Source organism: Gracilibacillus thailandensis, assembly GCF_010994055.1.
GTDB lineage: Bacteria > Bacillota > Bacilli > Bacillales > Amphibacillaceae > Gracilibacillus > Gracilibacillus lacisalsi.
This window is the reverse complement of sequence record NZ_WJID01000017.1, coordinates 1-57,671: the sequence shown is the minus strand read 5'-3', so window position 1 is coordinate 57,671 and position 57,671 is coordinate 1. Positions and strand designations below refer to the sequence as shown.

At 35.8% G+C, this 57,671-nt stretch carries 58 protein-coding genes, 4 pseudogenes and 1 riboswitch (1 of these 63 running past the window's edge); of the genes and pseudogenes, 26 read left to right on the top strand and 36 right to left on the bottom strand.

The window, feature by feature from the left end; all coding sequences use genetic code 11:
* Nucleotides 1–675, top strand: partial view of a DUF3231 family protein gene (locus GH715_RS07020; RefSeq protein WP_153834765.1) — the 3' portion only. 342 nt of this gene lie to the left of the window's left edge; the window shows 675 of its 1,017 coding nt (coding positions 343–1,017); its start codon lies beyond the left edge, outside the window; the stop codon is at nucleotides 673–675.
* Nucleotides 676–877: 202 nt separating this feature from the next.
* On the opposite strand, the gene GH715_RS07015 is transcribed toward GH715_RS07020, so the two are convergent.
* From GH715_RS07015 to GH715_RS06990, 6 genes are all read right to left on the bottom strand, one after another.
* Nucleotides 878–1,342, bottom strand: a complete 465-nt coding sequence (locus GH715_RS07015) for a hypothetical protein (protein ID WP_163578512.1) — start codon at nucleotides 1,340–1,342, stop codon at nucleotides 878–880.
* A gap of 381 nt (nucleotides 1,343–1,723) precedes the next feature.
* The gene (locus tag GH715_RS07010; protein WP_153834764.1) at nucleotides 1,724–2,902 is read right to left on the bottom strand and encodes a Ger(x)C family spore germination protein; all 1,179 of its coding nucleotides are present in this window, start codon (nucleotides 2,900–2,902) and stop codon (nucleotides 1,724–1,726) included.
* 1 nt (nucleotide 2,903) lies between these two features.
* Nucleotides 2,904–4,001, bottom strand: coding sequence for a GerAB/ArcD/ProY family transporter (locus tag GH715_RS07005; protein ID WP_153834763.1), 1,098 nt, complete (start codon nucleotides 3,999–4,001; stop codon nucleotides 2,904–2,906).
* Nucleotides 4,001–5,548: a spore germination protein gene (locus tag GH715_RS07000; protein WP_163578516.1), complete on the bottom strand. Its 1,548-nt coding sequence runs from the start codon at nucleotides 5,546–5,548 to the stop codon at nucleotides 4,001–4,003. The genes GH715_RS07005 and GH715_RS07000 overlap by 1 nt, the downstream gene beginning before the upstream one ends.
* A gap of 240 nt (nucleotides 5,549–5,788) precedes the next feature.
* Nucleotides 5,789–7,837 (bottom strand): catalase, encoded by a 2,049-nt coding sequence (locus GH715_RS06995; RefSeq protein ID WP_153834762.1) that lies wholly within the window; start codon nucleotides 7,835–7,837, stop codon nucleotides 5,789–5,791.
* A gap of 402 nt (nucleotides 7,838–8,239) precedes the next feature.
* Complete coding sequence (locus GH715_RS06990; protein ID WP_163578511.1) at nucleotides 8,240–8,410, bottom strand: hypothetical protein; 171 nt, start codon at nucleotides 8,408–8,410, stop codon at nucleotides 8,240–8,242.
* Nucleotides 8,411–8,566: 156 nt separating this feature from the next.
* Here GH715_RS06990 and GH715_RS06985 point away from each other — a divergent pair, with 156 nt between their 5' ends.
* Nucleotides 8,567–9,484: an SDR family oxidoreductase gene (locus GH715_RS06985; protein WP_153834761.1), complete on the top strand. Its 918-nt coding sequence runs from the start codon at nucleotides 8,567–8,569 to the stop codon at nucleotides 9,482–9,484.
* 69 nt (nucleotides 9,485–9,553) lie between these two features.
* Here GH715_RS06985 and GH715_RS06980 read toward each other — a convergent pair whose 3' ends face one another.
* Both GH715_RS06980 and GH715_RS06975 read right to left on the bottom strand, forming a co-directional pair.
* The gene (locus tag GH715_RS06980; protein WP_163578510.1) at nucleotides 9,554–10,885 is read right to left on the bottom strand and encodes an amino acid permease; all 1,332 of its coding nucleotides are present in this window, start codon (nucleotides 10,883–10,885) and stop codon (nucleotides 9,554–9,556) included.
* Between the two features lie 56 nt (nucleotides 10,886–10,941).
* Complete coding sequence (locus GH715_RS06975) at nucleotides 10,942–11,559, bottom strand: LysE family transporter (RefSeq protein WP_153834760.1); 618 nt, start codon at nucleotides 11,557–11,559, stop codon at nucleotides 10,942–10,944.
* Between the two features lie 96 nt (nucleotides 11,560–11,655).
* Between GH715_RS06975 and GH715_RS06970 the strand changes: the two genes are divergently transcribed.
* The 5 genes from GH715_RS06970 to GH715_RS06950 all read left to right on the top strand — a co-directional run bounded on the left by GH715_RS06970 (nucleotide 11,656) and on the right by GH715_RS06950 (nucleotide 14,116).
* Nucleotides 11,656–12,318: a reverse transcriptase-like protein gene (locus tag GH715_RS06970; RefSeq protein WP_153834759.1), complete on the top strand. Its 663-nt coding sequence runs from the start codon at nucleotides 11,656–11,658 to the stop codon at nucleotides 12,316–12,318.
* A 55-nt stretch (nucleotides 12,319–12,373) separates the two neighbouring features.
* A complete protein-coding gene (locus tag GH715_RS06965; protein WP_153834757.1) occupies nucleotides 12,374–13,063 on the top strand; it encodes a hypothetical protein in 690 nt (229 codons plus the stop codon).
* 250 nt (nucleotides 13,064–13,313) lie between these two features.
* Complete coding sequence (locus GH715_RS06960; RefSeq protein WP_163578509.1) at nucleotides 13,314–13,520, top strand: helix-turn-helix transcriptional regulator; 207 nt, start codon at nucleotides 13,314–13,316, stop codon at nucleotides 13,518–13,520.
* A 14-nt stretch (nucleotides 13,521–13,534) separates the two neighbouring features.
* Nucleotides 13,535–13,918 (top strand): hypothetical protein, encoded by a 384-nt coding sequence (locus tag GH715_RS06955; RefSeq protein WP_163578508.1) that lies wholly within the window; start codon nucleotides 13,535–13,537, stop codon nucleotides 13,916–13,918.
* A gap of 18 nt (nucleotides 13,919–13,936) precedes the next feature.
* On the top strand, nucleotides 13,937–14,116 hold the full coding sequence (locus tag GH715_RS06950; protein WP_153834756.1) for a hypothetical protein: 180 nt from the start codon (nucleotides 13,937–13,939) through the stop codon (nucleotides 14,114–14,116).
* On the opposite strand, the gene GH715_RS06945 is transcribed toward GH715_RS06950, so the two are convergent.
* The 8 genes from GH715_RS06945 to GH715_RS06910 form a co-directional block, all read right to left on the bottom strand.
* Nucleotides 14,113–14,361, bottom strand: coding sequence for a DUF3951 domain-containing protein (locus GH715_RS06945; RefSeq protein WP_153834754.1), 249 nt, complete (start codon nucleotides 14,359–14,361; stop codon nucleotides 14,113–14,115). The genes GH715_RS06950 and GH715_RS06945 overlap by 4 nt on opposite strands.
* A gap of 39 nt (nucleotides 14,362–14,400) precedes the next feature.
* Entirely contained in the window at nucleotides 14,401–16,260 is a 1,860-nt protein-coding gene (locus GH715_RS06940) for an FtsX-like permease family protein (RefSeq protein ID WP_153834753.1), read from the bottom strand.
* A gap of 17 nt (nucleotides 16,261–16,277) precedes the next feature.
* The gene (locus GH715_RS06935; RefSeq protein WP_018934150.1) at nucleotides 16,278–17,042 is read right to left on the bottom strand and encodes an ABC transporter ATP-binding protein; all 765 of its coding nucleotides are present in this window, start codon (nucleotides 17,040–17,042) and stop codon (nucleotides 16,278–16,280) included.
* A 148-nt stretch (nucleotides 17,043–17,190) separates the two neighbouring features.
* Nucleotides 17,191–17,817, bottom strand: a complete 627-nt coding sequence (locus GH715_RS06930; protein WP_153834752.1) for a FusB/FusC family EF-G-binding protein — start codon at nucleotides 17,815–17,817, stop codon at nucleotides 17,191–17,193.
* A gap of 92 nt (nucleotides 17,818–17,909) precedes the next feature.
* Nucleotides 17,910–18,170 carry a CD3324 family protein gene (locus tag GH715_RS06925; RefSeq protein ID WP_153834751.1) on the bottom strand — a complete coding sequence of 87 codons (261 nt, stop codon included), beginning with the start codon at nucleotides 18,168–18,170 and terminating at the stop codon, nucleotides 17,910–17,912.
* A 213-nt stretch (nucleotides 18,171–18,383) separates the two neighbouring features.
* Nucleotides 18,384–19,961, bottom strand: a complete 1,578-nt coding sequence (locus GH715_RS06920; protein ID WP_153834749.1) for a BCCT family transporter — start codon at nucleotides 19,959–19,961, stop codon at nucleotides 18,384–18,386.
* 106 nt (nucleotides 19,962–20,067) lie between these two features.
* Nucleotides 20,068–20,313, bottom strand: coding sequence for a hypothetical protein (locus tag GH715_RS06915; RefSeq protein WP_153834748.1), 246 nt, complete (start codon nucleotides 20,311–20,313; stop codon nucleotides 20,068–20,070).
* A gap of 336 nt (nucleotides 20,314–20,649) precedes the next feature.
* A complete protein-coding gene (locus GH715_RS06910) occupies nucleotides 20,650–21,609 on the bottom strand; it encodes an NERD domain-containing protein (protein WP_153834747.1) in 960 nt (319 codons plus the stop codon).
* A 79-nt stretch (nucleotides 21,610–21,688) separates the two neighbouring features.
* Here GH715_RS06910 and GH715_RS06905 point away from each other — a divergent pair, with 79 nt between their 5' ends.
* Nucleotides 21,689–22,048 (top strand): nuclear transport factor 2 family protein, encoded by a 360-nt coding sequence (locus GH715_RS06905; protein WP_153834746.1) that lies wholly within the window; start codon nucleotides 21,689–21,691, stop codon nucleotides 22,046–22,048.
* Nucleotides 22,049–22,050: 2 nt separating this feature from the next.
* Nucleotides 22,051–22,812 carry a DUF817 domain-containing protein gene (locus GH715_RS06900; protein ID WP_163578507.1) on the top strand — a complete coding sequence of 254 codons (762 nt, stop codon included), beginning with the start codon at nucleotides 22,051–22,053 and terminating at the stop codon, nucleotides 22,810–22,812.
* A gap of 50 nt (nucleotides 22,813–22,862) precedes the next feature.
* Here the strand turns inward: GH715_RS06900 and GH715_RS06895 are convergent, their stop codons facing one another.
* Entirely contained in the window at nucleotides 22,863–23,033 is a 171-nt protein-coding gene (locus GH715_RS06895) for a hypothetical protein (RefSeq protein WP_153834745.1), read from the bottom strand.
* Nucleotides 23,034–23,113: 80 nt separating this feature from the next.
* Here GH715_RS06895 and GH715_RS06890 point away from each other — a divergent pair, with 80 nt between their 5' ends.
* On the top strand, nucleotides 23,114–24,070 hold the full coding sequence (locus tag GH715_RS06890; protein ID WP_153834744.1) for a LacI family DNA-binding transcriptional regulator: 957 nt from the start codon (nucleotides 23,114–23,116) through the stop codon (nucleotides 24,068–24,070).
* A 58-nt stretch (nucleotides 24,071–24,128) separates the two neighbouring features.
* Here the strand turns inward: GH715_RS06890 and GH715_RS06885 are convergent, their stop codons facing one another.
* A complete protein-coding gene (locus GH715_RS06885) occupies nucleotides 24,129–24,659 on the bottom strand; it encodes a YceI family protein (RefSeq protein ID WP_153834742.1) in 531 nt (176 codons plus the stop codon).
* Between the two features lie 137 nt (nucleotides 24,660–24,796).
* On the opposite strand from GH715_RS06885, the gene GH715_RS06880 reads away from it, so the two are divergent.
* The 4 genes from GH715_RS06880 to GH715_RS06865 all read left to right on the top strand — a co-directional run bounded on the left by GH715_RS06880 (nucleotide 24,797) and on the right by GH715_RS06865 (nucleotide 27,711).
* Complete coding sequence (locus GH715_RS06880) at nucleotides 24,797–25,126, top strand: winged helix-turn-helix transcriptional regulator (protein WP_153834741.1); 330 nt, start codon at nucleotides 24,797–24,799, stop codon at nucleotides 25,124–25,126.
* Between the two features lie 87 nt (nucleotides 25,127–25,213).
* Nucleotides 25,214–26,146, top strand: a complete 933-nt coding sequence (locus GH715_RS06875; protein WP_153834739.1) for a nucleoside hydrolase — start codon at nucleotides 25,214–25,216, stop codon at nucleotides 26,144–26,146.
* Nucleotides 26,147–26,161: 15 nt separating this feature from the next.
* Nucleotides 26,162–27,031 carry a ribokinase gene (gene rbsK / locus GH715_RS06870; RefSeq protein ID WP_153834738.1) on the top strand — a complete coding sequence of 290 codons (870 nt, stop codon included), beginning with the start codon at nucleotides 26,162–26,164 and terminating at the stop codon, nucleotides 27,029–27,031.
* Between the two features lie 5 nt (nucleotides 27,032–27,036).
* A complete protein-coding gene (locus GH715_RS06865; protein ID WP_153834737.1) occupies nucleotides 27,037–27,711 on the top strand; it encodes a uracil-DNA glycosylase in 675 nt (224 codons plus the stop codon).
* Nucleotides 27,712–27,787: 76 nt separating this feature from the next.
* Here the strand turns inward: GH715_RS06865 and GH715_RS06860 are convergent, their stop codons facing one another.
* Nucleotides 27,788–28,567 carry an ion transporter gene (locus GH715_RS06860; protein WP_153834736.1) on the bottom strand — a complete coding sequence of 260 codons (780 nt, stop codon included), beginning with the start codon at nucleotides 28,565–28,567 and terminating at the stop codon, nucleotides 27,788–27,790.
* Nucleotides 28,568–29,205: 638 nt separating this feature from the next.
* Here GH715_RS06860 and GH715_RS06855 point away from each other — a divergent pair.
* From GH715_RS06855 to guaA, 6 genes are all read left to right on the top strand, one after another.
* Nucleotides 29,206–30,576 (top strand): TrkH family potassium uptake protein, encoded by a 1,371-nt coding sequence (locus GH715_RS06855; RefSeq protein ID WP_390308465.1) that lies wholly within the window; start codon nucleotides 29,206–29,208, stop codon nucleotides 30,574–30,576.
* Nucleotides 30,577–30,626: 50 nt separating this feature from the next.
* Nucleotides 30,627–31,994, top strand: a complete 1,368-nt coding sequence (locus tag GH715_RS06850; RefSeq protein WP_153834735.1) for a TrkH family potassium uptake protein — start codon at nucleotides 30,627–30,629, stop codon at nucleotides 31,992–31,994.
* Between the two features lie 444 nt (nucleotides 31,995–32,438).
* Nucleotides 32,439–33,389 (top strand): AAA family ATPase, encoded by a 951-nt coding sequence (locus tag GH715_RS06845; RefSeq protein ID WP_153834734.1) that lies wholly within the window; start codon nucleotides 32,439–32,441, stop codon nucleotides 33,387–33,389.
* Entirely contained in the window at nucleotides 33,386–34,654 is a 1,269-nt protein-coding gene (locus tag GH715_RS06840) for a DUF58 domain-containing protein (RefSeq protein ID WP_153834733.1), read from the top strand. Before GH715_RS06845 ends, GH715_RS06840 begins: the two co-directional genes overlap by 4 nt.
* A complete protein-coding gene (locus GH715_RS06835) occupies nucleotides 34,651–36,864 on the top strand; it encodes a transglutaminase TgpA family protein (RefSeq protein ID WP_153834731.1) in 2,214 nt (737 codons plus the stop codon). The genes GH715_RS06840 and GH715_RS06835 overlap by 4 nt, the downstream gene beginning before the upstream one ends.
* A gap of 61 nt (nucleotides 36,865–36,925) precedes the next feature.
* Nucleotides 36,926–37,027: riboswitch (purine riboswitch) on the top strand.
* Nucleotides 37,028–37,304: 277 nt separating this feature from the next.
* A complete protein-coding gene (gene guaA / locus GH715_RS06830; RefSeq protein WP_276208104.1) occupies nucleotides 37,305–38,825 on the top strand; it encodes a glutamine-hydrolyzing GMP synthase in 1,521 nt (506 codons plus the stop codon).
* Nucleotides 38,826–38,881: 56 nt separating this feature from the next.
* Here guaA and GH715_RS06825 read toward each other — a convergent pair.
* The 8 genes and pseudogenes from GH715_RS06825 to GH715_RS06795 all read right to left on the bottom strand — a co-directional run bounded on the left by GH715_RS06825 (nucleotide 38,882) and on the right by GH715_RS06795 (nucleotide 44,184).
* Nucleotides 38,882–40,092 (bottom strand): annotated as a pseudogene (locus GH715_RS06825) (tyrosine-type recombinase/integrase).
* Nucleotides 40,093–40,130: 38 nt separating this feature from the next.
* A pseudogene (locus tag GH715_RS21870) lies at nucleotides 40,131–40,316 on the bottom strand (DUF3173 domain-containing protein).
* A gap of 517 nt (nucleotides 40,317–40,833) precedes the next feature.
* On the bottom strand, nucleotides 40,834–40,944 hold the full coding sequence (locus GH715_RS22020) for a helix-turn-helix domain-containing protein (RefSeq protein WP_455429201.1): 111 nt from the start codon (nucleotides 40,942–40,944) through the stop codon (nucleotides 40,834–40,836).
* Nucleotides 40,937–41,089, bottom strand: a complete 153-nt coding sequence (locus tag GH715_RS22015; protein ID WP_455429202.1) for a hypothetical protein — start codon at nucleotides 41,087–41,089, stop codon at nucleotides 40,937–40,939. Before GH715_RS22015 ends, GH715_RS22020 begins: the two co-directional genes overlap by 8 nt.
* A complete protein-coding gene (locus tag GH715_RS06810) occupies nucleotides 41,073–41,510 on the bottom strand; it encodes an RNA polymerase sigma factor (RefSeq protein ID WP_153834727.1) in 438 nt (145 codons plus the stop codon). Before GH715_RS06810 ends, GH715_RS22015 begins: the two co-directional genes overlap by 17 nt.
* 459 nt (nucleotides 41,511–41,969) lie before the next feature.
* Nucleotides 41,970–43,097 carry an acyltransferase family protein gene (locus GH715_RS06805; protein ID WP_240469358.1) on the bottom strand — a complete coding sequence of 376 codons (1,128 nt, stop codon included), beginning with the start codon at nucleotides 43,095–43,097 and terminating at the stop codon, nucleotides 41,970–41,972.
* Between the two features lie 127 nt (nucleotides 43,098–43,224).
* Nucleotides 43,225–43,446, bottom strand: coding sequence for a hypothetical protein (locus tag GH715_RS06800; RefSeq protein ID WP_017795852.1), 222 nt, complete (start codon nucleotides 43,444–43,446; stop codon nucleotides 43,225–43,227).
* A 24-nt stretch (nucleotides 43,447–43,470) separates the two neighbouring features.
* Nucleotides 43,471–44,184, bottom strand: coding sequence for a GAP family protein (locus GH715_RS06795; RefSeq protein WP_153834725.1), 714 nt, complete (start codon nucleotides 44,182–44,184; stop codon nucleotides 43,471–43,473).
* Nucleotides 44,185–44,280: 96 nt separating this feature from the next.
* Between GH715_RS06795 and GH715_RS06790 the strand changes: the two genes are divergently transcribed.
* Nucleotides 44,281–44,877: a TetR/AcrR family transcriptional regulator gene (locus GH715_RS06790; RefSeq protein WP_153834723.1), complete on the top strand. Its 597-nt coding sequence runs from the start codon at nucleotides 44,281–44,283 to the stop codon at nucleotides 44,875–44,877.
* A gap of 154 nt (nucleotides 44,878–45,031) precedes the next feature.
* On the opposite strand, the pseudogene GH715_RS21930 reads toward GH715_RS06790, so the two are convergent.
* Nucleotides 45,032–45,247 (bottom strand): annotated as a pseudogene (locus tag GH715_RS21930) (IS4 family transposase); the annotation flags it as partial.
* Nucleotides 45,248–45,428: 181 nt separating this feature from the next.
* Here GH715_RS21930 and GH715_RS06785 point away from each other — a divergent pair.
* Complete coding sequence (locus GH715_RS06785) at nucleotides 45,429–46,172, top strand: hypothetical protein (RefSeq protein WP_153834722.1); 744 nt, start codon at nucleotides 45,429–45,431, stop codon at nucleotides 46,170–46,172.
* A 731-nt stretch (nucleotides 46,173–46,903) separates the two neighbouring features.
* Here the strand turns inward: GH715_RS06785 and GH715_RS06780 are convergent.
* Together GH715_RS06780 and GH715_RS06775 are read right to left on the bottom strand one after the other, a co-directional pair.
* Entirely contained in the window at nucleotides 46,904–47,212 is a 309-nt protein-coding gene (locus tag GH715_RS06780; RefSeq protein WP_153834721.1) for a hypothetical protein, read from the bottom strand.
* 1,055 nt (nucleotides 47,213–48,267) lie between these two features.
* Nucleotides 48,268–48,618, bottom strand: a complete 351-nt coding sequence (locus tag GH715_RS06775; protein ID WP_228760260.1) for an alpha/beta fold hydrolase — start codon at nucleotides 48,616–48,618, stop codon at nucleotides 48,268–48,270.
* Nucleotides 48,619–48,721: 103 nt separating this feature from the next.
* Here GH715_RS06775 and GH715_RS06770 point away from each other — a divergent pair, with 103 nt between their 5' ends.
* Nucleotides 48,722–48,985, top strand: coding sequence for a hypothetical protein (locus GH715_RS06770; RefSeq protein ID WP_153834720.1), 264 nt, complete (start codon nucleotides 48,722–48,724; stop codon nucleotides 48,983–48,985).
* Between the two features lie 162 nt (nucleotides 48,986–49,147).
* Nucleotides 49,148–49,351, top strand: coding sequence for a hypothetical protein (locus GH715_RS06765; RefSeq protein ID WP_153834719.1), 204 nt, complete (start codon nucleotides 49,148–49,150; stop codon nucleotides 49,349–49,351).
* A gap of 569 nt (nucleotides 49,352–49,920) precedes the next feature.
* Here GH715_RS06765 and GH715_RS06760 read toward each other — a convergent pair.
* Together GH715_RS06760 and GH715_RS06755 are read right to left on the bottom strand one after the other, a co-directional pair.
* A pseudogene (locus GH715_RS06760) lies at nucleotides 49,921–50,526 on the bottom strand (site-specific integrase); the annotation flags it as partial.
* A 25-nt stretch (nucleotides 50,527–50,551) separates the two neighbouring features.
* Nucleotides 50,552–50,740 (bottom strand): hypothetical protein, encoded by a 189-nt coding sequence (locus GH715_RS06755; protein WP_240469357.1) that lies wholly within the window; start codon nucleotides 50,738–50,740, stop codon nucleotides 50,552–50,554.
* A gap of 402 nt (nucleotides 50,741–51,142) precedes the next feature.
* On the opposite strand from GH715_RS06755, the gene GH715_RS06750 reads away from it, so the two are divergent.
* Together GH715_RS06750 and GH715_RS06745 are read left to right on the top strand one after the other, a co-directional pair.
* Entirely contained in the window at nucleotides 51,143–51,532 is a 390-nt protein-coding gene (locus GH715_RS06750; protein WP_153834718.1) for an ArsR/SmtB family transcription factor, read from the top strand.
* Nucleotides 51,516–52,385 carry an aldo/keto reductase gene (locus GH715_RS06745; RefSeq protein WP_153834717.1) on the top strand — a complete coding sequence of 290 codons (870 nt, stop codon included), beginning with the start codon at nucleotides 51,516–51,518 and terminating at the stop codon, nucleotides 52,383–52,385. Before GH715_RS06750 ends, GH715_RS06745 begins: the two co-directional genes overlap by 17 nt.
* A 268-nt stretch (nucleotides 52,386–52,653) precedes the next feature.
* Here the strand turns inward: GH715_RS06745 and GH715_RS21925 are convergent, their stop codons facing one another.
* From GH715_RS21925 to GH715_RS06725, 4 genes are all read right to left on the bottom strand, one after another.
* Nucleotides 52,654–52,815: an AAA family ATPase gene (locus GH715_RS21925; protein WP_163578513.1), complete on the bottom strand. Its 162-nt coding sequence runs from the start codon at nucleotides 52,813–52,815 to the stop codon at nucleotides 52,654–52,656.
* Nucleotides 52,816–52,818: 3 nt separating this feature from the next.
* The gene (locus tag GH715_RS06735; protein ID WP_153834716.1) at nucleotides 52,819–55,161 is read right to left on the bottom strand and encodes an ABC transporter permease; all 2,343 of its coding nucleotides are present in this window, start codon (nucleotides 55,159–55,161) and stop codon (nucleotides 52,819–52,821) included.
* Nucleotides 55,161–55,868, bottom strand: a complete 708-nt coding sequence (locus GH715_RS06730) for an ABC transporter ATP-binding protein (protein ID WP_153834715.1) — start codon at nucleotides 55,866–55,868, stop codon at nucleotides 55,161–55,163. Before GH715_RS06730 ends, GH715_RS06735 begins: the two co-directional genes overlap by 1 nt.
* 91 nt (nucleotides 55,869–55,959) lie before the next feature.
* A complete protein-coding gene (locus GH715_RS06725) occupies nucleotides 55,960–56,757 on the bottom strand; it encodes a MerR family transcriptional regulator (protein WP_153834714.1) in 798 nt (265 codons plus the stop codon).
* Nucleotides 56,758–57,671 lie beyond the last annotated feature (914 nt).

Below are 57,671 nucleotides of genomic sequence, written 5' to 3'. Positions count from 1 at the left end.
AGTGACAGAGAGGATATACGAAATTATTTTACAAATGCTCTTAATGAATCAATAGAGCTTTTTAATCGATCAACTGAAATAGCTTTAGCCAAAGGAGTAAATGCAAGACATCCATATATCGAAGTCCCAAAAGAAACGAATTATGTCGATAGCAAAAAATATATGAGTGGTTTGAACCCACTGACGCAAAAACGACCATTGAATGCTATCGAAATTTCCCATTTGTATATGAATATAGAGACAAATACAATAGGTTTAAAGTTATGTTTATCATTTGCCCAAACCTCTCCAACAAAAGAAGTACAAGATTTTATGCTGAGAGCAAAAAAAGTCTCCCAAAAGCATATTAAAGTTTTCACTGATACACTCTTAGAAAATGATATGGATGTTCCAGAGGTTCCAGATCTCGCAATAAGTGATTCGACTACTAAAACGTTCTCTGACAAGCTAATAATGTTTCATATGTCACTACTCATGTCAGCTGGAATTGGTAATTATGCTACTGCTGCAGCTGCCAGTCAACGAAGTGATTTGATGGTCGATTATGAACGTCTGTCGTTAGAAGTATCAAAGTTAGCCAAAAGTGGTGCAGACATTATGATAGAGAACAATTGGTTAGAACAACCACCAAGAACGAAAGATCGCGAAAAATTAGCAAGAAATAAAGAAGGATAATCTCAAAAAGTAAATAATTTGTCAAGCTCCGAGCGCCCAGAAACTAGCACGAATCGTCCTAGGATAAGTCATCATCGGTCGTAAACTCACCGTGATACCTTTATCTCAGTTGATTCTGAAGCCGCTACGTTTCTAAACGGGCGCTCTGCACTTTTTTTATCATGAATTATATAACAAAAGGATGTATCTTGGGAACTGCTCTCTATTGATATCTTATGGAGTTTCGCTTTCTCATGAATATTTGCAACAGAAATCCTACAAGCATCCCTGGTATTACACTTACTATTGGTAGCCATAATGGCCCTAAGAGGACCTCGAACAAAGTGAACGTTGAAGAATAAATCGTTCCCACCGTTACGAAATACGCAGAAAATACAAATGGCAAGTAAGCATAGGGCTTCTTATCACCGCCTGCATCACGATATGCATCCCACATAGCAAAAAAATATAAACATGGGTAAAACATGAGCCATTGAAAGTTTGCTGTTGCAATAGCCATATCAATTTGGCCATAAAAACTAAAAATAATGATTTGGTTTAAATGTGACTGAACATTAATTAAAAACTCTAATCCAATTAAGATAATCCCCTTAACTATTCTTCCATTGAGCACTTGAGCGAATCCTGGTAATGCGATACTCCATAGTATAGCCTCAGATGCTTTCACATTTCTTGAACCTTTCTGATAGTAGTTTGATTTTTTGAATTATTGGGAAAAGCGGTGTGTACCTTTTATTCAGTGATGTTACTGTAGTATTACGGTTCATTATTTACACCTTCTTTAAGTATTATCAAGTTTAGTGTTCCAGATAATGGAATAAATTATAACTAAATTTATAGATTAATTTAAATTATCTTTGCTGTGATAAAATCCAAATGTAAAAAAAAAACAAAAATATATGCTAATTTTTTTTCTTCCAAGGAGGATCCCCATTTTGATGGAGTTTTTGATTTATTTTATAAATAACATAGGGCACTATAAAAGTTAATAAAGTACAGATCAAAATTAATTTTTTAGGTAGTGTACCTAATATAACTTCCCACATGTTTATCTCTCCATTCCTACGTCTTTTACTTTATCCGAAGCACCAATATTCCTTACAATAGCCTTAGCAGATATTTCTACAGTACTTTGTGAAAAAAGATTATCTCCATGTTCCCAATTACCCTTAATCTTCTTCCAGTCTTCATAGTGTTTTTGTCTTAGTATGTTACTGAAATCGAAAAAGTCAATCTTTAATTCGTCCTGTGCTGTCTCTACTGATTTGGTTACGATTTCCTCTATTTTTTTATTGATTTCCTCTTCAATTTTATCTATATATGCTTGATCTTGAAGAGATTTACTACCAAACATTTCAGCAATGTATCCTTCTGTATCAATTGAGATCGATATTTTTACATTTTCCTTGTTTTTAGCATTTATTTTTATGGAACTTCTTGCGTCACTTATCTCATATATCATGAGCTCTCCATCTATTTGGAAATTTAATATGCCATTTTTAATATCTCCTTTTATTAGTCTGAAACCCTTTATGTCATCACCCATAAGAGTGCCGACCTGCTGATCTGATTTTCCGTCAAATACAGCTACACCATTATAATTAACATTCTCCGCTGATGATGTAAGAAGTGGAAGCATATAACTGCTTTCATTTAACAAATATCGATGCAATAAGCCTATCCGAACCGGTTCAATTAACTCTAAAGATTTTACATTGTTTTCCATAATTTTATCGATGAATCGAGCAGGAAGCTCCTCAGTTTCTGACGTTTGTCCAAGCACATCTTTTGCAGCACCATCAGATATCATCACTTTTATTCCTCTACGCATTTCATGATCACGAATAAAAGCATCTACAACACTTGAAAATAAATTTGGTTCACTTGCGACTTCACTTGAAACAATCAAAATTTTTAAATGTTCATAGTTAGGAATCCAGTTTGTAAGACCTAACATTTCCCTAGAAATTTGAAATGCACTCTGCCCAGTAACAGATATATTTTTGAATGCAAGTTTATCTCCTCCATCTTGAGTGGGGCTGGATAAATTACCTGGTATTACAAACTGACTAGTCAAAGTTATGTCATATTCACCTTTTTCTTTTTTATCATCCATATCGATCGCGCTTCCAATAACAAAGCCTCTTTCATCGATTGGTAATTCATCCCAACACCCTGTAAGTAATACTGCAATGGTGCAAAAGAGAAATGGAAGAAGGTGTTTCATGTTACTTCACTCTCCTTATTTTAGCGATAACATATAATAAAATAACAACAAATACAGTGTATAGAACCGAGCTATAGCCAATAATCGAAGCAAAGGCAGATACCTGTACGAAATCTTGTGGGGACATACTTGTAATATATACAATGGGTGCAATGATGAAGATAAGCTTAATTTTACTCATGTTTTTAAAAATGGTGTTAACTGCGAGTACAGCAATGTCGAAGGCCATTGTAGTTGTATTGAAAATAGCCATGATCCAAATAACGAAAAATAATGATTCAAATCGTTCCAAAATACCACCTGGAATTTCCGCTATTTTAGCTAATTCGATGGTGGGATACTGTAAGTTGGAAGTAACAGAGTTTCCGAAAACTACGATACAGCTAAGGAATAGGGCTAAATATAAAACAACAGGGATACACATCCCTAAAACGGCCATTTGTGGGGCTTTGTTAGGTTTTTTAACAAGTGTGATATAAAACCAAAGTATACTAAATCCTGCATAAGACAATATACTATTTTTAGCTCCTTCCACATATCCGTTAAAACTAGACTCAAAAGTTGGGGATAACAAGCCTAGGTCAAACCATTTTATATTAAAAACAATAACAATCAATGCGACAGAAAATACGAATGGTAAGAACATGGTATTTAATCGGAATATACCTATTCTAGAACCTGCTACGGCATAAATGATCAATAGTAGAAAAGTGAATGAGATGATCTCTACTGGTGTTTCTTGTAATAAATAATGCTTGGCAATGTCAGCAATTTGTCGAACTTGTAATGAAGTTACTCCCATCGATAGAATGGAGAATAGTAATGTTAGCAATATTGCTATAGGTTTTGAGACAATAGCTGATGAATAATTTATAAAAGACTGATTTGGAAAGCTTGTTGAAAGTTTAGCAACAAACCAGGTGATGATAATAGCAATCATGCCTCCGATTAATATAGATACCCAGCCATCGGACGCTGTTGTTGCAGAGGCGACACTCTGTGGTAGAGAAAGAATGCCTATACCAATCACAAATGAGGGTACGGCGACTAATATTTGCTTTTCGGATATTTTATCATCAGCATATTCAAATTTATTCATTACCTATTCTCCTTATCCGTTGACTGCTTATCTTTTGTTTCCATATATTGAGGCCTTTTTGTTAACAGTGGAATGGGTTTTCGGAAAATAAGATCTTCCCAATCCTTAAAGAAGGTAGGAGCAAATGGTGTGGAATATGGAACCCCGATACTTTTAAGGTTAACAATATGAATGTTTACCATAATGTAACCGATAATAATGCCGTAGAGTCCAAACATTCCCGATAAGAATATAAACCCAAACAGAATGATTCTAAAAGCAATTGCAAGACTATATGCTGGTAAGGCAAACGATGCAATTGCATTTAGAGCAACAACAATTACCATGATCGGACTTACAATTCCTGCTTGTACTGCAGCATCCCCTATTACTAGTCCTCCAACAATTCCAATCGTTTGCCCAATTGTCTTTGGTAATCGTGCCCCTGCTTCTCGTAACAACTCCATCGTAACAGCCATAAGCAATGCTTCTATTAAAGGGGTAAAAGGAACACCCTGCCTTGATGCCGCAATCGAAAAGGTTAAATTGGTTGGGATCATTCCAGGGTGAAAAGAAACTAGCGCAATATATAAAGACGGTAAAAATATAGCAATAAATGCTGCTATATACCGTAAGATTCTTAATAAGGTCCCTATAGTCCATCGCTCATAATAATCCTCAGGGGATTGCATAGAGCTCCCTAACGTAGTCGGAGCAATTAAAACAAATGGACTACCATCAAGCATAATGACAGCTTTTCCTTGCAAAAGCGCAGAAGAGGCTTTATCCGGTCGTTCTGTATTCATAAGTTGAGGAAATGGAGAAAGATAGTCATCCTCAATCCATTGTTCAACAAATCCTGATTCTGGAGCATCATCTGTGTCAATGGATTCTAATCTTCTATTAATTTCTTTTAAGATGTCCGGATGAATGACATCAGCTATATAAGTTACTACTAGATTTTTCTTGGATCTTCTACCAATTTGATATGTCTTAAATCGTAAATTTTGGTCTTGAATATAACGGCGCATCAAGACGATATTCGTACGTAAATCTTCTACAAAACCATCCCTAGGGCCACGAATCAGAGATTCTGTTATAGGTTCTTGAATATCACGTTTATCCCAGCCTTGTGTACTGATTATAAGTACTTTGTCTAGTCCATCTAAATAAAGAACTGTACTCCCGCTTAAAATTTCATTCGACACATCATCCAATGTATAGCCTTCTTTGATGGTAGATGTAGATAGAATTTCTTGATTTAATATATCCAAAAGCTTTTGTTTATTATCGGGTATTTGTTCACGTACAATTTTCAGCTGTAAATTTTCTATAATATGATTTCTTACATAAGCACCGTCCACCAGTCCCTCTATATAAACCGTGGCACATTTATGCTCTGAGCCTCGGATAGTAAATGTTCGAATTACCAGATCATCCGGTTCGTCTAACAATGTTCTTAGATTTCTAAGATTCTTATCTAGGCTTTCAACTAATTGAATGTTATTAGAATCATCTTTCTCCCTTACGGTTTTTTTGTTACGATTTAAGAATGAATTTATGCGTATTTTAACCACCTCAAAAATTTCGTTCTTCCCTTTTGTTTCCCAATTTTAACTGTTTCTATACAAAAGAACGGGATTAGAAAATATGTAGTTGGCAAAAGAAATAGTCGGGACTTTTTTGATGCAGTTTATCAGATAGGAAGATGTTGAGAAGGAATGGGGATTGGTAGAAGAAACTGTTCCTCACAATCAGTTAAAACGAGTCTCATTCTTATGACTAAGAATGAGACTCGTTTTAGTGGCTTAGACTATTTGCCGATTCCAATGTCGATGAACGGCAACCTCCTTTATAAATTCATGGGCAAAGGTGTTCATGTTATTTGCAATCACCACGCCGGTCTTACCGTCAAAATCATTGATTTCAAACCATTGGATTCCTTCGTGTGTAGCACCTATTGTCTTATAATGAGAGAATGCTTCGTCAATAAAGTACGCTATATCCTTATTAAATTTCTTATTTCTGTCACTTCCTCTAATCATATATACTGCATCAAATAACACTGAATCAGCTGTTAAGTTCGCATGATCAACTTCAAGCTGTGTGCCATTCATTCCTGTTATGATGCCAAGTTTTTCACTAACAATTTCGGGCTGGAGACCGGATGCTTTTAGGGAGGACAATACATATTTTACATCAGCATCATGAAAGCCATCTGTGACAATAACAGCAACCGAACGAGAAAAAGCACTAAATGTTGTATTCTGCTGACTAAGTGCAGGAGATGCTTTTGTTATATTCGAACCACCTGATTTAGGAGGAACTACACCGATATCTACAGCAATTGCTATCGCTAATTCTAAGTTCACGTTAGCAAACATATCAACTACTTGTTGTCTAACAGATTTGCTTTTCACTTTCCCTAATTCAAATCTAAATGCGTTAATAATATGCATTTTTTCCGTTTCACTTATACTGTTCCAGAATAAGGTCGCTTGAGAGAAGTGATCTGCAAAACTTTTACTTCTACCTTGGACTTTACGCCCTTCTACTTTTTCTTGGTAGTGTTGATAACCTCCTTCTGCAACACTTGCTTCTGATGGAGTATTCCCAGCCAATGAGTTCTTGTGGTAGCTTACTTTACCAACGTTAATCGTTTGTCTGTGATAGCCATCACGTTGATTATTACGGAATGGACAAACCGGTCTATTAATTGGAATTTCATGAAAATTTGGACCACCAAGACGAATAAGCTGTGTATCTGTATAAGAGAATAATCGTGCTTGTAAAAGAGGGTCATTGGTAAAATCGATTCCAGGTACTACATGCCCAGGATGAAAGGCAACTTGTTCTGTTTCTGCAAATACATTATCGACATTTTGGTTTAATGTCATTTTGCCGATAATTCGAACAGGTACGTCTTCCTCCGGCCAAATCTTCGTGGCATCTAAAATATCAAAATCAAAGGCAAACTCATCTTCTTCGTTAATGATCTGAACACCCAATTCAAATTCAGGATAATATCCATTCTCAATCGCTTCCCATAGATCGCGGCGATGAAAGTCAGGATCTCTTCCAGCTAGTTCATGTGCCTCATCCCAAATAAGAGAATGGGTACCAAGCGTAGGTTTCCAGTGAAATTTCACAAAATAGGCTTTACCTTGTTCATTGACAAAACGGAATGTATGCACGCCGAAGCCTTCCATCATTCGAAAGCTTCTAGGGATTGCTCGATCAGACATAAGCCACATGATCATATGAGCTGTTTCTTGATTGTTAGCGACAAAGTCCCAAAATGTGTCATGTGCTGATGATGCTTGTGGTATTTCATTGTGTGGTTCCGGTTTAATTGCATGTACCATATCAGGGAATTTAATACCGTCTTGGATGAAAAAAACTGGTATATTATTCCCGACTAAATCAAAATTGCCTTCATCTGTATAGAATTTCGTAGCGAACCCGCGTACATCCCGAACAGTATCAGCAGATCCTCGAGAGCCTACTACTGTTGAAAAACGAACAAACACAGGAGTTTTAATGGTTACGTCCTGTAAAAATTTTGCTTTCGTAACATTTCTCATACTTTCATAGAGTTGGAATTCACCATGAGCTGCAAATCCACGTGCATGGACAACCCGTTCAGGAATTCGTTCATGATCAAAATGAGTCATTTTTTCACGGAAATGGAAATCTTCCATTAAAGTGGGACCACGCACGCCCGCTTTGAGTGAAAATTCATCTTCTGATACTTTTAGCCCTTGATTGGTAGTCAGCTTTTTTCCTTTATCATCAACACGAAACTGATCTAACTGATGGTCTTTTTTGTTCGTATGTCCCTTGCGTTCATCGGCCATTTTCATACCTCCTTCTTGTTACATGATATGAAGAAGTATTTGGGATTATTTTCATTTTTTGTTGCGTGATATGTAAGGAGGGACAAAAGTATTTTCTATGCCGTCTTGCAACCCCCACTGAAGGAGATATCCCCGGAAGCGTCGTCCTGTTCCGAGGAAAAAGAGTTCCCTTCCGAGGATAAACGACTATATTCATGGAAGGGAAGGAGATATCCCCGGAAGCCCCGTCTCTGCTCCGGGGAAAAAGAGTTTTCTTCCGAGGATAATCGATTATATCCATGGAAGGAAAAGAGATATCCCCGGAAGCGCCGTCCAGTTCCGGGGAAAAAGTGCTATACTTCCTGCTTTGAATTGGTTGTCTTTTTTTAAAGTTTTCATTTTTCCTGATTTTTCTACTCCATGTTATATGATTGGATAATATGGTTGATAAGCAGGATTCGTATAATAAGGTGGTCTAGATCCAATCGCAGGCAGTTGCCAAGGTGTTGGATTATTGTCGTATAAAACATTTTCCTTATTCCGAGATTTCGGAATCAATAAGTACTTTACTTCTGGGTTGTAATAATAGCGCATTGTTTCACCTCCTGATAGCAGGTTATGCTTTCTTTTATCTTAGCGAGCTAGTTTATTTTAAATTCTTTGAATCAAAAGTTTTCATCTATAAGACAAACACGACATTCGCCTATATGACATAGAGTACTTTTAGCAAGATTAAAAGGAGGTTTTTACATGTCTGATAACAGGCCGAGCCATGAAGAGTATCCCATGTATCCGAATTACGGAAAGATAACCCAATATGAAGAGGTAGCCTTGACAGTGCCTGAACAACGTCAATATCGCCAACCTGGTGTAGAAGATTTAATGGTGCCTAAGCCGATCGTTGAAAATCCTCAATATCAGGGAAGTGGGAAGTTAAAAGATAAGGTAGCACTTATTACAGGTGGAGATAGTGGAATGGGGGCAGCAGCTGCGATTGCTTTTGCAAAAGAAGGAGCGAACATAGCGATTGCTTATTTAGATGAACATGATGATGCCAATCGAACTAAAAACCGAATTGAGGAATTAGGCCAGAGTTGTTTGCTATTACCGGGAGATTTAAGAGAAAAGCAGCAATGCAGTGCGATTGTGGAAAAGACAGTAGAAAAATTTGGTCAGCTAGATGTTTTATGCAACCATGTCGGAATTCAATTTCAGCAGTTAAGTTTAGAAGATATTACAGATGAACAGTTTGATGACACGTTTAAAGTGAATATATACTCTCATTTTTATACAACAAGAGCGGCACTAAAATACTTAAAAGCAGGTAGTTCGATCATTAATACTTCCTCAGTTGTTACATTTTACGGATACGATCAATTAATTGATTATACTGCGACTAAAGGAGCCAATATTGGCTTTACACGTGCACTTGCCAGAAATCTAGTCAAAAAAGGGATAAGAGTCAATGCCATTGCCCCAGGGCGTTTTTGGACACCATTAATACCTTCCAGTTTTTCTGCTGATGAAGTTGCACTTGCAGGTAACCCGATGGATCGCCAAGGTCAACCGTTTGAAATCGCCCCAACGTTTGTCTATCTTGCTTCAGATGATTCCCGCTTTGTAACGGGACAAACACTTCATGTGAACGGAGGTCAGGTGTTTGGTTAATTCGGTGAAATGATAAGCAGTGTTTTCTTTAAAAAAGTTAACGATAAATTTTATGTGACATTGGAACAATTACTGGTTGTTCCAATGTCTTCTCATAAACAGCGTAATAACCGTAATGATTAATACGAGCAACAAACTGATCCAAAATCCAGGCCGAATACTTTGATCCATTAAAGTCCCCGATACCGCTGCTGCAATAAATAGTAATCCGATAGATGCGATCACCTTGTTTAACAGTTTTATTCCTTTTAAAACACTCCATGATGAAAGGATAATAAATGCCCAATTGAAAAGCAATAAGATTCCGGCAGCTGTTGTTATATACTCGTAGATCTTTTCCGGTAACAATAACGCAGTAATAACAGAAGCTGCTAATCCAATTGTGGCAAGTAATAATGAAGGGAAAGGCAGTTCTTTAAACTTTTTCATTTTTTTCGAAAAAATTTTTGGTGCGTCACCGTCTTTTGCCAATGTTACTAACAAAGTGACAACTCCAAATAAAGCAGCAGTCATTGTAGAGAAGCCTGCAACAATGATGGCTGCGTTAAAGACATGTGGAAAAAATGGTAATGAATAATCGGCTAAAGCTGTTACAAAAGGTGACTCACTTGGGTCGAATTTGTCAACTGGAGCCATGATTACTGCTAGACAAAGGGAGATGATGTAGATAATAGCGAGTAATCCTAACATCACTTTTCCGGTTTTCGGCGCATCTTCTTTTTTCTTCAATCGGATTGCCATTAATCCGATGACTTCAATACCGCCAAAAGCATAGAAAGCATATATTAATGATGCCCAAAATCCTTTGTATCCACCGGTAAAAGTATCATCTAAATTAGTTGGAATGCCTGGCTGGGAGGCTGAACCACCTGGAATTCCGCCAGATAGTGCAATGACGGCAATAATAATAAACATAAAAATCGCAGCGGTTTTAATGACTGCTAAAAAATCTTCAATACGGTCAAATCCTCCTGTGCCAAGTAGGATGACCAAAATAGAAAGTACCGCATAAATAGCCGCAAACACCCAAAGCGGAATATTCGGAAACCATGCTTTTGTCAAGATAGCCAAGGCAATTAATTGACTACCCATAATCAATATGCTCGAACACCAATAATTCCAACCACAGCTAAAGCCTGCCCATTTGCCAAATGCTTTTTCCGCATAATAGCAAAAAGAGCCTTCTTGAGGATCAGCAGCCGACATTTTTGCTAATAAATTAAAGACAATATAGGTGCCGATAGCCGCAATCAAAAAAGAAAAAACGATTGAAGGACCGGTAAGTTTGATTCCAATACTTGAACCAAGAAAATAGCCTGTCCCAATCGTACATCCGACTCCGGTCAGTGCCAATTGCCACCAAGCTATTTTCTTTTCTGATGAAGCTGATGATTCACTCACACAACATTCTCCTTATCCATTTAAACTAAACCATGTTTAGTATGGGATAAGGTGATCTAAAATATGAGTAGAATGGCTTGATAACCAAAATAAATGGCAAAACCAATTAAGGAAAGTCCTGTAACAACAGAGATCATTTTCAGTGTTTTCTCTGATAATAAACGACGTGATCCACTGGAGATTAGTGCCATTGATACATCCCAGATCATGACCCCGAGAATAATTGCCGAGCTGTACCAAATCAAATGGAGTGTATCATATTTATCGATTGTGTTAGCTAGTACCGATCCGTAAATTCCTAACCAAAACAAAATCGAGAGCGGATTGCTGATGGAAATCAGAAATCCAGAAGTAAAGGTCTTTCGTAATGAATCACGTTCCTCTCTTAATTGGACCGATTGTGTGGAAACCATACTTTCAATACCTGTATACAAGAGAACGAATGCACCAAACGACCATAAGAAAGTCTTCATAAAAGGAGTTTCTAAAAAATGGACAACCCCAAAATAAACAGCAAGAATAAAAAACAACTCTGCTATAATGGATCCTAAACCGATCATCCATGAGTGCAGGAAGCCATTTTTAATTCCTTGATTAATTTGTGCCGCATTAATCGGACCAAGTGGTGCGGCTAAAGATAAGCCGAGAAACATATAACTAAGAAAAATTGTCAACTGCTTTCACTCCCCCATCATTCGATAACAAAAAGCTTGTACCATTACTATTCTATTTACAGAAAATAAAGATATGAGCAAAAGGAGATGTAATTGATGTATGTCACAATCGAAATAGCTTATTTATCAACAAAAGGAATCCGCACTACTTTTTTTTCAGAGGAAATGGATGCGGAAAAGGCATTGGAAATTGCTAATGATTTTGAAAAATGGAATCGTGCAGAATCAATACAGTTTTTCGATCATCGAGGTAATCGCTGGAACAAGAAAGAACTGGTCTCATATACCGAGGAAATCGTAACAGAACCACATCATGTTACTGTATTTTTTGACGCGGGATTTGATTTAAAAACAAACCAAGCAGGCCTAGGTTGTGCAATATACTATAGACAAAATCATAAGTCCTACCGCATTCGGAAAAATATCGTAGTGTCAGAGTTGACATCGAATAATGAAGCAGAGTATGCCGCATTATTTGAGGGGATTAAACAAATAGAAGAATTGGGTGTTCACCATCAGTCCGTGACATTCAAAGGAGATTCTAAAGTGGTGATCAATCAATTATTAGGTGAATGGCCGTGTATGGATGAAACATTAAATCAGTGGGCAGACCGAATCGAGGAGAAGCTTGAGACAATTGGAATTGATCCGTTATATCAAGATATCACTCGGAAGGAAAATCGTGAAGCACATCAGTTAGCCACGAAGGCTCTCGAAAATGTAGAAATTAATAGCCATATTGAATTGGAGAAATTGTAACTTTTAATCATGATGAACGACTAATAGATTAAAGCTAGAAAATGGAGGGATGACTGTGAAGAGTTGGCTAAAAAAAGTAATGTTATTTGGCCTAATTGCAGGAAGTGCTTTTGTTTTACCGACAACAATTTTTGCTGAAGCAAATGCAGAAGAATTAGAGGGAACGATGATTGAATTGGAAGAAGGTATGAATCATAACGAAATCATTGAGGATGCACAGCAATATATTGAGGAGCATTTGAGTGACAGTTTTGCAGGATTGTATGTTGATCGAGAAGAGAAACAGACAGGTGTGATAGTCTTAATGTTTACTGAGTCTATTGCAGATGAGCACCGCCAAGCACTGGAAGGTTTTGCTAAGCAACCGGAAGATATCGAGATAAGAGAAGTTGATTATACCGAAGAACAATTAATAGAGAAGCAAAGAGAGATTGATCAAGACGGATTTGAATATGATGATTTTTCGATCTATTATACGGGCGTAGACATTATTGACGGTAAGGTAGAAGTTGGAATTGATCCATTAAATGAGGAAAACATTCAGTTTCTTCAGGATAAATACGGAGAAGAATTAATTGATGTCGTGGAAGGTGAGCAGGCAACCACATTAGAAATGACAACAATGGATGCTGAAATGGAAAGCCAACAATTAGAAGATAAAGTGGTAACAACTCAACAAGAACAAGATGACGAGCGTAATTTTTTCCAAAAGATTATCGATACCCTAAAGGGATGGTTTTCATAAGTAAAAGCAACACCGGATTTGTATTCAGTCCGGTGTTTTTTATTTGAAACTCGTAAAAATGGAAAGAACCACTAACCATCTAGGGAAGAGTAAAGATCTATCATAAAAAAGAGTATAAATAACAAATCCATCCAGAGTGAACCAAGTGCCGTATTCGATTGCTACATCAATCTTATATTTTAAATGTAAAGTTTCTTTGACGGTAAAGGGTGCTTTACATTATACTGTCAATAGGGGGGATGGTTTACCGGTGAAAAACAGAATCAAGGAATTAAGAAAAATGCAACGTATTTCACAAGAAAAGATGGCAATAAAATTGGATGTTTCTCGCCAAACGATTATTTCCATTGAAAAAGGAAAATATAATCCTTCGCTTCCACTAGCTATGCAAATTGCAAGATTATTTAATCGTACCGTAGAGGAAGTGTTTATTTTGGATGATGAAGATATAGAATAGAAAGGGTGAACAGCGTGAAAAAACAATATGATCGAAAGTTATTTGTTATTTTCGGAACCGTGTTTCTATTAATGAGTGCGTTATTTAATTGGGCAACCATCAGTACTGGCGTGTTTCCAGCTGGGCATGATCTAATGTTGATTGCTATGACCGTTATGTGTTTTTGTAATGCTTATTTAGCACCACAATTTATTCAGAATGATGAACGTACGAAAAGAATTAAAGAACGGAGTATGTTTTACAGTTATTTTATTAATCTTGGTTATATGGCTATTTTTCTTACATTATTACAATTTAACTTATTAGCTATAACAGCATATCAAACCGTAGCTATATTAGCTGCTTTAACGATTATGACCGTTTTTATCACAATGGTTGTGTTATCGAAACGATATTAATGGGGAGGAAGATGAGGTATGAATAATTGGTATTGGATGATTCTGATACTTATAGGAGCTTTTGTCACCTATTTGATATCAAAGAGAGCACGTAATGACAGGAATGAACTGACGAAGAAGGGGTTTTACGGAATTATTACTGTCTTAGTAGTTATTTTTGTAGTCTCGACTATTATGACTGTCTTTTCAGGTAACTAATCTCGTACATCATCAGATTCTTCTTCATGCTGTACTTGTTCTTGTTTTTCCTCATGAAAAGCTCTATGCTCTTGTCCAGTAATATTGTCAAACGGGGTGTAATAATTGCTTGGACGTTCTTTTTTAATCAATACTTTAAAAGCAACTATTAAAATTAAAACAATGATTAAGAAATAGATTCCAATACTTAAAAAGGAAAAAAACATGATAACCACTTCCCTTGATAGGAATATTATGGTTATCATGTTACATGAATTGAAGCAGCTTTACAAGCAGCCCTCACTTTAACCTTTTGGTAATACAATCCGTTGATACATTTTTACGGTTAACCAATAGTATAGTCCATAAATAACGAGAAATAGACTAATAGGAATCCATATTTTAGTATATGGTTCAATTAAAAGAAACGAGAACATCTCCATTCCGATAAGCACGTGGACAAGGCCGATTAACCCAGGGAAAAGGAAGACAAGAAATAGTTCTTTATAGATTGATTTCTTCAGTTTTGCTTGACGTACCCCAATTTTTCTTAGCATCTGGTAACGACCAATGTCTGCTGTTGCGCTGGAGAGTAGCTTGAACATTAATACGCTAGCCATCATCATTAAGAAAGCAACACCTAGAAACAATCCCATAAAAATGGTACCATTCGCCAGACTTTTTAAGGAGGTGTAATTTGCATATTTACTACCAGTTGTTAGGGGTTCTTCACCTGTATACTCAAGCGCTAATTGGAGATGTCGATTTTCTATTTCTTCTAGTGTATCAGTATAATCAGTAAAATTATCAACTTTTCCAATTAAGACAGTCTGAGTTTCTGCATTGATTTCTTCCCATTTTTCCTGATCGAGAATGTATAAAGAGCGATCACCAAACATATAGAAATTTGCCAATAATTCAGTTCTTAATGCTGTTTGCCATTGTTCAGGCATTGTTTCACCATTATCTGTTTCCTCGTCGTTTGTGTAGATAGAAGCTGATAGATTATTTTCTACACGTACTTCTTCAGTCAATTCGTCCAAGTTACCGGTAAATTCCTTGATCATTGGTGGATTTGCTTGTAAATCATGTTTGGAAAAATAAACTCCATCATCAGTAACACGGTAGGAATAAAGATTCCGCTCTTCGAATTCCCAATTCTCCATTTCAGTTAATTCTTCCTCTGTCGGTTGGTGTACCTTGATATCATAGCTGTGTGTCAGCGAGGATTGAATTTCTGTATTATGGTAAAAAGATAAACCTGCTGTCATTGCTCCTAAACCTAATGCAATGAGCATTGCAACTGTCCCGAGTACTTTGGATAACTGGCTGACACGGAAATCTAACTGTGCATAGGTGAACGCATTGAGCCCTTTTTCATTAATAGATCGAATTCCTTTGATTCTTTTGATGATAAACGGTAACATCGCCATAAAGAAAAAGTAGGTTCCAGGTGTGACGGTTGCCGCAGCAATCAGAACACCTACATGTGCAAGTTCACCCATGTTGATCATAGCAAAGTAACCGACTGTAATGAGCACAATGGCAAATAATGTTCCTACGAAAGTTTTCCAACCTTTAATTACTTTGTTATCAGCTTTTTGATCAGCATGTAACAGTTCTAGAACTGACTTGCGTGCAACTCTGATAGCATTCACAATCGCGGTTAAAAGGAACAATATCATATAGAAAATAACAGTTGTCCATAGAGATGATGCATAAAGCGGCTGGAATCCTTCACCAGAAAAATCAAGTCTAGACATTAACAGTCGGGCAATTCCTTCTGAAAGTCCTACGCCAACGATAAGTCCGATAATAAGTGAGATAATCCCAATTACCAAAGTTTCTAGAAACATCATTTGTGTAACTTTTCCCTTTTTCGCTCCCAAGGTCATATACATACCTAATTCTTTTTGACGCAAGGACATAACAAAAGATGTCGCATAGAAAATGTAAAAGATGGTAACAAGGCCTAAAATAAAGGTTCCAACATGGAAGACAAACACAATGGAACTTATAAGAGCGTTCGCTTCCAGGAATGCTTTATTCTGTGCCAATGTTTCAAACATATAGAAAATCGCAATCGATATCGTTAAACCAAATAATAATACAAGATAATCTTTCCACATCTTTTTCATACTACCAGATAGTAGTTTCACTAACATGTCACTCACTCCTTTCCTTATGACGATTGAATGCTTGTCAATTCCGCAAGCACATTCAGAATTTGTTGGTGGAATTGTTGTTGGTCACCGGATTTTGTGATTTCTTTGTAAAGCGTACCGTCCTGAATAAATAAAATGCGTTCACAATAACTGGCACTTAATGGATCATGTGTTACGAGCATAATAGAAACATCATGATATTGATTTAAATGCTCCATGGTTTTCATTAAACTGTGTGCATTTTTTGAATCAAGTGCACCTGTTGGCTCATCTGCCAAGACAATTGCTGGCTCGTGAACTAGTGCTCTGGCAGCTGCTGCACGTTGCTTTTGTCCTCCAGAGATCGTCACCGGATACTTGGCAAGAATTGATTTAATTCCTAGCTTTTCAGCAACTTGTGTTACTAGAGGTTTGATTTTTTTAGAGCTTACTCCTTGTAAAGAAAGGGGCAATGCGATATTTTCATAAACTGTTAAGTTCTCTAACAGGTTGAAATCTTGAAAGATAAATCCTAATTGATCGGAACGAAAATCAGCTAACTGATTCTGTTTCATATCCGTAATATCCTGACCGGCAATCTCTATTTTTCCGGATGTTGCTTTATCTAAGGTGGATACTACGTTTAGTAATGTCGTCTTACCTGCACCTGATGGCCCCATAATCCCTACAAATTCACCTTCTTTAATAGTGAAGGAAACATTATCTAGTGCTTTATATTGATTCTCAGATTTTTTACCAAATATTTTTTGAACGTTTTCTACGTTTACGACAGATTTAGTCATTGTTTTAATACCTCCAATTTTGTTTTGCTATCTATAGTGTAAAAGAAGGTGTGAAAACTACCTATCGATTTTCCTTTCAACTGTCTTACATTTTTGTAAGGTTGATGGAGGAAAGAGAAAATAAAAAAGCATGAATCTATTTTTAGATTCATGCTTTAAGATGCTCCATAAATTGATGAAGCGGATCTATATTAGTAATATTTCGATTACAGGTGACAGGATCCTTACAAATGTAGTTTCCCTTTTTCGAATAGGTTCCACGGATTTGTCCTTTTCTCGCTGTTGTAAATAGTGATACGTCTTCAAGGCCATTGCAAATCGTACAGATTCCTTTATGTTGAGTGGACTCGAGATAACCTTGAATACCGATCAGTTTATTTTCTTTTGGGATGAGCATATACGTTTTGCCTGATCCTTTATCATACCATCTTAAATAGACCGTTTCTTTCCTGTCTATTTGCTCAAGGTCAGGAATTTGCAGTTTTTTTGCTTTTGGAAAAGCCTTTTGAATCTGTTTATCACTAACCATTGGAAAAGGGATAACATATTGCTTTACTTGTTCAAGGAATGGTTCCATATCTTCTTTTGCTTTCATTGTTCGAATAGCTGTTAGTGTCTCCTGCTGATCTGGCAATTGTTTTTCTAATGCTTCCATAGCAATTTCTTTCACGGCAGCGATAACTTGCTGATCATTAGAATGAGATTGTGCACTGACAACTCTTTTGGCTTGTTGTTTGATGTGATGAAACTGATGTGGATGAATAAATGCTTCCATTGTTCACACTCCTTACACTAATAGTTTACCAAATCCATGATAAAAAGATATGGCAAGAATGTTTCTTCATTATTCTCGCCATATCTTTTTACTTAGTTTCTTGTATATACGATTTTTTTAATAGTTTCGATTGATAAACAAAAGGTATCTGCTAATTCTTCTATCGTCATACCTTCTTGGAATAAGTGTTTAATTCGTTGATTTCGTTGCTCATAATAGGCACGATTACCAGATTTAACTCCCCATTTTTTTCGTCCGCCTCGCTTCGGAATATAGATGCTTTCTCCTTGTACATATTCCTGCAGTGCAAGTAGCAATTCTCCCGGGAGTATATCTTGCGCTTTTGTTTTCATGATTGCCAGCTCCTTATTTTAGTCGTTCGATAAGGGCAAAGCTTGCGCAAGTAAGGCGATATGTGAATCACCCATACAAAGTATCGCCTTATTTGTCAGGCTTTGCATGGGTTAACTGTAATACAGGCAATAATTGAGACATTGCCATTTGAAACACCTCCACTTATTATCATTTTACACAAATTCAATATATATGACTAGATTTAGAGTGATTTAATCACGTAAATGACTTTTAAACCCTTCTTTTCTAATGTTATAAATCCAAGCTTTATCCTCATCCATCATTTTTTTTGCTGCATATATGGTTAGCAATTGAATGATGATAATTGGAATTCCCATTAATCCTGAAATGACTTCAAGTGGTGCAAGGCCACCAATTTGCATAAGGATTAGCGCAAGTGTCGTGATAATGGCTGCCACAATGACTCTTAGCTTTCGTGATGGCTCCATTTTACTCATGTCCCGTTTGCTCGTATATGCTGCAATCGTATATGTTGTAGAATCCAGTGTTGTGGTAAGGAAAATCATCGATACCACAACAAATGCAATAATGGCAATGCTCGCCCACGGTAAAGAAAGAAGAATTTCCGGTATTGCATTCATCGGATCATTGCCTTCTACAATATCAAGGACAGGTACTTCACCTGTAAGATAACGTTCTACACCAAATCCACCTAAGACACCTGTTGCGATCCAGGAAAGCATGGTTGGCGCCAGTAAATAGGTGAGGATCATTTCCTTGACCGTACGACCTTTAGAAATTTTTGCTGCGAAAATACTGTGCAGCATCGCCCATGTCGCACTGTAAGCAAACCAAAATATCATATGGCTTTGTACATGGGTAGTCGTCTCCATTGCAACGGAATCTGTATATAAGGACAATTGCAGATAATGCTGAAGCAAATGTCCAACCGTGTCTGTGAAATAATCCAATATAAAAATACCGGGACCAGCAACTAAAATAAATATAGCAAGTCCGCCAGCTAAATACATATTAAATGTACTCAAGCGCTTGATCCCTTTTTCGATACCGAGATAGGCACTTACAGAGAATAGAAAAACCCAAATAATCGTTATAATCATGGTAAGGCCAAAGGTAACCTCCATATTCAACAGTGCCGAAACATTATAGGTAATGATTGGTGTACCTAATCCTAAAGTAACAGCAGCACCAGATAAGATGCTGACTAAAAAAAGAATGTCTAACACTTTTCCTCCCAGACCATCGGTGAATTTATCGCCGAAAATGCAACGACAAGCCTCTGAGATGCGCATCAACGGTCTTTTCTTAACATGGATAATGTAAGCCATCGCTGGAGCTGCCATCACAAAGATTGCAAAAACTTGAAAACTCCATAAGAACATACTATAGGCATTTCCCCATAAAAGTGCTTCCTGCGATTCAGGACTCACACCAAAAGGAGGGTCCAAGGCTACCTGTGTCCACTGGACCATCCCTGTTCTCATAATGGTGGAGCCAACCCCCATTGCGATCAAGATCGAAGCATATTCGAACATAGTAAATCTCGGTTTTTCATTTGGATTGCCAAGCACAACTTTTCCATATTTAGAAAAGGATAAATATAACCCGGCTGCTACTAATATAAGTGCATACCAAATATACCCCCAGCTGAAAACATCGACAATTTTATCAAAGATAGTATTCAGCATATTTAATGATTCAGATTCGTAAATAGAAAAAGGAATACTAATCATAATGATGAAAAGTAAGGATGGAATAAAGATTTTATGATCAATTAAATGCCAATCATGACCAGTTCTTTGTTTCATACTAACTCACTCTCCTTCTATTTTTTTGCGGGTACAATAATGAGTTACCACACACATAAAAAATTAAACAAAAAAAGGAGGACACGAACTATTCGTATCCTCTCCATTACACATATTGAAACTGGTTTAAATAATATGGAACATCACTTTGAAAATAGCTCTTTCTTTTTTCTACATAATCACGAATTTCCTCAAAAAAGATATCAGCAAGAATCGGATCTTTTACAATTCGCATTTGATCCAGTGGTGAATTGTGTTGAATGACGGTATCAATGCTAGCCAACAAATTTTCGATTAATTGCTGATTAGGCTTAATCCCCATTACATCTTGGAAAATATGTTGATCTTCCATCTACCAGGACTTCTGCGATCAATCGTTTGAGTTTTGTATGATATTCCAACAAGTTGTCACAATGATTTTCCCCCACTAAACATAACCGCATCAAACAAAAAGCTGTTTCTCTCTAAATAAGCATAAAGCTCTGGAAATCTGCAAATAAAAAGCAAGAGTTGCAAATAAATCTGGAAATCTGCAAATAAAAAGTAAGAGTTGCAAATAAATCCGGAAATCTGCAAATAAAAAGCAAGAGTTGCAAATAAATCCGAAAATCTGCAAATAAAAAGCAAGAGTTGCAAATAAATCCGAAAATCTGCAAATAAATAATGAATAAAAAGGAAGGGCACCTGATTAGGCCCTTCCTTTATAGCTATTCAGTAAAAACCTTAAGTTATAAGTTTTATTTTTATTTCCCCCGTAAGACTCAACCTTTAATGTCCTCAAAATTCGTGATGCTGTGTAAATGGAGTCTAATAATAAAAACCACCTTGCCTGCCTATTATTGATGGTATATCCAAACATAAAAACAAAATCAATCAATGCAAGAATGTGAGCATTTTTATCTTTATAGCCGCATTTACTACACTTCCAAGTACCATGAGTCCATTTCATTACCAGCGGTTTACATTTAGGACAAAACACACCTCTTCTAATATTGCGAAGTACCTCTCCAGTTGGTTGTAAAAAAGTAAGAGGCCGCTCGCGATGCATACTCACCAACCTTTTGCCTAATTGTAATAATTGATTCCGCTCTAACCTAGGATCTGAAAACTCCTGAGTTAATTCCCCCAATCGAAATGGGAGCTGTTGAACTGGAATCATATCTGGATGCTCAAATGTAATATTTGCTTGATCATGAGTGAAAATAACTAACGTGTAGATGGGAATGGATTCAAAACCGAGGTCTTCTAAAACTTTTTTAAGCTGTTCTTTTTGTAATTTTGCTTGGGAAAGAGGGTGTTGGTACACTTTCTCCTCTGATTCTTTCGACTGAATCAGCTGATGTGCTTCGTTAATAAAAAGTTTCCCTTTTAAGTGTTTAATTTCTGTAATTAAGAAAAAGGAAGGGAATAAAATTAAGCAATCGATTTGGAAATGGTGGTTATTTCTTTCTAGTCTTAGTCCATATAAATCATAATGGGATGTGGTAGTAATGAGGTCTATGAAGTAAGGTAAACTTTTCTCTCCAAGGTATCCGGCGAGTTCTCTGCCAAACGATTCGGAGATATTTGGAGGGACATCGAGGTAACGTTCTTGCATCACTTCCAACTGCAACAATTGATCTGTTTTTTGTGGAGGTCTAATGATCAATAAATCATCTCCTTTCCGCTACATTATAACAAACAAGCCTCCTATGGTATACTAATTTAGAAAAAGGAGTGTGCAATATATGGAGACAAAAAATCAACAATTTTTCCGAGCATTTAATGAAGCCTTCGTAAAAGGAAACAGTGAAAGAATACTAGAAAGTGTAACGGATGATATCATTTGGCGCATGGTCGGAAATGACACGATAAAGGGTATTGAAAACTTAGAGCAGGCGCTACAAGGAATGGATAACGGCAACCAGTTCGAACTAGAAATCGAACATCTGATTACGCATGGAAAAGAAGGAGTCGTTAATGGTATTATACATTCGATAGATAGAAGTGGAGATCAGCGTCATTATAGTTTCTGCGATATTTATAAGCTAAACAAGCATAAAGATGGCAAAATCAAAGAAATCATCAGTTACGTGTTGGAGATCTAGCCGTGCGACAATTATGGACGTTTGGAATTGAACAGGCAAAATCATGCGTTTTTGCCGTTGTTATTTTCTCCACATTAGCGATTACTCAGATGGTAGACATATCTTTTATTCATCGCTATGATCTTATTCTGATCATTTGTCTGATTACCCAAGTGCTCATGCTCGTCACGAAGCTGGAAACATGGGATGAACTGAAAGTTATTTGTGTTTTCCACCTTATTGGTTTAGCACTGGAAATATATAAAGTACATATGGGGTCTTGGAGCTATCCGGAAGAGGCTTTAACCAAAATATTTGGCGTTCCACTATATAGCGGTTTTATGTATGCTAGTGTTGCCAGTTATTTATGTCAGGCCTGGCGTCGACTTGATGTCCAATTAGAGAAATGGCCGCAGACTTGGACGGTTGCTATCTTAAGTGCTGCAATCTATTTTAACTTTTTTACCCATCACTATATCTATGATTTTCGCTGGGTATTAAAGATTGCAACGATTCTATTATTCTTACAAACGATTGTTTATTATCGTGTAAATCATCGTACATATAAGATGCCACTGGTTCTATCCTTTGTACTAATCGGTTTTTTTATTTGGATTGCGGAGAATATTGCTACCTTTTTCGGGGCGTGGCAATATCCCGGACAATCTCAAACATGGCAAATCGTTCATTTAGGTAAAATTAGCTCCTGGCTCCTGTTAGTGATTGTTAGTTTCCTAATCGTTGCAATGTTAAAACATTTAAAGGAGAGCAGAGAATCCTATTAATAGTAGAGCACATACAGAAAACAATGAATGATTCTGTATGTGCCTTCCATTTATTTTTTCTGATCCGTAATATTTCGACTGTACACTTCTTCGATATAATCTAGATACCCCTTCAAATCATGCTTTTTTTCTTCTCCTTCTAATTGAATGGCAAAGGATGCTAAAATAAGGATACTACCACACATAAATAACCAGATAAAAATACCAAATACTATTTCCATCATTCACCCTCCTTTAATCTTAGCTTAGATGGTGAAACGCGTTTCAGAGCAAGAATTTTTTTAGAAAAAAGGTGAAAATCTTGGCAAATATTCGTGATATCGCAAAAATGGCCGGCGTGTCAGTGACAACTGTATCTCGAGTAATTAATGATCATCCATATGTTAGTGAAGAGAAGCGGAAAGCAGTTATCGATGTGATGAGGAAAGTAGACTATCAGGTGAATCGAAATGCGGTAAGTCTTAGTCAGGGGAAATCTCATCTAATCGGTGTTGTCGTTCCTTTTGTAAAGCATCCATATTTTGGGCTGCTTATCGAGGGAATTGCAAAACAAGCGGTGGAAAATCATTATCACTTTGTTCTGATTCAAACCAATTACGAAAAAGAAAGAGAGCAAGAAGCGTTAGATATGTTAAAACATAAACAAATTGATGGACTAATTATTTGTTCCCATATCATCGAATTAGCAACCATTGAAGCTTATCAGCAATACGGAAAAATAGTTGTCAGTGAAAATGCAGCAGGGAATAAAAGCATAGATTCCGTTTTCGTTGACCATTACCAAAGTTTTATGGATGCATTAGCTTATCTAAAACATAAGGGGTATAAAAGAATCGGTTACTGCATAGGGCGAGAATCAGGCTCTAATAGTTACTTTCGCCAACTGGCTTATAAGGAGTTTTTGAAACAATATCCACAAAAGGAATTCGTTTTTACTGAAAACTATTATTTTGAAGATGGTCAGAAAGTAATCGATGAAATCTCAGAATTAACAGAAAAACCAGATGCACTATTGGTAACAAGTGATGTAGTAGCAGCAGGCATCCTGACCGCTTGTAAGAATGCACATATTAACGTACCGAAGGACATGGCGATCATCGGTTTCGATAATCAGCCCATAGCAAAAATGATGGATATTACTACGTTTGAAATTCCAATTGCAACAATGGGAGAGCGGCTGTTTCTACATGTTTTAGGTAAGGTAGACAATCGCCATGAAGAACTTGCGGTCAATCTTATAGAAAGAGGGACAGTTTAGTATTAATAGCATGAAAAAAGCCAACGCTTCATGATGCGTTGGCTTTTAGTGTTTACTATTATTCTTCTACAACAAATTCAAATCCACCGGAGAATTTAACTTCTTTACCGATTAATACTCCGCCAGTTTCAAGTGGAGCATTCCAAGTTAAACCATAATCTTCACGGTTGATTTTCCCTGATACATCTGCACCGGCAATCGTGTTACCTTGCATCGGATCTTTTGCTTTTCCGTTGTATTCAGCGGTGAAAGTTTCTTCATTTGTAACACCTTTAATAGTTAAATCGCCAGTGATTTTAAATTCAGAATCATTTACTTTTTCGATGTTTTTACTAACAAAAGTAATGTTCGGATATGTTTCTACATCAAAGAAGTCACCTGATTTTAAGTGTCCGTTACGGTCTTCATTGTTTGTTTCGATAGATGCTACATCAATTGTCACTTTGACACTAGCATTTTGAAGGTCATCGAAGCTTCCGTTAAAATCTACATCAAATTCTTGGAATTCACCTTTTGCTTTGGACACCATCATATGTTTTACTTCAAAATTCAATGCACTGTGCACTTTGTCTAAATTTACATTTGCCATTTCTGAAATTCCTCCCCAAAAATATTAACTTACTTTATGTAACTAAGTATACAAACAATAATTAGTTACGTCAAGTAAATTAATTATTTTATTTATGTAAAAAAATTTGCTATACTATAATTAAAGAGGTGAGAACTATGGCAGACAAAACGATTTGTCCGAAGTTTGAATCGGCATTAAATATATTAAATAAGCGCTGGACTGGATTGATCATTTTTCAATTATTAGAAGGCGCACAACGTTTTTCTACCATTGAAGCAACAATTGGTATTAGTGGACGTGTATTATCCGAACGGTTAAAAGACTTAGAAAAACAAGGCATCGTGAAACGCCATGTCTATGATGAAACACCGGTCAGAATCGAATATGCCTTAACTGAAAAAGGAAAGGCTTTAGAACCAGTATTAGAAAGCATCCAAAAATGGGCAGACGGCTGGATGGAAAAAGAAAAACAATCATTTGTATAACACTTACCCGGAATAAATGGAAGTCAAACTGTGGAGTAGATGCTTCGCAGTTTTTTTGTGTACAATATAGGGAAAGGAGTGATGAAGATGAAAGTGATTTTAGATTGCGATCCCGGGCATGATGATGCGATTGCTATTATTCTAGCAGCTTCTAAAGTTAGTCCGTTAGATATCGTCGGCATTACAACGGTCTCGGGAAATGTAGAAGTAGAAAAGAATACCTTAAATGCATTAAAGGTTTGTGATATTATCGGTTTAGACGATGTTCCGGTAGTACAAGGTGCAGCACGGCCGATGGTAAGAGAACCAGAAATAGCAGAGCACATTCATGGAGAGACCGGTTTAGACGGTCCTAATCTGCCGAAGACTCCAAAAAGAACAGCGACTAGTCAACATGCGGTTGACTATATAATTGAGCAATTACACCAATCAGAAGAGCCGATTATATTAGTTCCGACAGGTCCATTAACCAATATTGCCCTGGCTCTAGTCAAAGATCCTTCTATCAGGACGAAGATAAAGGAAATTGTTTTAATGGGCGGGGGTACCTTTGGTAATTGGACACCGGCAGCAGAATTTAATATTTATGTGGATGCAGAAGCAGCAAAAGTCGTGTTTGAGAGTGGACTTCCGATTCGAATGTTTGGATTGGATGTAACACATCAAGCTTTGGCTACCAAAGAAACAGTAGAACAGTTAAAAGAAATTGCCAATCCAGTAAGTGAATTTGTGGCAGAGTTACTAGTCTTTTTTATGCAAGCATACAAAGACTATTTTGCATTTCCAGGTGGCCCGATTCATGATGCATGTACGATTGCACATCTTATTGATCCTTCTATTTTTGAATTTGAACATATTCATGTTGCGATAGAAACAAAAGGGGAGCATACATACGGGATGACTGTTGTCGATCGTTTAGCTGTAACAGGTCAGGAGCCAAATGCTTATTTTGCTACTGGACTTGATCAGGGGAAATTTTGGAGCTTATTCAAAAAAGCGTTAGAATCATACTCCGAGTGAGAGGAGACGTCAGGAATGAATCAACCTAAAATCACGGTGATTGGCAGTATTAATATGGACTTAGTTACTGAAACAGATATAATGCCAGTTCAAGGTGAAACGGTAAGAGGGACTAACTTTCGGACAGTACCAGGTGGGAAAGGTGCAAATCAAGCAGTAGCGGCTGCTCGTTTGGGAGCGGAAGTAACGATGGTTGGCCGTGTGGGTGACGATCAATTTGGTGATGTTTTAATGGATCATTTACGGAAAGAAAACATTCAAGTAGACCACGTTGATCATGTAAGGGATACACCAACAGGTCTTGCTAATATCATCTTATCTGAACAGGATAATCGAATCATTATCATTGCTGGAGCAAATGGCAAAGTGACAAAGGATTATATCGAACAAATCAAAGCTGCGATTCTCAAGAGTGATTATGTTTTACTTCAATTTGAAATTCCGAAAGAAACGATTGTATATAGTATGGAATTATGTCATAAACATGGGATTCCTGTTATTGTTAATCCTGCACCAGCTATGGAATTGGATCAAGCAACATGGGAACAAGCTACATATATTACGCCGAATGAAACCGAACGGCAACAACTATTCGGAAATCAGCCCAACGAGAAATTAATTATTACAAAAGGTAAACAAGGTGTATCTTTTGTCGAAGCTGGCAAAGAGCAAGAAGTAACAGGTCATTCAGTAGATGTTGTAGATACAACAGGTGCTGGTGATACCTTTAATGGAGCATTAGCAGTGGCGTTAGCTGAAGGTCAAGCTTTAACGAAAGCTGTCACGTTTGCAAATGCAGCAGCAGCGTTATCCGTCGGCAAGATAGGAGCCCAAGGCGGTATGCCGACAAGAGACCAAGTAGAACAATTTTTAAGAAAAGGTTGATAGTTATGACGACAAACATATTGAATAATGATTGGGCAGAATTATTAGAAGCTGAATTTCAAAAGGATTATTATGTACAATTACGAGAGTTTTTGAAACAGGAGTATCAGAACTACACGATTTATCCCAATATGTATGATATTTATAATGCGTTACATTACACACCTTTTCATCATGTGAAAGTGGTGATTCTAGGTCAGGACCCTTATCATGGGCCCAATCAGGCGCATGGCTTAAGTTTTTCAGTTAAGCCAGAAGTTGATATTCCGCCTTCACTTAAAAATATCTATAAAGAATTACATGCAGATATTGGTTGCCCTATTCCGAATCATGGTTATCTCGTGAAATGGGCAGAACAAGGCGTATTGCTACTTAACAACGTATTGACTGTACGGCAGGGACAAGCACATTCTCATCGTGGTAAGGGATGGGAGCAATTTACTGATCAAGTCATCACGACATTAAATCAAAAAGAAACACCTGTTGTATATATCCTTTGGGGAGCAGCAGCACAGAAAAAACAAACCTTGATTGATTTATCCAAACATTATGTAATCAAATCACCACATCCAAGCCCATTATCAGCTCATCGAGGATTTTTCGGCAGCAAACCATTTTCTAAAGCTAATCAAATTCTTGAAGGAAATGGACAAGAAGCAATAGATTGGGAGATTGAATAATTGAGATAAATAGAAATGGTTCATTTGTTCCTTGGATAGATGCAAGGGGATATCCAAGGAACAAAATTAGAAAGGTTTATTTATTCTGTAACATTTCCTTCAGCTCTCGTATTTCTTTCCGCAATTCTTTAATTTCACTTGTATCCTCTTTGATCTCATCTGTATCTTCATCAATATCGTCAGTGATTTTTTGTGCATTATTGACGATTTCCCCAACGATTAAATTAATCATGATGAACGTTGCGATCACAATAAAGGATAGGAAGTACAGCCATGACCATGGTTCTTCTGCAAATATTGGGCGGAAAATACCACTTGCCCAGGATTCCAAAGTGAAAATCTGGAACAATGTAACAAAGCTTAAAAAGATATCACCAAAATATTCAGGTGCAATATCGCCATAAAAAGATGTTCCTAGAATGGCATATACATAGAATATTATCAGCATAATTAACAATACACTGCTGATGGTAGGAATCGCCATAAATAATGCTGAGACAATTCTTCGTAATGTAGGAATAACGGTAATTGTACGAAAAACTCTTAAAACACGGAAAATACGTAACACACTAACGAACGGGGTGCTGTATAGAATCACGCTTCCAAGTACGATAACTAAGTCAAAAATATTCCAAGGATTAGAGAAAAATCCTTTTTTCAATACAATAATTTTGAATATAACCTCTAAAGTGAAAATGGCGAGAATAATTATATCAATTACAACAAAGTAAGTATGATAGTTTTCATAAATATTTGGGAAAGTTTCAAGACCAATTAAGATCGCATTAAATATAATTAGTCCTGTAATAAAGCGATTAAAGCGTATATCCATGACAAATTTTCTTAATGAATTCATCCGATTTCTCCTTTTCTATGTAACAAATCACATGATACCTCTCCAGATTATTTTAAAATGAAATGAGAATAAACACAAACTTGATACTATAAATAAAAAAAGGTGTCGATACAAATGAAAAGACATGAAGCACTACATCCGTTATCTCGTCATCATCAACACACATTGGTAATGGCACAACAGTTAAAAAACTCATGATAAAAAAGTGAGTATTCAGCAGATGACAAGAGATGTTATTGAGTTCTGAAAAAACGATGGAGAAGATCATTTTCGTGACGAAGAAGAAGTATTATTACCATTGTTTGCCCAATATCAAGAGATAGATATCCCTGAAATTCGTGAAATGCTGATACAACATGTACAGATTAGAAGTTATGTTCAACAAATCATGGGTATGTAACGTAAAGATCGTCAAATCTTCCGTAACTTAGGGGAGTTGTTACAGAAGCATGTTCGGTTAGAAGAACGAGTAATTTTCCCGATGATAGAGCAAGCTATTCCTGAGAATTATTTGTATCAGGCGAACGGCAGGTTTCATTGAGATTCATATAGTGGATTTTAGAATTAACTAGGATTACATTTCTATTTTTTGCTATAATGTCAGTTGTAGCACTAGAAAATAGAAAGAAGTGAACACTGTGCGTAAAAGATTAGGTATTTTTTTTGATAAATTAAGTAATTTGTCTGGTATTCATCTTATTGTTTTATTTTATTTTTCAGCTGCATTATTATCTACATTTTTACTTAGTATCCCATACTTCCACCGTGAAGGTGTCGAGTTTTCCTTGTTAGATAGTATTTTTACTGCAGTCAGTGCGATCAGTGTAACAGGACTGACTGTTGTATCTACAGCTGACACGTTTAATACTATTGGTTACTTCGTTTTAGCATTTGTCTTGCAATTTGGCGGGATTGGGATTATGACGTTAGGAACATTTATATATTTAGTGCTTGGTAAAAAAATCGGAATACGAACAAGGCAATTGATTCAAATTGATCAAAATCGCAATACATTAGCAGGATTAGTCCAGTTGATGTTGAAAATTTTAAGAACGATATTAGTCATTGAATTGTTTGGTGCTGTCGTTCTTTCCATTTACTTTCTAAAGTATTTTGATACATGGCAAGAAGCATTAATACAAGGAATTTTTGCATCTGTGAGTGCGACAACAAATGCAGGTTTTGATATTACTGGTGCTTCGCTTTTGCCTTTTGCACATGATTATTTCGTGCAATTTGTTACTATTCTTCTTCTAATTTTAGGTGCAATCGGGTTTCCTGTTTTATTAGAAATACAGGAAGTACTTTGGGGAAGGTATCGCAATTTAGAATGGAAATATCAATTCTCTTTATATACGAAAATAACTACGATTACGTTTTTTATATTAATTGTGGTCGGAGCCTTAGGTATTTTTCTGTTTGAGCATAATCATTTCTTGCAGGGAAAGGCATGGCATGAATCGTTGTTTTATAGTCTTTTTCAATCTGTAACAACAAGGAATGGTGGTTTGGCAACAATGGAAGTTGCAGAATTCACGACACCTACATTATTACTTTTGTGTGCACTTATGTTTATTGGAGCATCCCCTAGTAGTGTAGGAGGCGGAATTCGTACTACAACGTTTGCCATTATGATGCTGGCTATTTTTCATTACGCAAAAGGGCATAATACGATTAAAGTGTTCAAACGTGAGATTGATCCAGAAGATGTAACAAGATCATTTATTGTTGCGATTACAGCGATTTTGTTATGTGGTAGTGCCATCGTGTTTTTGATTTGGATTGAACCACTATCGAATATGGCAATTGTCTTTGAAGTTTTTTCTGCTTTTGGTACCACAGGGCTATCAATGGGAGTGACAGCCGATTTTTCGGTAATCGGTAAAATAGTGATTATTTTGTTGATGTTTATCGGCAGAATTGGAATTTTCTCCTTCTTGTTCTTAATTCGTGGAGAGGACGTTCACGACCGCTATCACTATCCAAAAGAAAAGATGATAATTGGATAAATCTATGATAAACTATCCTCTAGTTTGAATTATACCAAGGGGTCATTGAGATGAATAACATCGATAAATTAAAACATGTGATGAAACAATGGACAGCCATTCATCATATCGTTATCTATTACTTGTTAGCGGTCATTATTGCCACTATTATTGTTAGTTTACCAATTTTTCATCAACCAGGAATTGAATTATCATTTATTGACGCTATGTTCACTGCGGTTACATCGATAAGTGTGACAGGATTAACAGTTATTACTGTTGCAGATGTCTTTAACCCAGCTGGCCAGATTGCCATTGCGGTAATATTACATCTTGGTGGTATAGGGATTATGGCGATGGGTACCTTTATTTGGGTAGTGCTCGGTAAAAAAATTGGTATTCGCAGTCGGAAAATGATAATGGTTGAACAAAATAGTAAAACACTTTCTGGTCTTGTTAAATTAATGCTGGAAATCTTTAAACTAATTCTGTTGATTGAATTGGTTGGTGCTGCGATTTTATCGATTCATTTTCTCAATTATTATGACAGTGTCGGAGAAGCTATGTTACACGGTTTATTTGGAGCAGTTAGTGCAACTACGAACGGTGGTTTAGATATTACTGGTGCTTCGTTAATCCCATTTGCTGATGATTATTTTGTACAATTTATCAATATGATTCTGATTGTCTTAGGAGCCATTGGTTTTCCGGTGTTAGTCGAAGTACAGGAAGTACTAAAAGGTAGAAGTCAAGTAATAAATGATCGTCATAAATTTTCTTTGTTTACTAAAATCACGACGGTTACATTCTTTTGGCTGGTTGTGATTGGAAGTTTGCTGATTTTTTTACTTGAGAAAAACGCCTTCTTTGCGGATAAATCATGGCATGAAACGTTCTTCTATAGCTTGTTCCAATCGGTTACCAGTAGAAGTGGTGGTTTGGCGACAATGGATGTGTCTGAATTTTCAACGGCTACACTATTTTTAATCAGTGCCTTAATGTTTATTGGTGCTTCTCCTAGTAGTGTTGGTGGCGGGATTCGGACGACAACTTTTGCGATTATGCTCTTGACGATTTGGAATTATGCTAAAGGGAATTCAAGTGTGAAAGTATTCGGACGTGAGATACATCAAGAAGATATGTTGCGATCTTTTATCGTCATTACTACTGCACTAATGCTTTGTGTCGGATCGATTATTGTTTTAAATACAACAGAACCATTTACTCTGATGGAAATTATCTTTGAAGTAGCATCTGCATTTGGTACTACGGGTTTATCAATGGGTATTACTCCTGAATTATCAACTTTTGGTAAATGTTTAATCATGTTTCTCATGTTTATTGGTCGGATCGGACTCTTTACCTTCCTATTTATCATCCGTGGCGATGATACTAAAGATCGTTTCCATTACCCAACAGAACGAGTTATTATTGGATAACCTCAAGGCCTTTGCTTGGGGTTATTTTTGTGGAGAAGTATTGAATTTACGATTTGACAAACCTGACCTCGGTCGGACATTTGTTCCGCTATTTATGACAAAAGTGGTGTTTTTAGGAACCTAGCGGACATCTATTCCGCTATTCATCGAAAATAACGCTAATTTACACCAAAAGTAACCGAATAAGGAACTAAATGTCCGCTAACATCGAGAAATGGTAGCTATTTTGCCAAATAACGCACTATATGTCCGCTCAATAAATGTTGACGTTCCATTTTGTGGTGTGCTCGAGTCTTCACAGTTTTTGAAATCTACCTATGCAGGGGAAATCCAAGATTTTCTTCATCCACCTAGATTAATCAGTAGGAAAAGGGGGTTATAATATAGTATAGTTATAGGTAGTAATAGTTTCGGGAAAGAGTAGTGAGAATGGAGGCGGATAAGATGGATTACGGAAACGAAGTTGGACAAATTCTAGAAAACATTGAAAAAGTCATGATTGGAAAGGAACGTGAGGTAACACTCAGCCTTGTTGCTCTGTTAGCTGATGGGCATGTATTATTGGAAGACGTACCAGGTGTAGGAAAAACAATGATGGTGCGAGCATTGTCAAAATCATTAAATTGTGATTTTAAAAGAATCCAATTCACACCTGATTTATTACCTTCTGATGTAACAGGTGTTTCGATATATAATCCAAAAGAAATGGTATTTGAATTTCGAAGTGGCCCTATTTTTGGTGATATCGTACTAGCGGATGAGATTAATAGAACCTCACCAAAAACCCAGTCCGCTTTACTGGAAGCGATGGAGGAAATGAATGTAACAGTAGATGGCATGACAAAATCACTGCAAAAACCTTTTTTCGTAATGGCAACCCAAAACCCAGTAGACTATGAAGGAACATATCCACTACCTGAAGCACAACTTGACCGTTTCCTCATGAAATTAAGTATGGGATATCCAAATGAAGCAGATGAATTAGAAATGTTAAATCGAACTGATCGTGAGCATCCAATTGATGAGATAGAAGCAGTTATCAATAAAGAACAATTACTAAATATGCAAAAAGAAGTAGACAGTCTCTATGTTGATAACACGGTGAAACGTTATATTGTTCAACTGGTATCCGAAACGAGAAAAAGCCCTTACGTTCAACTAGGGGTTAGTCCACGGGGCTCGATTTCATTGATGAAAGCAGCAAAAGCATATGCTTATATTCAAAAACGCGACTATGTAATACCAGACGACATTGTTTATTTAGCTCCTTATGTTCTATCACATCGTGTTATATTACGTCCGGAAGCAAGATATGAAGGTGTTACCCAACCTTCTCTTATTACGCAAATACTAGAAGAAATCGATGTACCTGTACGGAAGGAATTGCATGGATGAAACGAATCATTAAAAAAATGGTAAGAGAACTGCAACTCCTTCTTTTACTAGGGATCTTGTTTGTATTTGCAATGTTTCAAGGGGGATTTGTTAGCTGGTTTTTATTCTACAGTATGTTGCCTATTATTCTCTATATGCTGTTTATCCCATTCTATCCGATTCACAATTGGAAGATCGATAGAACGTTATCAGACCGGTATTTGGAAACAGGTAGTGATCTAGAGGTAACGATTACGATTAAGCGAAAATCACGCTTTCCTATTTTCTATTTAGTTTTAGAAGAGATGTTTCCTGAAACACTTCAGTTTCAAGATATCGGCAAGAAAAAATATCAATATTTTTCTGATCAACCATCCTATAATAGAAAGCGTTATGTAAAAAAAGTCATATATCCTGGTTTTCAGAAAGAATTTACTATTTCGTATCGGATAGAACAACTACCACGAGGAAAACATCAGTTGTCCGATATCAATCTGAAAATGGGTGATCCATTCGGTTTTGTTGAATGTAATCATCCATTTCATGTCACGAAAGAGTTTTTTGTTTATCCTGCTATTCAAGACTTGAAGTGGAAACAGCAATCTATGAGTTTAGAAGAAGGCTCCAATTCCTCACATGTCCATGACGAAAAGCTGACAAATGTTGTATCAGGTGTGCGAGAATATATTCCCGGAGATCGCTTTTCCTGGATTGATTGGAAAACGACTGCTCGGAAAAATACTGTAATGACAAAAGAGTTTGAACAGGAGAAGGACTCCAGTATTGTCGTTATTTTAGATGTGGGCGGCCTACAACAATCGCAACGATTAGTGTTTGAAGCAGTAGTAGAATGGACAGCATCTGTTTTACAATCGTTACGTAAGAAAGATCAAAACATCTCGTTTTATACGTTCGGCAAAACGGAAAGATTTTTCTCCAATCAACAATTACAGTTCCAATTTCCAGCAGTGCAAAACTACCTCGCAACTGTAACACAAGAACAGGTATCATTAGCAGAACGAATAACAACTCCAATGAAGGAACTTTCAAGAGGAAGTGTCATTTTGTTTGTTATTCATCATTTGGATGAATTATTAGTAGAGAGATTATCCAACTGGAAGAAACAAGATTATACCATAGTAGTTTGCTATGTTATTCCGGAAAAACAATTGAACGATAAAGAAGAGCAATATATTCGGGCACTACGCTTGAAAAATATAAGTGTACAAGCTGTAACAGAAAGGGAACTAAAGCAAGAACAGTGGGAGGTGCAGGCATCTCGATGAAAAAAAATATCTCTTTAGAATCTGTATCTTCTTTTATTCTATTATTAGCAGGTTTTCTATTATTCTGGGAATGGCTCCGCCCTTTAGAACAAATAACAGATACAGGTAATGTGCATTTGTTTGTCATTTATACGGCTATTTGCTTTGTTACTTCTTTCTTAACAAGGAATGGCTGGGCAAAGTTCGTAATCAAATCTGTTTCCCTACTGTTTATACTAGATTATTTATTTCTTGATGCTACCTTGTTATCTCGTGAATGGATACAGACTTTAACATTGGAATTAAGGTATAATCTAGGAATGGTTTGGAAAAACGATTGGGTATTAATGACATCCTTTTTCAGAAGCTTTTTATTCTTGCTATTGTTATGGTTGATGAGCTATCTATTACACTATTGGTTTATGGTTGCTAATAAATTCTTCCTATTTGTTGTTTTAACGTTCGTTTATTTAGCAGTATTAGATACGTTTACGATATACGATGGTCAAGCAGCCATGATCAGAACGTTTGTCATATCCTTTCTGGTTCTTGGACTCAGCAGATATGTGAAATTGATGAATAATGTGGATACCACCCATCGTAAGAAACATGTTTGGAGTTGGATGACACCGGTGCTTGCCATTGTTCTGTTTGCTACCATACTTGGTATCTATTCACCGAAGTTGAATCCACAATGGCCAGATCCTGTTCCTTTTATTCAAAGTACAGCAGGACATGTTGGTTTTAGTGATGGTCCAGTACAAAAAGTCGGTTATGGGGAAGACGATTCACACTTAGGAGGGTCTTTTGTACAGGATGATTCTCCTGTGTTTGAGGCAATTGCCCATGACGATATTTATTGGAGAATAGAATCGAAGGACTTGTATACTGGAAAGGGCTGGGAACGTTCAACAGAATTAGACTTTCAAGAATTAACCAATGGTAATCTAGGTTGGAGTACTTTTTCACAACAGGTGGAAACAACCTCATACAATGCGGAGGTACGACCAGTAAATCAAAATCAATTGCCGAAAGTTGTATATCCGTATGGTATTAATCGTATTACGTCATTAGACCAAGGACAGTTTTTTACGGATAGTGAATTCGGTATGATAGAATCTGAATCATCAGAACAGAATCAAAATTTGTCTTATACGATTGAATATGATGCTCCTTCCTATGCAATAAATGAATTGAGAGATAATTCAGGTGATGATCCTGCAGGTATAAAAGAACAGTATTTGCAATTACCAGACAGTCTACCAGAACGTGTAAGTGAATTAGCACTTGAGATAACAGCCGGAGAAGACACTAGGTACGATAAGGCACAGGCGATAGAAAGCTACTTCTCTACCAATGGATACGTGTATCAGATCGAAGATGTTTCTGTCCCAGAAGAAGGCGAGGATTATGTTGATCAATTTTTATTCGAGACCAAAGTAGGTTATTGTGATAATTTTTCAACTTCTATGGTCGTGATGCTTCGTGCTTTGGATATCCCAGCACGGTGGGTGAAAGGATTCACTGGAGGCGTGGAAGCGGCAGATCAGCCTCCACTTCCAGACGACTATTCTTTATATGAAGTGACGAATAATAACGCGCACTCATGGGTAGAGGTATATTTTCCTGAAACTGGCTGGGTACCTTTTGAACCAACAAGTGGTTTTACAAATCCAACTGACTTTTATCTAGAAACGAGCGGAGATGTGAACACAGAGGATTATATGATCGATGAAGAAGAAACGGAAGAAGAAACTGAGCAAGAATCAAGTGATGTAGAGCAGGAAAATGAACAACTAAATCCAGCTGAAGATGAAAGTGAAGTTGGTGGTGCCAATAATGAGGAGAAAGGAAATGGTGGGAACTATTATTGGATAGGTGCTGTACTGCTTATCTTAGCGATTCTTGCTACCATCATTTATCGTAAACGTACGGAACTAAGAGATTGGTATTTGCTGAAGAAATGGGATCGATTAAAACAAAGGTTAGAGATAGAAGCATCTTATGTTTACCTATTGGAAATATTAGAAAAAAGAGGGATGCCTAGAACAAAAGGGCAAACTTTACGACAGTATGCCAAAGAAGTAGACAGGCGTCTAGGAACTTCAGAAATGTATGATATCACACTAGCATATGAAGAATACTTGTATCGTGACCAAACATCATTAGCAAAGGATAACAAGCGATTACAAGGTTTATTCCAACAAATGATTGATCAAATATTAGCTTGACCAGTCTCGTATCGATTGATAGAATAGATAAAAATTAAAGCGAATATTCGATGCAGTCTTCCCTGCATCATCATATCACCTTCATATATGTTTGAGAATAAGGCTCAAACGTTTCTACTAGAACACCGTAAATGTTCGGACTATGAAGGCGGGGGTCTTGCCGGGATTTCTGCCTTTCTGTTTATTATGAAGAAAGGCAGATTTTTTATGATAAAGATGATTTCGCAATAAACGATGGGGATTTCGCAATAAACGATGGGGATTTCGCAATAAAGGTAGCGAATTTCGCAATAAACGATGGAGATTTCGCAATAAAGGTAGCGAATTTCGCAATAAACAATGGAGATTTTACAACAAATAATGAGTAACTATCATCATGCATGTATGATATAGAATGTAATCAAACTGAAGGAGTGGACAACTTGGAAGTAAACAATGAAATGATATTAGTATTAGATTTTGGTAGTCAATACAATCAATTAATTACACGACGTATCCGTGAATTTGGGGTATATAGTGAACTGCATTCTCATCGTTTAACAATCGATGAAATAAAAGAAATGAATCCAAAAGGAATTATTCTATCAGGTGGTCCTCACAGCGTGTACGGTGAAAACAGCTTCCGTTGTGATGAGCGTATTTTTGATTTAGGAATACCGGTTTTAGGTATTTGCTACGGCATGCAGTTGATGACCCATCATTTCGGCGGTGTAGTAGAACGTGCTAATGAGCGCGAATATGGTAAAGCAGATATTCATGTCAAAGAGGGAGCATTACTTTTTGAAGGAACTCCGGAAGAACAAGTAGTTTGGATGAGCCATAGTGACAAGATTATCGAGCCTCCAAAAGACTTTGATATTGAAGCAACAAGCTCTTCCACCCCAGTTGCAGCAATGAGTAATAAAGATAAGCAGCTATTTGGTGTACAATTCCATCCAGAAGTACGTAACACGGAATATGGCAATGACTTATTAAAATCATTTGTTTTCCAAGCTTGTAACTGTGCAGGCGATTGGACAATGGCAAACTTCATTGATATGGAAGTAGATAAAATCAGAGAGCAAGTCGGTGACCGTAATGTATTATGTGCATTAAGTGGTGGTGTTGACTCTTCAGTTGTTGCTGCACTTATTCATAAAGCGATCGGTGATCAGTTAACATGTATTTTTGTTGATCACGGCTTATTACGTAAAGATGAAGGTGAGACAGTAATGCGTACCTTCCGTGATCAGTTTAATATGAATATTATCAAAATCGATGCCCAGGAACGTTTCCTTTCCAAGTTAAAAGGTGTTTCAGACCCTGAACAGAAGCGTAAAATTATTGGTAATGAATTTATTTATGTGTTTGATGATGAAGCTGCGAAATTAGAAAACATGGATTTCTTAGCTCAAGGAACGCTTTATACGGATATTGTTGAAAGTGGTACGGAAACAGCTCAAACGATTAAATCTCATCACAATGTTGGTGGGTTACCAGAAGATATGGAATTTCAGTTAATTGAACCATTAAATACGTTGTTTAAAGACGAAGTACGTGCTTTAGGAACAGAACTTGGAGTACCTGATGAGATCGTATGGCGTCAACCATTCCCGGGACCTGGCCTTGGTATCCGTGTACTTGGCGAAATCACGCCAGAGAAAGTTGAGATTGTTCGTGAATCAGATGCGATCTTACGTGAGGAAATTAAAAAAGCTGGATTAGATCGCGACATCTGGCAGTATTTCACAGTCTTACCGGACATTCGCAGTGTAGGTGTGATGGGAGATGCTCGTACGTATGATTATGCGATCGGTATCCGTGCCGTAACGTCGATTGATGGAATGACATCTGATTGGGCCCGAATTCCGTGGGATATTTTGGAGAAGATATCTGTAAGATTAGTTAATGAAGTGGATCATATTAATCGTGTGTTGTATGATGTGACGAGTAAGCCGCCAGCTACGATAGAGTGGGAGTAGTTGTAGGAGAGCTGAAACCCCTTTGTTTACAAGGGTTTCGGCTCTTTACTCTATTTTCATTGCATTGTTATTGCATTATTTGTTTTTAAACCTTTACGCAGGTAACGAGCAGTGAATTGATTCTTGGGTGAAGTATCTTCATTTTCTGTTGCTGTTTGGTAAGACATAATACCTTCTAATTTATGGGCTACTTCAAAGTTACTGTTAGGATACAAATGTCCGTAGGTGCCGAGTGTCGTTTCAATATCTTCATGTCCTAAGCGGTCTTTAATGATTAATGGATTTTCACCCATACTAATAAGCAGAGAAGCGTGGGAGTGTCTTAAAGCATGTAAACTAATTCGATGAACTCCAGCTTTTTTTGAAAAACGTGTAATGGAATTCGCTAATGTATGCTTTTGTGTGGGAATACCATTATAGCTCATTACAAAATTGGTTTGAACGACAGATTGCTGCACGTCCTTCCATTCGTGGAGTGAAGTTAATGTATCCCCATCTAATGCAATATGACGAACACTAGCTTTTGTTTTTGGTTCTACAAAAGAATAGTTTTCTAAATTCTTATAGTAGAGTGTTTTATCGATAGATAACAGCCCTTTGTCAAAATCAATATCTTCCCATTGAATTGCAGTGGCTTCTCCAATCCGCTACCTGTCATAAATAAAAACCATAATGAGATAAATTAAAAGTGTTGATAGTAGTCTTCCTTATAAAAAAGAGAGATGACTTTTTCAAATTCTTCTTTTGTCCAAAAATCTATTTCTGTCTTTGCCTTTTTCACATTTCCGACAACTTTCGATGGATTACTTTCAGCCAACCCTAAAACAACAGCTCGATCCATTGCCATGGAAAACAACCCTTGAACATTTCTAATATAAGAAGAACGATACTTCTTTTTAGATAACGCTAATTGCCATTTTTGAACGTGGATTGGAGTAATTTCCGTTGTGATTAAGTTATTAAAAAAAGTGAAATGTTTTCTTACAGTTGGTAATCGATTATTGTACGTTCTTCCTTTTACTTGTGTTTTATACCAGGGTAAGAAAATATCTTCAATAAACTGTTGAAATAAAATGTCATCTTGCTTTTCTTCTAATGCGTCAGACTTTGTTAGTAGTAACCTTGAATATTCTTCCCTTGCTTCTTTTTTAGTCTTAAAACCGCTACGGTATTTCTGAATTTGCTTTCCAGTGATGGGGTGATAGCCTAAATTTGCCCTAAAATAATAAGTTCCGTTCTTTGCCTTTTTGACGATATCTTTAGTCATGATTTTACTCCTTACGCAATTAGTGCAAGAAGTACAAATCACACATCTAAAGTTATCCCTAATACTTCCTCTACAGCTTCTTTAGGAACACGATCTAACTTTTTAGATTAATAATACGTGTGTCCTTTTGAAATCATTAGTTTTCTACATTCTCGAATGATATCAGCTGAAAAAGAGGGACCATAACCTAGCGCTATCAAGTCTTTTTTAGTGACTGTGACCATATGAACTCCTTTCCATAGACTAGGATATGCTATTTGATATCTGTCTACTATCATATCGCGTCTATAAAACTAATTCTAATACATGGCGTGAATTTGACCCTTGCACTAAAATAAAAAGGTTCTATTGTCATAACTTGATGGTTACTGTAATTTGTCTTGCTAAATTGAAAGTCAAAAATCAGACGGCTGTTGGTACAGCTCCACGGGAATTTCACCCCTGCAAGTATTTCTTCCAGCCCTACTCATAGCTTGCGACGCTTCAAACGCTCGAACTATGACGATAAGGGAGTATCATTATCCGTACTGATGTGTTATCGCCAGCAATCCACCACGATCACGTTAGATTCATAGATTATCGCTCGTTCCTTTTGGAAGTCATGGCGTATGAAGCAGGTGGCTCGTCATCAGTAGAACGTATCTGATTTTTTGCTTATACTGTACGGCGTTATCTTCCGTGCTTTCTTTGTCAAAGAACAAATATATGATTAATGAAAGGGAAAACCTAACCATTCTGTATTCAAATTTTGAAAGCTAAAACAGATTGCATAAGCTTTGCTCGTAAGCGTTCGCGTGTATCTTCATCGATGCCCCAATACGTGTTTCCTTGTTCATCACGGAACTTACGCATGGATAGGCTTGTCATATAGCTTCCATAATGTAGAACAACTTACTTTCATTGCTTCTGGCTCACCCTTATTTGCAGCTAAAATAATTGGGTACGGCAATAAACCACGCTCGTTGTTTCCAACATTAGAATTAATCACTCCATTCATCTGCATGTTCCTCCAAAAATCGTCTTAACTTTTTGAAAGAGCTTGTCCTCCTATACTGAACGGTACTACGTGGAATACCGAGTAGTTCGGCTATTTCTACATCTGATTTATCAAAAAAATAGTATAGTAGGACTGTCTTACGCTTTTCTATTGGCAAAGTACGCAACGCTTCAGCGAGTAATTTCGGAGTTATTTTCTTTCCAACCACTTGAAAACTTTGTCCTTCTTCTCCTTCATATTGCTGATCTAAGGTATAGAGTTGATTTTCTTCTTGTGGTGTGAGATCAGAAAATGTCATCTCCTTTGCTTGTCGTTGTTGTCTTTCGTTGAAAATATTAATTGCTTCATTCCTCAATACACGTTTACAAAAAGCATTAAATGCACAGCGAACTTGCCACTCGGTACGATCTGGTTCTATCATGCATTTCCTCTCCCTTCGCAACTGCAAAGGTGAGTGATGATTTCCCATTTCATAACCTTCAACAAGATTGTTTATGAAATGCCAAAAATAAGAGCAATATTTTAAAAAAATATTCATTAAATACAAAAAAGCCCAACTGAACATAAGCCAAGTGTGACTAAAAATTTATACATATTATTAAATGGAAAATTCTATTTAAAAAAGTTAGTTCAAGAAGAAAACAAATTACGACAAAACAAAAAGTAAAAGTAGTATATGAACTAAGGCACGATTATCCTGTGAAGGCATTAATCAAAATTTCCGGTATTCCACGTAACACTTATTATTATAAAATTAATACTTTTAAGCACTCAGATAAAAATTCAAAGTGGAAAAGGCTCATTAGTTCTATTTTTGAGAAGCATAAGGGCAGATATGGTTGTCGTCGTATCCTCATTTCTTCTTTAATACTCACCATCCCTAAAGTATCTTTGACACAAAGGGAATCTGCTTAATTAAATAACTTAACAAGAAGCAAAGTGGTATCGTGATCAGAATCATAGCTAAAAACATGAAGGGTGGTGGAAAGTGGATGACCTTCAATCCAGCAATAACAATAGCGATAATCGGTATATGAATGATATAAATCACGAAGGAATGGGCTGACAAGAAGGTCCAACCTTTTCCTTGATGAAAAACTCTTTTGCGAAAGAATATGATTAATCCGAGAATGACGCCAACACAAAATAGAGCTTCCCAAAGAGAATAAACCAAAGATGTCCAGTTCCAGCCGCCAGAAAACTGTAATCCGTCTACCCCAAATATCAAGACTAAGGGAAGGAGAAGAATCGATGCTCCAATTGCAATTCCAAAACCCGCCCTCCCCATAGAATCAGGGGTATTTCGAAACCAATTGCGTTGATAAGCGATGATGCCCAAAATGAATAGCCCAACATATTGTGGGAGATCATAGCCGCTTGCTGTAAATAGTCCAACGAATGCTCGAACCTTGGGAGATCCGCCTGGCAAGTCGAGAGCAGGGACCCACAGTCTTATGATGAAATATGATACTGCTAATATCATGACAAAGATGGCAAGCATTGTGTAGGTGGGTGGCTTACTCTGACGAACTACTGATAGCTTATTTTTACTCATAAACTTCGCCCAGACTGCGTATAAACAAACGAATACGAAAAGTAGCTCGACGTACCACATCGGCCCGTAAGTTAAATGTGAAAAATAGGTTTGCCATGTAAATGGCTCTTGGTTAAGTATATAGGCTTCAATTGCTTGAACTTGGCTAAGAATGAAAATATAGAAGATAAATGGGATTAGGAATCGGGTAGATCTATCCTTGATAAACCGAGTTGCCCCATTTCGTTCAAAAGATAAAGGGACAAAGTAACCAGAAATAAGAAAAAATGTCCCCATAAAGAAAGTCTGGTTAAAAGCAAGGAATAGAAGGCCCATTACAACCCCAATAGACCCTTGTATTAATACCTCGTTGTAGATGGAAAAATACACCAAATGATGAAGCACAACCAACACTGTAAGAGCTCCTCTTAGGTTATCAATAAAATATAATCGTTCTTCCTTTTGGGGAGACAAGCTCCCTATATGTCTTGAATTCATAATAATTCTTATGTTCCTCTCTATAAACATTTGAAAATATATTTCAACGGAGCATCCGCCAAACTGGACGGCTATGTATAAACCGTCCTAATTGCTCTATATTTTAATTTTCTCTTTTAGTTGATCCGCCTATTTTCCAAGAGGCTAAACTTATGACCCCACCAACTACAATAAAAATAATGTCCATAACAATTTCAAATCCCTGAAACGCATTAATATAATTTACCAAAAACCAGCTTTTACCACCATTAGTCAAATGATTAATTAATCCGCCTACTCCCTGTATAACAAAAAGTAGACCAAGTCCACTGATTATTTCTTTCATGATGAACACCTCATTAATAATTTTTTAATTTAATATGCCTCTAAGACCGATATTGAAAAAAACCGCACCTACTACTCCTATCGCTACCAACAGTGAGGAAATCGGAGCTTCATTTAATTTTGATCTAATTTTATTTAGAAATTGTTGCAGTCTCTCTTTAAACATAATATTAACCCCTAACAAAAGAAGAGAAGGAAGCACCATTACAAGATTGTAGCCAATTATAATAAAGATAGAAGAGGAAGGCTCAATTGTTAGGTGATTCATTAATAAAATTGAATAAAAGTAAGGCAATGCAGTTACAAATTCAATTAGAAAAACAATGATACCTAATATGATCATCCCTTTCATCGTTGTTTTTTGGGGTATAAATGAAATTAAACGCTTTTTTGTAGTATCATTTGGTTTACAGAAGCTAATTAGAACAATAACTGCTCCAAAAAGGAGATAAAACCAATTGATAAAGTCAAATTCAGATAATTTTCCAATTCCTTTCAATAATGAATCTCCACCAAAGTATAGTAATAAGCCCACTACGAAGTAGCCAAACTGCGTAATAAATAAAAAAACAAGCAAGCGAGAAGATAATTGATTAGGCTGTGTCAATAATAAATAAGCTGTTACAGCAAGTACACCAGGACTTAATATATCAATTAATGCGCAAATAGAAATAATTAGCAAAGCTATCGATGTGTCTATTGATGAAGAAGGCATCAATGCTTCAATACTTTCGATCAAATATAGAGTCCCTCCTTTTTATATGTTATAATTTAAATAGCACGGCGTGTTAAAATTATAATAACACACTGTGTTAATAAAAGGAAGTGATTTTTTATGCCAAGGATTGTTAATCATGAAAAAAAGAGGAAGTCAATTGCTGAAGCCGCTTGGAATATAATTAAGAAAGAGGGAACAGAAAAAGCCTCCATAAGAAGAGTTGCGATTGAAGCAGGCATGTCTGCTGGAGCGTTAAGACATTACTTTTCAACTAAGGATGAAATGTTATTATTTATCATGGATTACTATCTGGAAGAAGGTAAAAAACGATCTCAAAGTAAAAGTTGGTCAGACAATCCATTGCAGGCTGTCGAAGAGGTTTTATTGGAGCTTGTACCAATTGATGAAGAAAAGAAAATAGAAACGAGTGTTTGGTGGATTCTTGCACTTCAGTCACTTACAAGTGATACATTAAAAGAAAAGAAAGATGAAATGACTAACGGTACATATGAATTAGCAAATTCAATGATTGAGATATTAGTCCTAAAAGGGAATTTATCTGATTCAATTAATGTAAAATTAGAAAAAAGTAGGCTAGCGGCATTAATTGATGGATTGTCCATTCATGCTCTGTTAAGAACTGACGTCTACTCTCCAGATAAGGTGAAGGAAGTAATCCGTTATCATTTAGAAACACTCTGTAATAAAAGTTGAGTTAATTGGTTATGTATTAATATTATTCAATGAGTTAGTAGATTTTGTTTTTTAGAAAAAAATTGATTTTTTTCACTTAAAAGCTGCAATAGCCGAACAAGGAGTGACCCAAATTTGGCAACTACTATTGTGTTAAAAAAGCAGATTAGTGGAAGAAACTAACTGTTCGTTTGTCTATATTCGAATCGATGTTCTGGTACCGATTTTTCTCTGTTTTTGAACTCAAAGAAAAAAGCGCTCGGCCTAAAAGACACACCATCTGACCAGCCAAGAGTGAGCATACGAAATCCCTTGAAAACCTTCCAGTTGTGTGGTTCTTCATTCTGCTAAACAGTTCAATCTCCTTACTTCGATTAGATGGAAATAAGGAGGATGATTTGAACCTCAAGAGAAGACAAAAAGAAGAAAGCTAACCCAATGCTTGTTTTATTCACGTTGGCCGTGGCCAGTTAATAAATGAAAGTCGTTTAGTAACTGTTATGCAACTGTAAACCCATTAAGATTATATCATTGTCGATTAACAAAGTATTGTGCTAGGAGGAGAAAAAATTATGTTCAATGAAAGAAGTATATTACAAAATGATATAGACTCATTCCCAGGAAGATGGTTAGGAGGGCTTTCTTTAATAATAGCTCCTATCTTATTAGTTATTTCTGCACTGCTTAGAATACAATATAATTTCTTTTTCCCTGATCAGTTAGCAGCTTATGATACACATCCAACCTTAATGCTCACATCCTATAGTCTATTTTTAATTGGAATGATTTTATTATTTCCAGCTATTTTAATCCTTGTACAGTTAATTAGTATAAAAAAGCCAAGTCTAGGTCTTTGGGGTGGTTTATTAGTAATTGTTGGTTTATTTGCAAGGGCGTTCCACTCGGGAGTAGATCACTTCGCTTTTCAAATTGTAGAAATTGAAAATGTTGAAGTAGCTACAAATTTTGTTGGCGAGTTTTACGGTATGTTCAATGTTGTTAATATATTAAATTTTTCTATCCTTTTTGGCTGGATTGTATTAGCTATAGGAGCATATCTGTCTAAGGTTTTTGGGTGGTTTCGATCACTTGCTTTAGGAATGATGTTTGTCTTAGCATTGGGGGTACTAAAAGGAACAAATATGACAACGATAATCTCACTAACAGGACTCTGCATAGCTCTTCCTCCTTTAGGTGTTCAAGTTTTGAAAAGTGGGAGTAAGCCCAAATTGAAAACCGTACTTTTTTACGTAGTTATTATTGTATTGGTGCTCAGTTCGTGGTTATTCATGAGTGAAATGGAAAGCCCTAATTAAATTCATATTGTGTTTATTACAATTAGAGGTATATGTAAAAGGTGCTTCTGTTGATGTAGTGGGACTTCCCTAATCGACAGGAGCTTTGCATCTCTTTCACATTTCAATTTTCCACAATCGGGCGCTATTCTTATAAAGAAATTAGCCCATTTAAGGCCATTTTCTTTGTGAATCTGATGTGGATTTGAAAAAATTGTTATTAATTCAAGTTTCGGACATGAAAAATAAGCTTTAACGATTGGTATGAAAGGGATAGGTGCAATTCTATTATCTTACAATCAACCGGATATCAGATAGCAAATTGAAGTGCTAAGAGAACAAAAGGAAAGCCATACACGTACAAAAAATTAAAAACAGATAACGGATAAAGGTAAGGATCTCCTCCTGGCAGCAAAGAATGAGCGTATCAAAAAACTTGAAGAGGAAAACAGACAGCTCAAAAGTGAACTAAAAAGTTTCGTGGGAAGCTTTATGGGACACTTTTAGAATAAATATCCACAATGTCACAGAGATTTACCCATGTACACTCATTATTCTCATGGCGCAGTTTCATCCGCTGGCAATATTGATCAACTGATTCAATAATTCCGTGCAGTATCAATTGATCATAAGGGTGAAAAACCTTTACATAGATGTTTGTTTACTGGTCTATAGCATCAGAAATCGTTCTAGCAACCTCTTCGATTCGCTAAACATAAGGAAAATGCAACGTGAACTAACGTTTCCCTTCCTCATTTTTGCAATGTCATAATTTGCCCTGTAGGGTTATGTATTTCTGGCACAATTTGTACCATCATATTGAGTAATGTTAATTCGTTACTATTAGCACTAAAAGTAAGTGGAGGCATATTCAGATGAGGTTGCGACACTAACAATTGGGGTTTTAATCTCGCATCTTCTAAAATCTGAATTATATCAAATGATTCATTAGCAAGTGTAAGAGCTTCTTTTTTTGATAAATGAAGCCCTCGCTCAAACTCTTTATCTCTATCTCTTTTATCTGCTACATTAAAAAATACTGTTTCAAGTCGTTGAGGCACTGGACCTTTTATATGAGATATTAGATTTGCTATGGTTACTCTCTGGAGTTGGAGGCCATAGTCTTCTTCTGATAATTGTTTAATTGCTGGATAAACCCATTTTTTTCAGATATACATTTTTCCAACATACTATCAATAAGTAAGGTAGAAATATCCAATGAGCAACCTACTTTCTGTACTAGTTTGAAATACTATTATACCTATTTCTACGTGGTAAAATAAATTCCCTTCTTAGCTACCTGCTAGTTCGCTTAAAAACTTCAACAAAAAAGCATTAATTCGTACTCAATTAACTACCTCTTTTTGCCTTGGCATTCCCTTCAGATTTTTAAGTAAAGATGTTCGGCTGTAAGAATGATGAGAAAATTGAAATTTACGCGATATTAAAGAGAGTTTTATTCATACCGGAAAAACTTATCATAATCATCAATTTGATCCGGACTTATTCCAGTTTTATTAATCGCTTCTTGTTGAAATGAATTATTGCAACTTTTACATATATAGTATTTATTTTCTCCTTTTTTGATTTTATAATATTGTGAATCAGAATGATTAATCGTAAATTTATTTTTGCAGAAAAAACATATAGTATCCAACATATTTTTTTCACACTTCCTATCAGATTTTTATTGAAAAGTAACTATTTTTTAAACCTATGATTCAAAATGTGAATTTTTCCTCTAATTTCCTGCCGTTCAAAAATAATTTATTTTTAACTTCAACAAGTTACAAGCTTATCCGTGAACTGTATTTTTACTAAAAATATGACGGCTACGCCTGTAATGGAAGGAAAAGCTGTAATATAATAAAGCTACTTCCTGCAACTGTTCAACAAAATGCCCCTTTGAAGTGCAGCTCATTATAACACAAACGGACTATAACTTCAAAGGCATATTCAATGTATTTTATCTACCTCAAGCCATTTAGGAGTCTCAAACTTAAATGATAAGTAGTCTTTAAAGACTTTCTGACGGTAACCACATTCAGGATAACGTTATGGTGGGTCGATTGCTTCCCCGAACTGGGACTGATCCCTTATCTGTGTTTTCGTGATATTACCATTCTAGTAAGCTCAAAAAATGACTGATGTGGTCGGAAACGTCCTTAGGATGGGTCAAAGTGATGATGTGATTAGCACCAGGTATACTCACAAAGTTAATATTGGGAATTTCCTTATATAATTGTGCGATTTTAAAGAGATCTTCTGAGTCCTCCTCGCCTATGATAAAAAGTGTCTTCGTTTTAATTTCTCCCAATCTTTCCATCGCTGAATTGGAGGAAACAGTTTTGAATGTTTTCCAATCAAAGGTCTTTTGAATATTATGTATCATCATCTCACGCAATAAATCGTATGCTTTTCCGATAGAAACGCTCCGGGAAGCCTCGCTTAATGTTATATTAGTCATTTTCTCGACATCTGGTGCAACTTTAGAAACTCTGAAAAGAAACTTTTTAATATGGAGTAATTTTGGTCCACACTCTGAAACGGCAATACGTAATCCCCTAAGTATGTCTGTAAAGACCGCTTGGGATGAACGGAAAATAGAAAATTTTAAAAACGACGATGAAATAGTGGAGTTATTTCATCAAAACAGTTCACTGTTTACTACTTCTGAATTTGAAATTTTTATTGAATTCGAAGAGCATGTACAAATTTTAAAACTTAATCATACCAATCGTATTGATCGCACCGCTTACAAGACTTTTCCCCAATCATTTAGTAAAATGATTACCAATATTATCTTAAAAAATGGTGATTCAGATGGTGAATAGTAGTGATATCCCTAGACTTGAAAGTGTTGACTTTTTTGAAAAGGCTATAAGACAACATAATAAAGTAATAGACTTAAAAAAAGTAAATGAATATTACTATTCTGTTGAATTGGATGATGGAGGAATTATAAAATATAACTTACCAATATATATACTGTTAGTTTGGCAGATGTAATGGAGTTTTCTAGCTCTTATGATATCGATGCCATTGTAACTATTTCAATGTGGAATGGATATACTCTTGAAGCTAAGGAATACTCTCAAAGCATATTTAATGAATTGATGGGAGCACTTAACTTTGAAAAACCTGAAGAGTATTTTTCTGGATATCATGATGGAAAGAAATATTATGATGGAGTTCAATGAGATTAGTATTTATCAATTTGGTTCATCTCTAAATACACAAACTCCAAATGACATTGACTTATTGATTGTATATAGAAATAGATCTTACAAAGAAATTATCAAGCTTATTCGGCTAAGAAGAACATTGCGGATTCAGCTACAAAATATATTGGGAATACCGATAGACATAGTTCTTCTGTCAAATAAGGAAGAACGTCAACTGCTCTATCTTGATCAAATCAACTATAAGAAAGTCCTTTAGTTAATTAAGTTCGTTAGACTTAAATAAAATAGAAACCTAATTCTATTCTTCTGTTATTTCTCCATTCAAAAAGACACTTCAATATGAAACGTCTCTTGTTTAAAATATCAAATATTTTAGTGATAACTCTTACTGTGATTTGCATTTATTGCATTAAAATTGCATTATTTTAATTTTCTATATCAATTTATATAGATTAATACTTCTTTAAAACCCTTTAAAATCAATGATATTGCTCTATATCTAGCATCGTGAAAGTAGAGTGGGAGTAGTTGTAGTAGAGCTAGAAACCTTTGTGTTTCAAGGGTTTTTGGCTCTTTTTTATTTTTTATTGCACTTTTTGTTTTCTTAAATAGTCAACAGTGAATTGATTTTTCGGTGAGGAATCATAGTTTTGTTCAGCTTGTTTGAATGTGATGATTCCATTTAGTGTGTTAGCTACTTCAAAGTTGCTATTTGGATAGAGGTGTCCATATGTTCTTAAAGTTGTTTCGATATCTTCATGCCCTAGACGATCTTTAATGATGAGCGGGTTTTCCCCATATTAATAAGTAACGAAGCATAAGAGTGACGCAATCCAAGAATTCTGATTCGGTGAATGCCAGCTAGTTTAGCGTAACGCTCAAAAACATGTGAGAGAGTATGTTTTTGTGTTGGAATGTCACTGTAACTCATCACAAAATCTGTTTTGATAAGATCTTGTTGCACATTTTTCCATTTTGATAAAATATTTAATGATATTTAATGTACATTCATCAAGTACAATGTGTCGAACACTTGCTTTTGTTCCCGAATTAAAATCAACATCCTCCCATTTAATGGCGGTAGCTTCACCAATTCACATTCCTGTCATAAACAAGAACCATAAAGAAACAAAAAGGAAATGTTGGTAGTAATCCTCTTTATAAATGAAAGAAATTACTTTTTCAAATTTAAGTGTCTACTCTATAGGGTACATTTTAAAAAAAGCGGTTATTTTGAATATTTTTATATACTGCATTTTCAGCCTCAAACTCATTTCTGTTTACAATCTCCCTTCTGGGATATTCTTCAGGGTGAGCTTTACTTTCTAAGGATGGCTTACTTCCTTTTCTTTGCCTTGTAAAAGTGAACGGGCTTGGTGTAGCATTACAATAAAGTTTGATCATTTTCTACTTGTGTTGTTCCTTTAAAATCCTGTTAATAGAAGGGTGTTCTGAAATATGAATACTTACTTCCTTTTTATCACAGCAATTTCCACGGTAACAAATCTGCAAACAGTAGCCTTTTTAACATTCAGTCACAGTTATAGCCGTGTTTACCTACTTAGAACTATGCATTATGTTTAAACATGTTATCAAATACTAACGAAATGGCAAGTTATATGGTTTCAAAAATCAATGATCTCGATTTTCTTTCCCGATGTGGTATAAAAATAAGAACCTTGGTATTATTATTTCGTCGAAAGAATTAATTCATTAATCCAAATAGAAAAAGGCAGTGTCTGACATTCTTTAAAGAAAAAGATTCTATTGGTTCAAAAATATATACCATCTTATAGGAGAGGAAAAATGATTAATCAGGAGAACGAACAAAATCTAGTATACGAATTTAAAAAAAATCAGGATATATTATTTGCAATCGGGGATCAAACCAGGCAAGCCATCCTTATTACCCTCATGCAAGGACTACAACATCCCGGTATGCGAGTGGGAGAGATTACGGCAAAAACACATCTTTCACGCCCAACTGTATCCCATCATTTAAAAATTTTGAAGGATGCAAAGATCATTAATGTTCATAAAGAGGGGACCATGAATTATTATCACTTGGACTCAAAAAGCAGGCTTAAATTACTTAAAAATCTCATTGATCAGATCGAGAAAATATTTTTGAAATGTGAAGCAGGCACTATTATCAGGTCGAAAGGAACGGAGGGTGAAAATGACTGTAAAAACTAAGGTAGTGGAAGCCGTTAATGGCGTAAAAATCCCTCAATTAGGTTTTGGGGTGTATAAAATAAAGAAAAAGGAAGAATTTGAAACGGCTATTAGTGAGGCTATCCGGATAGGTTTTCGCCACTTTGATACTGCAAAAATTTATGGAAATGAAAAAGCATTAGGCGTAGCCATTGAAAAAAGCCTGATTCCTCGAGATCAATTTTTTATTACTTCAAAAGTGTGGAATACGGATCATGGTTACAAAGCTACTAAGAAAGCTTTTGAACAAACTTGTAAAAAGCTGAATGTAAAATACCTTGATATGTACCTCATCCATTTTGCTTCACCACATTACCTGGAAACATGGAAAGCAATGGAGGAGTTGTACATGGAAGGAAGGATCAAGGTTATTGGGGTTGCGAATTTTGAAATTAAGCACCTTGAAAAACTCATGAAACATTCCAAAATCCCACCGATGATTAACCAGATTGAGACTCACCCGGAGTTTCCGCAAAATGAACTTCATGATTACCTCAAGAATCACCGCATCTTACATGAGGCTTGGGGTCCGTTGGGGCAAGGGAATAAAGCGTTGCTAGAACATCCGGAATTAAAAATCATTGCCCATGAACATCAGAAAACTGTAGCTCAAGTCATTCTACGTTGGCATCTCCAACGAGGAATTATTATTATTCCAAAATCATCAAATCCAAAAAGAATTAAAGAAAACAGCGAAATCTTTAATTTTACGTTATCCAGTGAAGAAATGGGAAAAATCAACCAACTCAACACGGGTAGAAGATATTCGATAAACCCCACCGGTTACATTGTTAATCCATTTTACAATAAACTGATGAAAATTTTCATTAAGTAAGTTCAGTGAATAATTTTAATACCCAATGCGGAATTTAGCGTTTTTATTATTCGAAAAAACAGCCCAAAGAAGATCAACAGTTTCCAGTGCAACCATTTTATAAACGGTATAACATTATTCAAAACGGTACATCTTTTTTATAAACAGTACGACTATATTTTAAATCCACACTTGGATCTTGTTTTGATGATAATGAGTATACGGACTATAAGTATCTAAAATTGTAATTAGTAAATTAGCGCTTTTAAATATGAGCATATTAAACGTTTTATGGAACTTGGTGTAGCTTATTAAAAATACATGTAATCTCTATATTTTGATCTTCTGCTCCAACACTTAAATCTTCTCTTTCGCAGACAATCAAGGAATTATTAAAAAATATTTCTAAAGCTTCAACAATTGTTGATTTTCCGGCATCGTTTTTTCCAATAAATTATTCAACACTCTTCAATGATTCAATCATATCGATTTTCATTATTTTTCTTCTGAGCAATAAATTCGATATGAATGTTAATACAAATGTAAGTAAGATTGCCAAACCTATTGAAACAAAACTAAGAGTATCAGGAATTTGTTGATTGGAACTGGATAATGCTTGAACAACCACTCTATACACATAACCGCTGATTGGTAGAGCAATAATAACTGCAATTGAAGTCAATATGATATTTTCAACAAAAATAATACGATTGATATTATTCTTTTGATAACCTATTACTTTTAAGGTTGCTAATTCACGTGTACGCTCATAAATATTAATCGAGGAAATGGTAAATATTGCACCAAAGGATAATAAAATTGCACAAAGGATGAATATAATAAAAACTGGATTATTCTGCTCAATAATATTGTCCACTGATTTTTCAATATCACTCTTATCAGAAATCCTATCAACAGAAGAATCCTGTTCAAAATGATGTTGAACACTGTCTATATTTGCATTATTGTTCAAGTGAACCAACAAGGAAGATGGATTGTAATCAACACCAAGGCTTTTGATGTACTCAGGAGTACTATAAAAAGACGGATTCGTATATTGAGTTGATATTTTAGCTACGTTAATATTGATATGCTGTCCTTGCTGCTCAGAACCAAGTAATTTAACTTTTATTGTATCTCCTTCTGATATATCATATATATCAGCATATGATTTTGGCACTAGCACACCCGTGTCATCTAATACAATATTGTTAATCCGATTATCAAAGAAGTGAATTAAATTATTCTCTTTTTCCGTAATAACCATGGAGGCATTATTTTCATCAGCAAAATCTACAAGCTCGATAGGGATCGTTTCAATTTCAAAATATTTATCAACATCAGGTGGCAAATTTACAGTCTCAAGTAATATTCCATCTTTATAATCCACTCTAAAATCATATTTATAAACTTTATTAATCTGGGAAGCAATAGTTTTCATTGAGCTTTCAAAGCCAAAAGCAGTGATTAAGAGAATTACACAAACAATTACTCCAACAGAGCTTGCTAAAGCCTTCTTTTTGTTTAGAAAAATGTTTCGCAGAATCAATTTATTTCCATAGGATAACTTTTTCCAAAATCGAGGGATTCTTTCCACTAAAATTTTTTTCATTTTTTTTGGTGGCTTCGGTCTTAATGCCTGCGCTGCTCGTTCCTTTAAAATACTTCTTCCACTTAGAAAGCAGGCAATTACTCCAAAAAATATAGAAACAATAATTGGTGGAAATATAGTATAGAACGAAACTGACAAGCTAAGATTCGGTAAAGAATAGGTTTGTTCGATTACTGAGTTAAGTACATTAACAAGGGTTACGGCAGTAATTAACCAACCTAAAATAGAACCAGTAACTCCTATCAAAACAGGATATCCCATATAATGCAGTAAAATCTTACTGTCTTTAACACCCAATGCTTTCATAATACCAATTTGATTTCTTTGAGAGTCGATAAGTCTTGACATGGTTAGAAAAATGATAACGGCAGCAACCATAAACAGTATGAGAGGAGCCACAGTACTCATTAATTTGTTATTACTAATGGTTACGTTTATTGCAGAATAGCTAACTGCTCTTTCTTTATTTATCAGGTAAAGGTAAGGAAGTTCTTGTGAATATTCTTCAATGGCATTACTGATATGATTCATCTCATATCCCTCTTGTACATCTACAATTAATTCATTGTAATAAAATCCGCCTGCCATTTCTCCTATTCGATCTTCATGGATATAGGCCACACCATACGTATTGTGGTTTGGAAGAACAAGGGATGGGTCCTCAATATTAAATGCATGCTCCACATTTTCTCCCAATCCGCTAATAATAAAATCAAAACTTCCATCATCTGTATGAATCGTGATCTTGTCACCAATTGCATAATCATGAGCTTCGCCATAACGGGAATCTAACAAGATCTCTTCTTCACTGGATGGAGTGCTGCCACTCGTTACAGCTATGGTGTTGATCTGGTTATTCTGCGGGATGCTATGTATTTTCAAGGATGTATGATAATCATCAAAGATTTGACTTGCCTCAAACGTATATCTACCTTCAATATTATTAATCCCCTCAATATCCTTTATCGGAGATATTTCACTTTTCGTAATTTCACTGTAATAGACATTGAAATCTGCTAAATTATGTTCTTCAAAATAATTATCGGTATATTCGCTAAGATCACTGCTTATTGTAACTAATCCAGCATAAAAAAAAGCACCTGCCGCAATAACCAACACTATTGATAAAAACTGCCCCTTGGACTTTTTTATATCTCTTAGTAATTTTAAATTTAACTTTCTCATTACCACTCAATCTCCTCTATACTCTGAGTTACATCATTAGTTTTCACTTCCTCTATTTTTCCGCTTTTCACTTTTATAACTCGATCAGCAATAGGAGCAATAGCAGCATTATGTGTAATTAAGACAATGCATTTTTGGATTTCTTTATTTAAATCCTGCAAAAGTTTTAAAACCGATTTACCTGTTTTGTAGTCCAGTGCACCAGTAGGTTCATCACAAAGCAACAGTAAAGGATTTTTTGTAACAGCTCTGGCTATAGCAACTCTTTGCTGTTCACCTCCAGAAAGTTGTGATGGAAAGTTATCCTTACGTTCATCAAGTCCAACTTCACCTAATATTTCATTTGCATTCAGATGATTTTTGCACACTTCAGAAGCAAACTCTACATTTTCAAGTGCAGTCAGGTTGGGAATCAAATTGTAAAATTGAAACACAAAACCTACATCTTCGGCACGGAATACTGTTAATTTTTTTTCGTCATATTTAGTAATTGCATTTCCATTAACAAACACTTCACCTGACGTAACTGTGTCCATTCCACCTAGAATGTTTAAAATAGTACTTTTGCCAGCACCACTTGCTCCCAAAATAACAACCAACTCGCCCTCATAGATTGAAAAATCCACCCCATCTAAGGCTTTAATAGTCATGTCACCCATTTTGTATTCTTTCGTTACATTTTCAAATTCTATTAATTTCTTTTTCATGATAACCCACTCCTAAAAAATGAAGATGTTAGTAAAATTTTACTAACATCTTCATTCTAAACCTGTGGGTTACCCCCAGCTCAAGTCTTTTTTATTGTTTTATGGGAGCATACATTTCTAAAAACACACGTTCAAGTCCATTTTCATATGTAGTCAATAGTATGTTTATATAAGCTGTTCCTATTAATTTATAACCTTTTTCTTGTGCTACTTTTAAAAGACTTTGTCCCACTTCATGATCAATATTTTTTTCACCATTAACAAATCTACCATCTTCTATTACCGTATAAATACACTTTGAATGGGAAAGTACTTCTCCTTTTAGACTATTGTCGGTATCTTCTATTTCTCTTACAACGATGAATCTCTCCTTTTTTATCCCTTCTTCATCAAAATGTATTACACGTCTAGCACTTGTTAAAGTAACTGCTTTCTTTAAACTATCGGTACTATTTCTTATAATTTCATATTCATCGTAAGCAGCATATTCAGTTAATTCACCTTTTACTTCTATTGGTTCCATCTCTTTAACCGTAAATTCACCTAAGTGTTCTTTAATTTTACAATAATCTTCCTTCACAGAATTTATCTTCTTTAAGAGACGTTTTTTATATGCAAGTTCCTCAAGTATTTTCGCTTCTTGCTCCACTAATAAAAATTCTAAATCATCTACGCTTTTACATTGCCTTATCTCTTGAATTTTCTTGATCTCTATATCTAACTCTCTATAAAAATTCGTCGTGATGACATCATGGATATCATAGGCATTATATTTTCTATAACCATTTTCATTATCATACTTAGGTTTGACCAATTCTTTTTCTTCGTAATACTTTAATGTTTCTCTTGAGACTCCTAAAAAATTACCTACTTGACCGATAGTATACATAATACTCCCCCCATATTAATTGAGATGTAAGCACTTATTTAATATCCCTAATTTAATAAAATAATACTGCTCTAGAAGAAGCTTAACTCTATGCTACTTTCATATTTAGAATATAATAAAAAATTTGTTTACACCACCAATATATGGTTGTTATCTGTCTAAATTCAGATTAGATTTCAATGATTAGTTTCCAGTTATAATAAATCGAAAATAATTGAATTCAATTATAGGAGAAGACATTAAGCTGAAAAAAGAGAAGAAATATAAATTGTATATTCAGTAGGATTGAAATTTCTAGAAAGGGAACAAAGGCTAATTTTTCTTTGCTCCTTCATTTTACTTATTAAGTTGAAAAGAGAATAACATTGTATTATTGACCTCCACTGCTTTTAGCCATTAGCTCTCTGCAATAAAAATACAAGCAACTCCACGATCTCTACTAAGTTATCAGCGATCGGGACCCTGCCCCCAATCACTGATAACTAAGTAGAGATACTGCCGTAAAGGAAAAGCAGCTTTGCTGTGGATATTGTAGTGGCAAAGTTATTGTAAATAATTAGTAGAATAAGTGTCGGTGGAGGACATGCAGATGATTAATTCTAATAGGTTTCTTACCAAATTCTCTACCAATAAAAAATATTGATAGGGATTATTTTTTTGGTGTTCGGCTTAGTAGCCTAATATTCGAAGATAATAAAGTTGTCTACCTTTATCAGCAATAGGCGAGAAGACTCCCACCTCAAGGAATGAAAATGAGTAGGTGGGAGATGAATTGCCTTCGGACAAGAGATGGCTCACTTGCCATCTCGATTGTTCAACTATTCAAGTGCTTGCATGCTTTCTTTTTTCCTGAAATGACCGATCCACCATGCAAAATATAGTATAATAGATGTATCGTGATACAGAGAGAGGTG

Coding starts and splice junctions, on each gene's coding strand:
- GH715_RS06840 (WP_153834733.1), top strand. CDS start 33,386: ATGAAACGAATCATTAAAAAAATGGTAAGAGAACTGCAACTCCTTCTT.
- GH715_RS06810 (WP_153834727.1), bottom strand. CDS start 41,510: ATGATAGAACCAGATCGTACCGAGTGGCAAGTTCGCTGTGCATTTAAT.
- GH715_RS06915 (WP_153834748.1), bottom strand. CDS start 20,313: ATGGAAGATCAACATATTTTCCAAGATGTAATGGGGATTAAGCCTAAT.
- GH715_RS06905 (WP_153834746.1), top strand. CDS start 21,689: ATGGAGACAAAAAATCAACAATTTTTCCGAGCATTTAATGAAGCCTTC.
- GH715_RS06790 (WP_153834723.1), top strand. CDS start 44,281: ATGCCAAGGATTGTTAATCATGAAAAAAAGAGGAAGTCAATTGCTGAA.
- GH715_RS22015 (WP_455429202.1), bottom strand. CDS start 41,089: ATGAATGGAGTGATTAATTCTAATGTTGGAAACAACGAGCGTGGTTTA.
- GH715_RS06735 (WP_153834716.1), bottom strand. CDS start 55,161: ATGAGAAAGTTAAATTTAAAATTACTAAGAGATATAAAAAAGTCCAAG.
- GH715_RS07010 (WP_153834764.1), bottom strand. CDS start 2,902: ATGAAACACCTTCTTCCATTTCTCTTTTGCACCATTGCAGTATTACTT.
- GH715_RS06745 (WP_153834717.1), top strand. CDS start 51,516: ATGACTGTAAAAACTAAGGTAGTGGAAGCCGTTAATGGCGTAAAAATC.
- GH715_RS06945 (WP_153834754.1), bottom strand. CDS start 14,361: ATGATAACCATAATATTCCTATCAAGGGAAGTGGTTATCATGTTTTTT.
- GH715_RS06750 (WP_153834718.1), top strand. CDS start 51,143: ATGATTAATCAGGAGAACGAACAAAATCTAGTATACGAATTTAAAAAA.
- GH715_RS06930 (WP_153834752.1), bottom strand. CDS start 17,817: ATGGAAGCATTTATTCATCCACATCAGTTTCATCACATCAAACAACAA.
- GH715_RS06985 (WP_153834761.1), top strand. CDS start 8,567: ATGTCTGATAACAGGCCGAGCCATGAAGAGTATCCCATGTATCCGAAT.
- GH715_RS06835 (WP_153834731.1), top strand. CDS start 34,651: ATGAAAAAAAATATCTCTTTAGAATCTGTATCTTCTTTTATTCTATTA.
- GH715_RS06785 (WP_153834722.1), top strand. CDS start 45,429: ATGTTCAATGAAAGAAGTATATTACAAAATGATATAGACTCATTCCCA.
- GH715_RS06950 (WP_153834756.1), top strand. CDS start 13,937: ATGAATAATTGGTATTGGATGATTCTGATACTTATAGGAGCTTTTGTC.
- GH715_RS06775 (WP_228760260.1), bottom strand. CDS start 48,618: ATGACTAATATAACATTAAGCGAGGCTTCCCGGAGCGTTTCTATCGGA.
- GH715_RS06850 (WP_153834735.1), top strand. CDS start 30,627: ATGAATAACATCGATAAATTAAAACATGTGATGAAACAATGGACAGCC.
- GH715_RS06770 (WP_153834720.1), top strand. CDS start 48,722: ATGTCTGTAAAGACCGCTTGGGATGAACGGAAAATAGAAAATTTTAAA.
- GH715_RS06730 (WP_153834715.1), bottom strand. CDS start 55,868: ATGAAAAAGAAATTAATAGAATTTGAAAATGTAACGAAAGAATACAAA.
- GH715_RS06845 (WP_153834734.1), top strand. CDS start 32,439: ATGGATTACGGAAACGAAGTTGGACAAATTCTAGAAAACATTGAAAAA.
- GH715_RS06970 (WP_153834759.1), top strand. CDS start 11,656: ATGTATGTCACAATCGAAATAGCTTATTTATCAACAAAAGGAATCCGC.
- GH715_RS06925 (WP_153834751.1), bottom strand. CDS start 18,170: ATGAAAACAAAAGCGCAAGATATACTCCCGGGAGAATTGCTACTTGCA.
- guaA (WP_276208104.1), top strand. CDS start 37,305: ATGATATTAGTATTAGATTTTGGTAGTCAATACAATCAATTAATTACA.
- GH715_RS22020 (WP_455429201.1), bottom strand. CDS start 40,944: ATGCGTAAGTTCCGTGATGAACAAGGAAACACGTATTGGGGCATCGAT.
- GH715_RS06920 (WP_153834749.1), bottom strand. CDS start 19,961: ATGAAACAAAGAACTGGTCATGATTGGCATTTAATTGATCATAAAATC.
- GH715_RS06800 (WP_017795852.1), bottom strand. CDS start 43,446: ATGAAAGAAATAATCAGTGGACTTGGTCTACTTTTTGTTATACAGGGA.
- GH715_RS06860 (WP_153834736.1), bottom strand. CDS start 28,567: ATGAATTCATTAAGAAAATTTGTCATGGATATACGCTTTAATCGCTTT.
- GH715_RS07005 (WP_153834763.1), bottom strand. CDS start 4,001: ATGAATAAATTTGAATATGCTGATGATAAAATATCCGAAAAGCAAATA.
- GH715_RS06995 (WP_153834762.1), bottom strand. CDS start 7,837: ATGGCCGATGAACGCAAGGGACATACGAACAAAAAAGACCATCAGTTA.
- rbsK (WP_153834738.1), top strand. CDS start 26,162: ATGAATCAACCTAAAATCACGGTGATTGGCAGTATTAATATGGACTTA.
- GH715_RS06725 (WP_153834714.1), bottom strand. CDS start 56,757: ATGTATACTATCGGTCAAGTAGGTAATTTTTTAGGAGTCTCAAGAGAA.
- GH715_RS06865 (WP_153834737.1), top strand. CDS start 27,037: ATGACGACAAACATATTGAATAATGATTGGGCAGAATTATTAGAAGCT.
- GH715_RS06875 (WP_153834739.1), top strand. CDS start 25,214: ATGAAAGTGATTTTAGATTGCGATCCCGGGCATGATGATGCGATTGCT.
- GH715_RS06755 (WP_240469357.1), bottom strand. CDS start 50,740: ATGATCAAACTTTATTGTAATGCTACACCAAGCCCGTTCACTTTTACA.
- GH715_RS06885 (WP_153834742.1), bottom strand. CDS start 24,659: ATGGCAAATGTAAATTTAGACAAAGTGCACAGTGCATTGAATTTTGAA.
- GH715_RS06940 (WP_153834753.1), bottom strand. CDS start 16,260: ATGTTAGTGAAACTACTATCTGGTAGTATGAAAAAGATGTGGAAAGAT.
- GH715_RS06895 (WP_153834745.1), bottom strand. CDS start 23,033: ATGGAAATAGTATTTGGTATTTTTATCTGGTTATTTATGTGTGGTAGT.
- GH715_RS06880 (WP_153834741.1), top strand. CDS start 24,797: ATGGCAGACAAAACGATTTGTCCGAAGTTTGAATCGGCATTAAATATA.
- GH715_RS06935 (WP_018934150.1), bottom strand. CDS start 17,042: ATGACTAAATCTGTCGTAAACGTAGAAAACGTTCAAAAAATATTTGGT.
- GH715_RS06990 (WP_163578511.1), bottom strand. CDS start 8,410: ATGCGCTATTATTACAACCCAGAAGTAAAGTACTTATTGATTCCGAAA.